The organism is Amycolatopsis sp. NPDC098790 (assembly GCF_044759945.1).
Classification (GTDB): domain Bacteria; phylum Actinomycetota; class Actinomycetes; order Mycobacteriales; family Pseudonocardiaceae; genus Amycolatopsis.
The window spans coordinates 1-54381 of record NZ_JBIWAI010000014.1 but is presented as its reverse complement, the minus strand read 5'-3'; the positions used below and the strand labels follow the sequence as shown (position 1 = coordinate 54381).

The window sequence follows — 54381 nt, the reverse complement described above, 5'->3', positions numbered from 1 at the left end:
GGCTGAGGGGCGGGCCGAAGGCCGGGCCGGCGGCGAGTCGGCCGGGCGAAGCCGGAGGCGAGTCGGCCGGGCGCCGGGCGGCGGAGCCGGAGGGCGAGTCGGCCGGGCAGAGCCGGAGGCCAGGCCGATGGCGGAGCCGGCTGTCGAGCGTCGTGGTTTTGTGCTTCGCGCCACGGCATGTCCCCTTCTGGCCCGGGTAACCGATCCCCAGATGCCCGACTCCCCGAAGGAGGCGTCCCGTGTACCTGACCGTCCTGCTCGCGGCCTTGGCCGGACTCCTCGTGCTCGGCGCGACCGCCGTTCGCGAGCTGCGGAAGCCCTATCCGCTCACCGCGAAGCGCACCTTCGTCGCGACCTGGGTGGTCGGCGCCGGTGGGCTGGCCTGGTGGGCCGTCTCGCCGGGGGCCGCGCCGCTCGTCGTTGTCGTTGTGGGGCTCGGCTTTCTCGTCGCCACGCTGAACCGCGGGCCCGAACGGCCGTCCTACCCGCGCGCCACTCCCTACCAGCCACCTCGTTGATGTGATCGGCGGACGATGTCGCAACCGAACGAACAACCCGAGATCGCGCGGCCGGGCACTCCGGATCCCGACCGGCCGGACGACAACCTTTACGAGCCCGGTGAAGGCGATCCGCCCGACAGCGTCGAAGAAGCCCGTGGTGTCGGGCAGAAGGTGATCGGCGAGCTCCGGGAACGTCGCTGACTCAAGCCGCGGCGGGCAGGGCTGCGCCCGTCACGCGGAGGAGGAACTCGGCGTTGGAGCCGGTCTTGCGGAGCTGGTCGAGCAGCTGCTCGATCGCGTGCGGGCCCTGCAGTGCGTGGCGGACGTCGCGCATCGCGGCCAGTTCGCCCGGGGTGACGAGGAGTTCTTCGCGGCGGGTGCCGGAACCCGGGATGTCGACCGCCGGGAAGGTGCGGCGCTCCGCCGCCTTGCGGTCGAGCTTGAGTTCCGCGTTGCCTGTGCTCTTCAGCTCCTCGAAGAACACCGTGTCGGCCAGCGAACCGGTCTCCACCAGCGCCGAGGCGACGATCGTGAGCGAGCCGCCGCCTTCGAGGTTGCGGGCGGCGCCGAGGATGCGTTTCATCGGCTGCAACGCGGCCGCGTCGACGCCGCCGGACAGCGTGCGTCCCGACGGGCGGGCCGAAAGGTTGTACGCGCGGCCGAGGCGGGTCAGCGAGTCGAGGAGCAGCACGACGTCTTCGCCGCGCTCCACCAGGCGTTTCGCGCGCTCGACGGCGAGTTCCGCCACCGCGACGTGTTCCGCGGGCGGCCGGTCGAAAGTGGACGCGATCACCTCGCCGCGCACGGTCCGGCGCAGCTCGGTGACCTCCTCCGGGCGCTCATCGGCGAGCAGCACCATCAGCCGGCATTCGGGGTGGTTGACCGAGATGCCGTGACCGATGTCACGCAGCACGGTCGTCTTCCCGGCCTTGGGCGGGGAAACGACCAGCGCCCGCTGGCCTTTGCCGAGGGGTGTGACGAGGTCGATGACGCGCGGCAGCAGGCGTGTCGGGGTGGTTTCGAGCAGCAGCCGCTCGTCCGGGTGCACCGGGACCAGGTCGGTGAAGTGCGGGCGCGGTTCCGCCGGATCGGCACCGTTGACGCTGGTGATTTCCTCGGCGGTACCGGTGATTTCGTCGCCCGGGCGCAGCTTGTGCTTGCGGACGAGGGAAAGCGGCAGTGCGACGTCGTCCGGAGCCGGCCGGTAGCCGGTGCGGACAAACGGGGTTTTTCCTGACGTGTCAAGGATTCCGTGAAAGGACATGGGTGTCTCCTGATGAGGTGGCCGGCCCGCGCGGACGGCGGAGCCGGGTACGGAGGAAGAAGGCTGATGAGCCTGGATCCGAGAAGCGTCCTCCGGGCGGCCGAGCGGCCGGCATCCGTGAGGAGCACCTTCACGTTAGCGCGACGTCACGGAAAGCACAACGGGTAAGACCCCGTCGCGGTGGGTAGGTCTGAAGGAGAAGCCCGAGAACGGGGGAACCCGCGGCTGACGATGGGAGTGGATCGTGTATCGACATACCCCGGAACCTGGCGTCGATACGGGCGAGAGCACCGACGGCGACCAAACCGGGACCACGTCCCCGGCGCGCCCGAGCGCCGGCGCCGTGGTCACCTCGACGTTCGAAGAACTGGCGCCCGCCCTGCCCAACGAGATGGCGGGCCTGCGCCGCAAGCTGACCCACTGGCTGGCCGAGCTGCCACTGGACCCGGGCAGCACGCACGACATCACGCTGGCAACGTACGAGGCGCTGGCAAACGTAGCGGCCCACGCGTACCCGGACGGCAACGGCTGGGCCCGCCTGGAGGCAGCACGCAAGGGCGACGCGGTAACGGTGACGGTGACGGACACCGGCTGCGGAATCCCGGCAACACGCCCCCACCAACCGGGGCTGCGAACCTCGGGCGGCCGAGGCCTGGTGCTGATCGACAAGGTGACGGACCAGTCCGACATCGAGTCGGGAGATCAAGGAACAACGATCCACATGACGTGGCGCCCGGCCGCACTGAGGCACAAGAACCCGGCCTGATCGACGGGGAGATCCCGCCGAGGCTGGAAGCACTGGGGAGAGGCGCGAGAATCCGCGCACGGAAGGCTGGCGCGGACCAGCTGGCGCGAATTGGCCGGCGCGGAGAGACCGCGCCGAGGTGGCACCGGCAGAGATTTGCCCGGCACAGCTTGCGTTCGAAGCCCGGACCCGCTTCGCGGACCGGGCTTCGCGCGCGAGAGGCGGGATTACGGACCGGGTTGAGACCGCAGACGGAAAGGCTCGCGGATTGCACGGCCTCGCAAATCGGCTCGCGCGGGAAAGCGGCATGCGCGAGCGAGCTGCAGACAGGTGTGAGTTCGCTCGCACAGCCTGGCTCACGCCAGGCCCGCGGACCCGCTTCGCGGGCCGGGCTTCGCGCGCGAGAGGCGGCATTGCGGGCCGGGTCGAGACCGCAGACGGAAAGGCTCGCGGATTGCACGGCCTCGCAAATCGGCTCGCGCGGGAAAGCGGCATGCGCGAGCGAGCTGCAGACAGGTGTGAGTTCGCTCGCACAGCCTGGCTCACGCCAGGCCCGCGGACCCGCTTCGCGGGCCGGGCCTTCGCGCGCAGAGATTGCCAGCGGCGCAGGCTTGCAACCCGGCTCATTCTCACCCCTGACCCCGGCCCGCCCCTCGGCCCCTGGCACCGGCAAAGATTTGCCCGGCACAGCTTGCGTTCGAAGCCCGGACCCGCTTCGCGGGCCGGGCTTCGCGCGCAGAGATTGCCAGCGGCGCGGGCTTTGCAACCCGGCTCATTCTCACCCCTGACCCCGGCCCGCCCCCGGCCCCTAGCCCCCAAGCCCCCGGCCAAAGTGCCCTACCTCACAACCCTCAAGCCGCCTCGGCCAGCCGCACCAACCGCCCCCGCGGGTACGACACCAACTCCCTCTCCTCGTCCGTCGTGAAGATCTCGACGGAATCCCCCAGCAACTCAGCCGAGGTCACCTGCAGCTGCCACGCGGGCAGGCCCGGCGCCGGCTCGTGCCAGAACCACTGGCCCTTCGTGAGCTGGTCCGCCGGGACCGTCGCGTCGTCCTTGTTCATGCCCATGAGGCTAGCCGTCACCACCGACAGTTTTCGCACTGCCTCTAGGTGTGGGCCGCGTTGATCGTGATCGTCAGGACCTGGGGGTCGCCCGCGAACACCGCGCCGCTGAAGTCGGGGCCTGGGCTCACGTCGTCGTACGGGAACGCATACCCCCGGTTGTCCGGCAGTTTCGAGTGGACGATCCGCGCGTAGTGGTTCGTCGCGTCGCCTCCGTAGAAGCGAGAAGGGTCCTCGTCCGTCGGCTGGTTCGGGTTGTCCAGCAACGTCGTGCGGTTCAGCGCCGCCGCCAGGCGGGGGACGATCGCCTTGCGTGCGTCGCTCGCTCCCGCCGCCAGTGCGAACGGGCCGCTGTCGCAGCTCCACACGTCCGCCGTCGACGGCTTGGCGAACGACTCCGCGCCGAACACCAGCTGGTCGCCCGAAACGCGGCCGGTGAACTTGCCCAGACCCGGGTTCTGCGAGTCCACGACCAGGTCCGTGCCCGCGTACTTCTGCCACACCTGGTCGATGTAGCCGTCGAGGTACCCGCCGAACTGCGCCGCGTGGTGGTGCGGTGACAGCACGCGCAGGTTCCCGCCACCGCCCGTCTGCACCAGGTTCGCCCACTCACCGCCCAAAGAAGACAGCGAAGACGCGATCTGGTCCAGCGCGCCCGCCGGCAGCCCGTTGACCGTCGACGTGCCGGAGCCGGACGTCAGCGACAGGCCCATCGGGATGCCCACGAAGTCGACGTAGCTGATGTTCGCGAACAGTTGCGTGTCGTTGAACGTGAACTCGCTGAACGACCAGTTCTTCCCGTAGTTCGGGTCGCCGGAGTTCAGGAAGCTCGGGTGCACCAGGTTGGGCCCCGGGTCGAGGAAGAAGTCCAGCTTCGCGTCCGTGACGACGTAGATGCGCGCGCCACCCATCTTGGGCACCGACACCTGCGCTCCCGACGCGATCGGGATGGCGCAGTCCTCCGGCAGCGGCGTCGTCGGGGCCGACGGCGACGCCGGGTAGTACGGCGTTCCGTCGGCGCGCAGCAGCACGAGCCTGCCGTCCGGGGTCGTGCCGGTCACGTACGCGTACACGGTTGCGGAGCCGGAGTTGTTCACCAGCTTGAGGCCGAACGTGTCCGGCGTCGCGGCGGACGCGGCCCGCGCGAGGGGTACCGCCGTGGCGAGCGTGGCCGCCGTGAGGCCGAGGAACGAGCGACGGGAGATCATGGTGTCCTCCACGATGAGGGGACGGCGGAGTCCATAGTGGACTTCCGAGGGCGGTTCGCAGGATTCGTTGTGGACGCCAACAAACTATGACCAGTATTTCGTTACCTGGCAACCCTTCGAAAGGAGGTCCAGACCACCGCCAAACCCGGCCCGCGCGTTGCCCAGCGGTCACGAATTCCAAACGGGACGAACCCGGGACTGCCCACGGGTACCGCGTGCCGGGTACTTCCGGGCACACCCCTTGACGCGGGCGCGGTGAACCGATGACAGTGGACGGCCTCGCAGGTCGTGGACGACCGGATTCCCCCAAGGAAGCGAGAACCCATGCGCACCACCAAGCGGCTGGCCGCCCTCGTGGCCACGTTGTCCATCGCCCTCACCGCCGCCCCGGCCCACGCCGAAGCGGGCTGGACCACCGTCTTCCAGGACGACTTCGACGGCGCCGCCGGCACCGGCCTGAACACCCAGGACTGGCTCTACGACACCGGAACCGGCTACCCCGGCGGCGCGGCGAACTGGGGCACCGGCGAAATCGAGACCGCCACGAACTCGACGGACAACGTCTACCACGACGGCCAGGGCCACCTGGCGATCAAGCCGCTGCGCGACGGATCCGGCCAATGGACGTCCGGCCGGATCGAAACGCAGCGCACCGACTTCGCCGCTCCCGAAGGCGGCCAGCTGGAGATCAGCGCGACGCTCAAGCAGCCCTCCCCCGAACACGGCCTCGGCTACTGGCCGGCGTTCTGGGCGATGGGCGCCGACGCCCGCCCGGTCGGCGCGACGAACTGGCCGAGCATCGGCGAGCTGGACATCATGGAAGACGTCAACGCGCTGAGCAAGCACTCCACCACCTTCCACTGTGGACAGTGGCAGGGCGAGTGCCACGACCCGGACGGCATCACCAGCGACCTGCAGGACTGCCCCGGCTGCCAGGACGGCTACCACACCTACTCCGTCGTCGTGGACCGCCGCGACGCCGCCGCCGAGGAACTGCGCTTCTCCCTGGACGGCACCCAAACGTTCTCGGTCAAGCAGAACCAGGTGTCGGACGCGACCTGGAAGGCCGCCGTCGACCACGGCTTCTTCGTCATCTTCGACGTCGCGATCGGCGGCTCCTACCCGAACAAGGTCTGCGGCTGCACCTCCCCCGGTGCGGACATCACGCCCGGCGCCGAAATGAGCATCGACTCGCTCTCGGTGAAGACGAGCGTGGGCTGACCCGTAGGCTGGCGCCATGAAGCACGCCGTCATCGCGTCACCGATCGGACCGCTGACCCTGGTCGGCGACGGCGAGGCGCTGGCCGGGCTCTACTTCGACGGCCACCTGCGGACACCCCGCCTCACCGACCTCGGGACGCGGGACGACGACGCCTTCGAAGCCGCGCGGGCCCAGCTGGGCGAGTACTTCGCGGGCACGCGGCGCGAGTTCGACCTCGAACTCGCGCCGCGCGGCTCGGCGTTCGAGAAGCAGGTCTGGGCGCTGCTGACGAAGATCCCGTACGGCGAAACCCGCACGTACGGGCAGCTGGCCGCCGAGCTGGGCGACCCCGGCGCCGCGCAGGCCATCGGGAACGCCAACGGCTGGAACCCGATCAGCGTCATCGTGCCGTGCCACCGCGTGGTCGGCACCAGCGGCGGCCTGACCGGGTACGCCGGCGGCCTCACCCGCAAGCGGTTCCTCCTGAGCCTCGAGGAACCGCCCGCGGACGAGGTCGGCCGGCTGTTCTAGCCCGCCGAGCAGGTCACGGCGGGCGCCGTCAGGTTCCCGCCGTGCTCGACGGTGAACCCGATGACGTTGCCGCTGCCGTTGGGCCGCGCGGTCAGCACGTACCCGGTGCTGTCCCAGGTCCCGGTGTAGTTCCAGCTGCCGATGACCTTCTGCGGTGCGTGGAAGGTGATCGTGAGGACCCAGCTGTTCGACCCGGTCACCGTCACCTGGCCGTTGAAGCCGACGTTCCACTCCGCCGTCTTGGCGTAGGTGCCCGTGCAGCCACCAGGAGCCGGGGTGGTCGGGGTGGTGGTGGGCGTGGTCGGCGTGGTGGTCGGCGGCGGAGTCGTACCGCCGTTCAGCGCGTCGAGCACGGCGGTGTAGGCCGCCTTCTTCTGGCCGTTGCCGTCGAACAGCAGCGGCGTGGCCGAGGCCCGCCACGAGTCCGTGTCGCGGATGCCCCACACGGTGATGCCGGTGCAGCGCGCGACCGCCAGGCAGGCCTGGGTCACGGTCCGGTAGTTGTTCGCCTGGGCCGTGCCCGACCCTTCGATGTCCAGCTCGGTGATCTGCACGTCCACGCCGAGGTCGGCGAAGTTCTGCAGCGTCGTCCGGTAGTTCGACGGCACCGGGCTGTTGGGGTTGAAGTGCGACTGGAAGCCGACGCAGTCGATCGGCACGCCGCGGGCCTTGAAGTCCTGGACCATCCGGTAGACGGCCTGGGTCTTCGCCTGGCTCCAGTCGTCGGTGTTGTAGTCGTTGTAGCAGAGCTTCGCGCTCGCGTCGGCCGCCCGCGCGGCGCGGAACGCCGCTTCGATCCAGTCGTTGCCGGTGCGCTGCAGGTTCGAATCACGCCGGGCACCCGAGCTGCCGTCGGCGAACGCCTCGTTGACGACGTCCCAGGCGTAGATCTTGCCGCGGTAGTGGGTCGCGACCTGCGTGACGTGGTTCAGCATCGCCGAGCGCAGCGCCGAGCCCTCCATGCTCTGCATCCAGCCGGGCTGCTGCGAGTGCCAGGCCAGGGTGTGCCCGCGCATCCGGGCGCCCTGGCTCGTCGCCTGGGCGACGATCCGGTCGGCGTTGCCGTAGGAGAACTGGTTCTGCGACGGCTCGGTCGCGTCGATCTTCATCTCGTTCTCGGGCGTGACCATGGAGAACTCGCGGCTCAGGATCCCGGTGTAGACGCTGTCCGAGAGCTTGCCCGCCGAGACGGCGGTGCCGAAGTACCGTCCGGTCCCGCTCGCCGCGCTGCCCAGCGTGGTGCCGGCCGACGGCGTCGGCGACGTCGTCGTGGTGGTCGAACCCCCGCTGTTCAGGCCGAGGAACGCGATCGCGTACGCCACCATCCCGTTCTGCGGCAGCGAGTGCCCGGCGCCCTGGACGCTGATCCCCTCGACCGGCGCCTGCGCGCCGGTGCCGCCGTAGCGGGTGCGCGTCCAGCCGGACTGCGGCGAGTCGCTCGACGACGGCGTCTGGCTCACCCCGCGCAAGTTCGTCCACTGCTTGATCTCTTCCCCGAAGTTCGGGTAGCGCAGGGTGTCGTCGGCAGTGCCGTGCCACAGCTGCATCCGCGGGTACGGGCCGCTGCGCCCGCCGCTCATCTGCCGGGCCTGGTCGCCCCACTGCTGGGCGGTCTTGATCAGCTGGCCGCCCGAGCACTGGCTGTTCCAGCTCGACCCGTCGGTGGTGGCGAAGCAGCCGGCGGGCACGCCCATGAACGCCGAGCCGGCGGCGAAGACGTCCGGGTACTCCGCGGCCAGGACGTTCGTCATCATCGCGCCGGAGGAGAACCCGGTGACGAACACGCGGGCGGGGTCGACGTTGTAGTGCTGCTTGGCGTAGTCGACCATCGACAGGATGCCGACCGGGTCGCTGCCGCCGCCGCGCGTGAGGGCCTGCGGCGAGGAGACGTCGAAGCACTGCCCGCTGCGCGTGGCCTCCGGGAACACGATGACGTACCCGTACTGGTCGGCCGCGGTGACGTAGTCGCGCGCGTAGCCGTTGAACACCGCCGAGGCCGAGCCGGTGCAGTAGTGGATGGCGACCAGCAGCGCCGGCCGGGCGGCGACGCGGTCCGGGACGTAGGCGTACATGTTGAGGTTGCTGGGGTTGGTGCCGAAACCGGTCACGCGGGTCAGCGTGGCCGCGGACGCGGGCTGCGCCGTGATCACCAGCACGATCGCGGCGGCGATCGACAGCACGGCGGCGAGGAGGGCGCTGAAGAGTCTTCGCACTCGACGGTTCCTTTCCGGGGAGCAGGGCGCAGCTGCGACGATCGTTGGTTCGCCACCCGGGACCGGTCAACGATTTTCGGAAAGTTTCGGACTCCCCGAACTGCCGGCTTGCGTTACTGCTGCGAGGATCCGGGGCATGACCGAGCTGCTCCTGGGCCCCCTCCTGAGACACGTCGACGCCACCTCGGCGACGATCTGGGTCGAGACGGACCGGCCGTGCGAAGTCCGCGTCGCCGAAGCGCGAGCGCGGACGTTCGAGGTGTCCGGGCACCACTACGCGCTGGTCGTGCTCGAAGGCCTGGAACCCGGACGCAGCACGCCCTACGAGGTCCGGCTCGACGGCGAGCTCGTCTGGCCCGAGCCGGACGGCGACCTGCCGCCCAGCCGGATCCGGACGCTGGCCCCGGGCGACCCGCGGTTCCGGCTGGTGTTCGGGTCGTGCCGCAAGCCGCGGGAGCAGGACGCGCTCGGCCCGGACGCGCTCGCGGCCTACGCCCACCGGATGGCCGGGCTCGACGAGGCCGAATGGCCGGAGTCGCTGCTCCTGCTGGGGGATCAGGTCTACGCCGACGAAACCACCGACGCGACGCAGGAGTGGCTCGCCACCCGCCGCGACCCGAAGGTGCCACCGGGCAAGGAGGTCGCCGACTTCGAGGAGTACTGCCACCTGTACTTCGAGGCTTGGTGCGAGCCGTCGGTGCGCTGGCTGCTGTCCACCGTGCCGACGTCGATGATCTTCGACGACCACGACGTCCGCGACGACTGGAACACCTCGCAGGCGTGGCGCGAGCAGATGGCCCGCGAGTCGTGGTGGCCGGAGCGGATCCGCGGGGCGCTCGTGTCGTACTGGGTCTACCAGCACCTCGGCAACCTGGGCCCGCACGAGCTGGCCGAAGACGACCTGTTCCAGCAGGTGACGAAGTCCGGGATCGACAACGCGGACCTGCTGCGCGAGTTCGCCGACCGGGCCGACCGCGAGGCCGACGGCGCCAAGGGCACCCGGTGGTCCTACCGGCGCGACTTCGGCCCGGTCCGGCTGCTGGTCATCGACTCGCGCGCCGGGCGGATCCTCGGCGGCGGCGAACGCTCGATGGTCGGCGACGAGGAGTTCCGCTGGATCGAGGAGCAGACCGAGGGCGAGTACGGCCACCTGCTGATCGGCACGTCGCTGCCGTGGCTGATGCCGACCGCGCTCTCGGCCGCCCAGTCGGTCAACGAGCGGCTCTGCGCGCGGCCGGGGCTGGTCGGGCGGGTGTCCGAGTGGTTCCGGCAGCTCGCCGACCTCGAGCACTGGCCGGCGTTCCGCGAGTCGTTCGACCGCCTGACCCGGCTGATCGCCCGGGTCGCCGACGACGGCCCGGCGTCGGTGAGCGTGCTCTCGGGCGACGTCCACCACGCGTACGTCGCCCGCGCCGACCTCCCGGGGGCGCCGGTGCACCAGCTGACCTGCTCGCCGGTGCACAACACCGTGCCCTGGTACATGAACCGGCTGTTCCGGGCCGGCTGGGCGCGCGGGCTGACCCGGCTGAGCGAGGGGCTGGCGCGCCGCGTCGGCGTCCCGCCCGCGCCGCTGACCTGGAGCTGCGTGTCGGGGCCGCACTTCGGCAACGCCGTGATGACGCTGGACGTCGACGGCCGCGAAGCCACGGCGACGCTGCTGCGGGCGGACCACGACGAGGCGCCGATCCGGCTCACGGGAGCGTGAGGGTGGGTGCGCCGCGGCCACCCAGGTGCCGCTGATCGGCGTTAGCCTCGGATCATGCCCAGCGAGAACCAGCTCGGAGAGTTCCTCCGGGCCCGCCGCGAACAGGTGGGACCCGAGGACCTCGGGCTGCCCGCGGGCGGGTCGCGCCGGGTGGCGGGCCTGCGCCGCGAGGAGGTCGCGGTGCTCGCCGGGGTCAGCACCGACTACTACGTCCGGCTCGAACAGGGCCGCGAGCGCAACCCGTCGCCGCAGGTCCTGGACGCGCTGGCGCACGGGCTGGCCCTCGACGAGGACGCCACCGCCCACCTGCACCGGCTGGCCCGGCCCGCTCCGAAACGCCGCCGCCCGCGGCGCCGGGAGCAGGTCAGCCCGAACCTCCTGCGCCTGATGGACGGCTGGCCGGACACACCCGCGCTGGTGCTCGGCCGGTGCCTCGAAGTGCTCGCGCACAACGCGCTGGGCGAGGCGCTGTTCGCCGGGCACACCCACAGCGGTGACCTCGTCCGGCTGGTGTTCCTCGACCCGGACGCGCGCCGGTTCTACCCGGACTGGGAGCGCGTCGCGGTCAACACCGTCGGCGGCCTGCGGGTGGCCGCCGGGCTCGACCCGGACGACCCGCGGCTCATCGAGACGGTCGGCGAGCTGTCGGTCAAGAGCGCCGACTTCCGCCGGCTGTGGGCCCGCCACGACATCCGGCAGAAAACGCACGAAACCAAGCGGTTCCACCACCCGCAGGTCGGCGAGCTGACGCTCAGCTACGAGGCGCTGACCGTCAACAGCGCGCCCGGCCAGCAGCTCGTCGTCTACCAGGCCGAGCCCGGCAGTTCGTCGGAAGCCGCGCTCGCCCTGCTCGGCAGCCTCGCCGCTTCCTGAGCCCTTTCCATTTCCACGATGGACGGAGTACTTCGTCATGCCCGAAAACTGGTTCATCACCGGCTGCTCCACCGGCCTCGGCCGGGCACTGGCCGAAGCCGTGCTCGACCGCGGTTTGCGTGCCGTCGTCACGGCCCGCGACCCGGCGAGCGTCGCCGACCTCGTCGCGGACCACGATGACCGCGCGCTGGCCCTGCCGCTCGACGTCACCGACCACGCGCAGGTCGTCGATGCGGTCGCAAAAGCCGAAAGCGCGTTCGGCGGGATCGACGTCCTGGTCAACAACGCCGGCTACGGCTACCTCGCCGCGGTCGAGGAAGGCGAGGACGACGAGGTCCGCAGGCTGTTCGACGCCAACGTGTTCGGCCTCGCCGACGTCACGAAGGCGGTGCTGCCGGGCATGCGCGCCCGGCGGAGCGGGCACGTCGTGAACGTGTCCTCGCTCGGCGGGCTCGCCGCCTTCGGGGCCACCGGCTACTACCACGCGACGAAGTTCGCCGTGGAAGGGCTTTCCGAGTCGCTGCAAGCGGAAGTGGCCCCGCTCGGCATCAAGGTCACCATCGTGGAGCCCGCCGCGTTCCGCACCAACTGGTCCGGGCCGTCGATGCGGCAGTCGGCGATCCGCATCGACGACTACGCCGGGACGGCCGGCGCGCGCCGCACGGCGACCACCGCCACCTACGGCCGGCAGCCCGGCGACCCGGTCCGCGCGGCCGAGGCGATCCTCACTGCTGTCGACGCCGAAGAGCCGCCGCTGCGGCTGCTGCTCGGCAAGGCCGCCTACACCATCGCCACCGCCCGGCTCGACACCCTGCGGGCCGGCTTCGACACCTGGCGCGAGACCACCCTCGGCGCCGACTTCCCGGAAGGAACCCCGTGAGCAAGATCGTCCTCATCACCGGCGCCAGCAGCGGCATCGGCCACGCCACCGCGCTGCGCCTGGCCCGCGAAGGCCACCACGTCGTGCTCGGCGCCCGCCGGGAGGACCGGCTGACCGCGCTGGCGAAGGAGATCCACGACGCCGGCGGCACCGCCGACGTGCACCGCCTCGACGTCACCGACCGCGCGGAGGTCGCCGCCTTCGCCGACGCCGCCGTCGAAGCGCACGGCCGGCTCGACGTGTTCGTCGCCAACGCCGGCGTGATGCCGTTGTCGCGGTTGGACTCCCTGCACGTCGAGGAGTGGGACCGGATGATCGACGTCAACGTCCGCGGCCTGCTGCACGGGATCGCGGCCGCGCTGCCGCACTTCGGGCGGCAGGGGTCCGGGCACTTCGTGACGATCGCCTCGACCGGCGCGCACGAGGTCGTGCCGACGGCCGCGGTCTACTGCGGCACGAAGTACGCCGCCCGCGCGATCACCGAAGGGCTGCGCCTCGAAGCCGGACCGGGCATCCGCGTGACGACCGTCTCGCCGGGCGTCGTCGAGTCCGAACTGGCCGACTCCATCACCGAACCCGGTGCGCGGGAAGCGATGCGGACCTACCGCGCGGTGACGCTGCCGCCGGACACCATCGCCGGGGCGGTCTCCTACGCGATCGGGCAGCCGGACGGCGTCGACGTCAACGAGGTCGTCGTGCGGCCCACCGCCCAGCGCTAGTGTCGCGCGTCCGGTGCCGGCCGGCCGGACGCCATGAACGAGTCGTTCATGGCGTCCGACGAGGTGAACGGGTCGTTCACCGCATCGCCGCGGCCCGGGTTGCCGGCTCAGCGCTCCAGCTCGGCGATCACCCGCGGGATCTCGGCCACCAGCTCGCGCGCGAGCAACCCCGTGCGGCCGGTGTCCGGGATCAGCCGCTGGCCCGCCACGGCGTGGACGTGCGTCGCCCAGCAGGCGGCCTGGCCGAGGTCCGCGCCGCGGGCGAGGAACCCGCCGGTCAGGCCGGCCAGGACGTCGCCGCTGCCGGAGGTCGCCAGTCCGATGTGGCCGCTGCCGTCCCGCCAGGTCCGGCCGCCCGGCTCGGCGACCACGCCGAAGAGCAGCACGACCCCTTCGTAGCGCTCGGCGATCCGGACCGCGGTTTCGAGGTCGTCGACGTCTTCTTCGGCGCAGCCGTCGAGGAAGGCGGCTTCGGTCCGGTTCGGCGTCAGCACGAGCCGGCCGGACAACGGCTTCGCCAGCTCCGGAGCCCGGCTCAGCGCGCCGAGCGCGAAGGCGTCGAGCACCACGCGGGCGTCCGGCGCGATGGCGGGCACCAAGCGCCGCAACAGGTCTTCGGTCTCTTCGACGCCGGTGAGCCCGGGGCCGACCACGACCGTGCCGGCGCCCGGCAGCACGTCGGCCAGCCGGTCGACGGCGTCCCCGCCGATCGCGCCGGACTCCGTTTCGGGCAGCCCGAACACCGACGACTCGGGCACCGAAACGCCGAGCGCGCCCGCGTGCCGTTCGCTCACCGCGAGCTGCAGCGTGCCGGCCCCGGCGCGCAGGGCGGCCGTCCCGGACAGCGCCGGCGCGCCCGGCACCGTGCGGGCGCCGCCGAGCACGAGCACGGTGCCGCGGTCCTCGGTGCCGATCCGCCCGTCCCGCAACAGGGCAGGGCTGATCGGCACCGGGTCAGGAGAGCTGTTCGGCGGCATCGTCGTCCGCCGTGGGCGGGGTGTCGGTGGCGTGCAGGTGGCCGACCTCCTGGGCCAGCACCATGGTGAACCCGCCGTCGCGGTCGCGCTCCCAGGCCGTCACCGACCCGTTCGGGACCTCGGTGGCGTTCGCCGCGCGCAGCAGGTCGGGCTCCGGCAGGCCTTCGAGCAGGTAACGCAGCGCGAAGACGGTCATCTCGTGCGCGGCCAGCAGCACGCGCTTGCCGCCGTGGTCCGCGCTCAGCTCGCGCATGAGGGACCGCAGCCGCAGCACGACGTCCGCCCAGGACTCCCCGCCCGGCGGCCGGTAGTAGAACTTGCCCAGCCGCCGCTTGCGGCGCAGCTCGTCGGGCCACTGCTCCTCGACGCCGTGCGAGGTCAGCAGGTCGAGCACCCCGAGCTCGCGGTCGCGCAGCCGTTCGTCCGGGACGACCGGGACGCCGTCCGGCGTGGCCAGCAGCGCGGTGTCCCAGGCGCGGCGGTAGGTCGAGGTGACCACGAGGTCCGGCGGGCGCTCGGCGAAGAACTCCCCCGCCGCCTTCGCCTGCTCGCGGCCGAGGTCGGTCAGCGGCACGTCGGCGTCGCGCTCGGCGATGTCGATCACATCCGCCCCCGCGGACTCCGCTTCCTCACGGGCCACGTTCCCGGTGCTCTGTCCGTGGCGCAGCACGGCCACCCAGTCCAAGTCGACGCTCACGAGCGGGTGGTTACCCGCGGGGACCCGCCGTCGAAACCCGGGATGGTTAGGCGCGCAAAGGAGTTCCGGCTAGGGTCTTCGCATGTCCCGGAGTCTCGGCGCCCACGACCGGCTGCAGCAGCTGGAGAAGATCATCGGCGTACCCGCCGAACACCTGGGGCTGGCCGAGTTGCTCGCCGAGACCCTGCAGCGCCTGCGCGAGGTCATGGAGGTCGACACCGCGACCGTGCTGCGGTACCAGCCCAGCGGCCGCCAGCTGGTGGCGTTCGCCGCGGCGGGTATCGAAGAGGAGGTCCACCAGGGCGTCCGGGTGCCGGTCGGCAGCGGGTTCGCCGGCCGGGTCGCGCTCGAGCGGCAGCCGGTCGTGCTCGACCACGTCGACGAGACGACCGTCGTGAACTCCCTGCTGTGGGAACGGGGGCTGCGCGCGATGCTCGGCGTGCCGATGCTCGCCGGGCCCGAGCTGGTCGGCGTGCTGCACGTCGGGTCCGTCGCGCCGCGGGCGTTCACCGAGGCCGAAGTCGCGACGATGCAGCTGCTCGCCGACCGCCTCGCCATGGCGATCCAGGTCGAAGCACTCGAAGAGAACCGCACCGCCACCATGGCGCTGCAGCGCAGCCTGCTGCCCAGCAGCCTGCCGGACGTGCCCGGCCTGGCCTTCGGGGCGCGGTACGTGCCCGGTGCGGAAACCGGGCTCGGCGGCGACTGGTACGACCTGTTCGTCCTGCCCGGCGACCGGCTCGGCGTCGTGATGGGCGACGTCTCCGGCCACGGGCTGGAGGCCGCCGTGATCATGGGACGGCTGCGCAGCGCCCTGCGCGCCTACGCCCTCGACTGCGAGAGCCCCGACGAGGTGCTCGCCAAGCTCGACCGCAAGGCCAACCACTTCGAGCACGGCGCGATGGCCACCGTCGCCTACGGGATCGTCGAACCGGGCCGCGAGACCCTCGCCCTCTCGCTCGCCGGGCACCTGCCGCCCGCGCTGGCCCTGCCCGGCGAACCGGGCCGGCTGGTGGACGTACCGCCGGATCCCCCGATCGGGCTGACCATCGGCGAGCCCCAGCGGCGCACGACGGTCATCGACCTGCCACTGGAAAGCGTGCTCACGTTCTACACCGACGGCTTGGTGGAGCGCCGGGACCGGCCGGTGGACGTGGGGATGCGGCAGCTGACGGAGGCGCTGCGCACCGGCGACCCCGAACGGGTCTGCGCGCAGCTGATGGCCGCGATGATCGGCAACCAGGCGGCCCAGGACGACGTCGCCCTGCTGGCCATCCGGCGCCTGGCTGCCCCGGCCGGCGGCTGACCCCGGCCGGGACCGACCTCAGGACGCGGTCAGCGCCGCTTCGCGGGTCGGGAACAGCGAGAGGCTGTCCTCCAGCCCGGTCAGCTGGATCGGGCGCAGGGTCGCCCGGCCGGACGCGACGATCCGCACCGCGGTGCCGGGGCCGGCGTCGCGGTGGATGGTCAGCAACGCCGTCAGCCCGGGTGAGGCGAGGAATTCCACCCGGGTCAGGTCGACGACCAGCAGCGGCGGGGCCGCCGCCAGCACCTCTTCCGCGGCCTGCACGAGGGCGGGCGCGGTGGTGGTGTCCACGTCTCCGGCCACCTCGACGACGACCGCGTCGCCCTGCTCCGTTCGGGCGATCCGGAATTCGCCGAATGGCACAGCGGTGGCCGAGCCCTCACTGTGGATGTGCTCCGTCATCGTGTTTTTCTCCTCGCCTTCGGCAGCGCCCCCCGAATCTGCCGGCGGGCGCGCTTGATCACGAAGGCTGTTTGCTCAACCGGGATCAATCATGCCTGTCCCCGGCGCCCGCCGCCGTGTCAGCACCCCCTTCGGTTTTGCGGGCCGCTCACGACCAGGCAGGATGGGCGGCATGGCCGAATCGGACGCGACCGGGAACACACTCGGGGACGCCGCCAGCTCAGCGGGCGCGGTGGCGTTGGACCACCAGAACGGCACCGTCGTGCTGCGCGTCGACGGCGCACTCGACCTCGCACTGGCACCGAAGCTCCGGCAGCTGGCCGAGCGCGCCGCGCGCCTGGAGCCCGCGGTCCTCGTCATCGACCTGACCGGCGTCACCTTCCTGGCCTCGGCGGGCATGGCCGAGCTCGTGCGGGCGCACCGCGGGCGGACGGCGTCCGCGCCGCTGCGGGTGGTGGCCACCGGCCGGATCACGCTGCGCCCGCTGGAGCTCACCCGGCTGACCGACGAGCTGGCCATCTACCCGTCGCTGACCGAGGCACTGGCCGCCGCATGACCACCCCGGAGTTCGACGGACTGCTCGGCGCCCTGCGCCGGGCCTTCGTCGACGCCTCCGGTGCCCCGGTGCCCACCGAAGTCCGGCCCCTCGACCCGGCCGAGGCGCGCGCGGTGCTCGACGACCGGGTCGCGGTGGCCGTGTCCGATCCCGCGCTGCTCGCGGAGCTGGTGCCCGGCCGCGCGATCACCGCCGCGATCGCCGTCGCCGGCGACGAGCAGGGGGCACTGGTCTACACCACTGACGAGGTCGCCGGTGTGCCCTCGGCCGTGGTGGCCGCGGTGGAAGCCGCGACCGCGCACCTGGCGGCCACCGTGCGGCAGCTGCGCGGCGAAGCGGCGGTGCTCGACGCGCTGCACTCCACCGGCCGCGAGCTGACCGCGCAGCTGGACCTCGGCCGGATCGTGCAGGACGCGACCGACGCCGCCACGAAGGCGACGGGCGCCCAGTTCGGCGCCTTCTTCTACAACCTGGTCGACGAGCTCGGCGAGTCCTACACGCTGTACACGATCTCGGGTGTGCCGCGAGAGGCGTTCGAGCGCTTTCCCATGCCCCGCAACACCGACGTCTTCGCGCCGACCTTCGACGGCGCGGGCACCGTGCGCAGCGCGGACATCACGAAGGACCCGCGGTTCGGGCGGAACGCGCCGTACCACGGGATGCCGGCGGGGCACCTGCCCGTGTGCAGCTACCTCGCCGTGTCGGTGATCAGCCCGACCAGCGAGGACGTGCTGGGCGGGTTCTTCTTCGGCCACTCCGAGCCCGGCCGGTTCACCGCGCGGCACGAGTACCTCGCCGAGGGCATCGCCGCCTACTCGGCCATCGCGCTGGACAACGCCCGCCTGTACGAGCGCGAACGGAACCTCGCCTCGGAGCTGACGCGCAGCATGCTGCCGGTCGCGCCGCCGATCGCCGGCCTCGACGTCGTCACCCGGTACCTGCCCGCGGCGACCGGCAGCAAGATCGGCGGCGACTGGTTCGACGTCATCGCGCTCCCGTCCGGCGCGACCGCGTTCGTCATCGGCGACGTCGTCGGCCACGGCGTCACGGCCGCGACCGTGATGGCCCAGGTCCGCACGGCCATCCGGTGCTACGCCCTGCTCGAGCTGCCCCCGTCGGAAGTCCTGCGCAACGTCTCCGAGCTGACCGGCGGGCTGTTCGGCGAAAGCTTCGTCACGTGCTTCTACGCGGTCCACCGCCCGGACGACGGCACGCTGACCTTCGCCAACGCCGGCCACCTGCCGGCGATCCTGGTCCGCCCGGACGCCGGCCCGGAGCAGATCGGCGAAGCGCTCGCCCAGCCGCTCGGCGTCGGTTCGGAGTTCCCCCAGCGCAGCACCGGGTTCCCGCCCGGCGCGGACCTGGTGCTCTACACCGACGGCCTGGTCGAAAGCCGCACGCGCGACCTCACCCTCGGGGTGGAGTGGCTCCTGGCCGGCATCCCCGCCCTGCTCGCCGCGGCCGACCTCGGCACGGCGTGGGACAAGCTCGTCACCGAGCTGACCCTCGGCAGGCACGACGACGACATCGCCCTGATCCACGTGCGCCACCGCGGAGAGGACCCAGCATGACGGACCCCCTCCCCCCGGGCGCGCCCGCGCCCCCGGCGTCGTTCCACCGGCGGATCGCCGCGGAGGCCGACCGGCTGCCCGAGCTGCGCGAAGCGCTGGCGGACTGGCTGGGCACGCTCAGCCTGAGCGAAGAACGCCGCGAGGACGTCGTCCTGGCCGGCTACGAGGCGATGGCCAACTCCGCCGAGCACGCCTACCGCAACGGCGACGCGGGCCCGGTCGACGTCCGGGCCGAAGCGCTCAACGGCCGGCTGACGGTGACGGTCACCGACTACGGCGCCTGGCGCGCCCCGGTCGCGACGAACGGGCTGCGCGGCCGCGGCCTGCTGCTCATCGACAGCCTCGCCGACCAGAGCGCGCAGGTGCACCGCGACGACGGCACGACGGTCACGATGACCTGGCTCGGCTGAAGCCGCGTCACCCGGACGTGCTTCGCTCGCGCGCGCGGCGGGGCCCATTCCGGGCAGGTAGGCTCACCCGGGGCCGCGTGATCGGGAGTGTGATGACCGTCGGCGAGGAATCCGGCCAGCGGGCCGTCTTCCCGGGAGCCAGCCGGATGGCCGCCCGGATGCGGGAGTTCGACTGGGCGTCGTCGCCGCTCGGAGAACCGGCGCAGTGGCCGGCGAGCCTGACGACGGCCGTGCGGATCTGCCTCACCTCGCGCTTCCCGATGATCGTCTGGTGGGGCCCGGACCTGCGGTTCCTCTACAACGACGCCTACCTGCCGCTGCTCGGCACCAAGCACCCCGCGCTGGACAAGCCGGGCGCGCGGGTCTGGACCGAGATCTGGCACATCATCGGGCCGATGCTCGAGAGCGTGATGACCACCGGCGAGGCGACCTGGTCGGAAGACCTGCTGCTGCCGATGAACCGGCACGGCTACTGGGAAGAGACCTACTGGACCTACTCCTACAGCCCGGTCCACGACGACGAAGGCACCGTGCGTGCGGTGTTCACCGCGGTCACCGACACGACCGAACGCGTGATCGGCGAACGCCGGATGGCCACGCTGCGCGAGCTCGGTGCCCAGGCCGGCATCGCCCGCACCGTCGACGAGGCGTGCGAGCTGGTCGCCGGCGTGCTCGCCGGGGCCGGCGCGGACGTGCCCTACTCCGAGATCCACGTCCGCCAGGACGACGGCCGGCTCACCGCCGGTGCCCGGCACACCGCCGGCTGGCCGCTGGAAGAGGTGCTCGCGGACGGCGCCCCGCGGACCGTCGCCGACCTGACGACGACGTTCGGCGAGCTGCCTTCGGGCGACTGGTCCACCCCGCCCACCGAGGCGATGGTCCTGCCGCTGCCCGGCGCACCCGGTACCGCGGCCACCGGCGTGATCGTGCTGGCGGCGAGCGCCGGGCGCGCGCTCGACGAGTCCTACCGGACGTTCCTCGGGCTGGTCGCCCAGCAGACGGCGGCGCTGGTCAACGGCGCGCTCGCCTACCAGGCCCAGCAGCGGCGCGCCGAGGAGCTGACCGCGCTGGACGCGGCGAAGACGACGTTCTTCGCCAACATCAGCCACGAGTTCCGGACCCCGCTGACGCTGATCCTCGGCCCGGTCTCCGAGCTGGAGAAGACGCTGGAAGACGCCGACGAGCGCGTCCGCGAAGAGGTCGCCGTCATCCACCGCAACGCGCTGCGGCTGGGCCGGCTGGTGAACAACCTGCTCGACTTCTCGCGGATCGAGGCGGGCCGGATGCAGGCGCGGTTCGAGCCCGTCGACCTCTCGGCGTTCACCGCGGAGCTGGCGAGCGTGTTCCGCGCCGCCGTCGAGCGGGCCGGGCTGCGGTTCGAGGTCGCCTGCCCGCCGCTGGGCGTCCCGGTGCACGTCGACCGCGGGATGTGGGAGAAGGTCGTCCTCAACCTGCTGTCGAACGCCGTCAAGTACACCTTCGACGGCGAGATCCGGGTGCGCACCGCCCTCGAGGGCGAGCACGCCGAGGTCACCGTCTCCGACACCGGGATCGGGATCGACGCCGCCGAGCTGCCCCGGCTGTTCGAGCGGTTCCACCGGATCCCCTCGGCGCGGGCGCGTTCGAACGAGGGCAGCGGGATCGGCCTGGCCCTGGTGCGGGAGCTCGTCGGCATGCACGGCGGCACGGTCGCCGTCGAGAGCACCCCGGACGAAGGCACGACGTTCCGGATCCGGCTGCCCCTGGGCACCGGCCACCTGCCCGCCGAGCACATCGCCTCGGCGTCGTCGGCGGGCGGACCCGCCGCGGACACCGCCGAGCCGTACGTCCAGGAAGCGCTGCGCTGGCTGCCGGACGACGAGCCCGAGCCCGTCGTCGAGGAGGCCCCGGCGACCGGCGCCCGGGTGCTGATCGCCGACGACAACGCCGACATGCGCGACTACCTGGTCCGGCTGCTGCGCGAGGACTACGCGATCACCGCGGTCCGCGACGGGGTCGAGGCGTTCGCCGCCGCGTCCGCCGAGCCGCCCGAGCTGATCATCAGCGACGTGATGATGCCGCGGCTGGACGGCCTCGGCCTGCTCGCCGAGCTGCGGCGGGACGCGCGCACCGCCGCGGTGCCCGTGCTGCTGCTCTCCGCCCGCGCCGGGCAGGAGGCGGCCGTCGACGGGCTGGCGGCCGGGGCCGACGACTACCTGGTCAAGCCGTTCTCCGCGCAGGAGCTGCTCGCCCGCGTCCGCACGACCATCCGGCTGGCCCGGCTGCGGACGCAGCACTCGCGGTGGCGCGCGGCGATGATCGAGTCGATGCAGGAAGGCTTCTTCGTCTGCGACGGCGACGGGCGGGTCGTGGAGATGAACGCCGCGTGCACCGACCTGATCGGGTTCGGGCCCGCCGGGCTCCCCTACTCGCCGCCGTTCCCGTGGGCGCCGGACCCCGAGGACGACCCGGCCGCCCACCGGCAGGTCGCCGAAGCGGTGGGCCGGTCTCGCACCGAGCCCTCCGGCAGCTTCGTGCTGCCGCTGCGCCACCGCGCCGGGCACCGGGTGTGGGCCGCCATCGCCTACAACGAACTGCACGACGACGAGGGCCGCCGCCGGCTGGTCGGCACGATCCGCGACGTCACGGCCGAGCGCTATGCCGTGCAGCGGGAAAACGCGCTGGCCGCGATGAACCAGCGCCTGACCGGCGTCAGCGGCGTGCCCGAGGTGATCCGCACGGCGCTGGAGCTGCTGCGCGAGCTGTGGGAGGCCGAGCGCGTGCTCGCGGTGACCTGGGTGCGCGACGGCGAACCGGAGCTGGTGTCCACCGACGACGGCGACCGGCGGTGGACCGACCTGGCCGCGCCGCTGCGCGAAAAGCTCGGCGAAGTCCGGTCCTTGCCCGCGTTGCACGCGACGCCCGCGGAGGGCGGCGCGGGCGCGACGCTGGACCACCCCGGCGGCCGGCTGACGCTCTGGGTGGAGCCGGACCCGGGCCGTCCGCTCGGCATCGAGGACCGGACGCTGCTGGCGTTGCTGGCCGGGACGCTGGCGCACGCGCTGCGCCGTGCCCACCGCGACGACCGCCAGCGCGAGGTCGCCATCGCCCTGCAGCGCTCGATCCTCGGCCCGGCGCTGCTGCCCGACGGTTTCGCGGTGCGCTACGAACCGGCGAACCCGCCGCTGGAGGTGGGCGGCGACTGGTACGACGTCGTCCCGCTGGCCGGCGACCGGATCGGCATCGTCGTCGGCGACTGCGTCGGCCGGGGGCTCGCCGCGGCCGCGGTGATGGGGCAGCTGCGCAGCGCCTGCCGGGCGCTGCTGCTGGAGGCCAACGGCCCGGCGCACACCCTGACCACGCTCGACCGCTTCGCCGACCGGCTGCCGGGTGCCTTGTGCACCACCGTCTTCTGCGGCGTCCTCGACCCGGCGACCGGCACGCTCACCTACAGCAGCGCCGGGCACCCGCCCGCCACGCTGGTGCACCAGGACGGCTCGGCGGAGTTCCTCGACGCGGGCGGCAGCGTGCCGCTCGCGGTCCGCGTCCCCGCCGACCGCCCGGAGGCCACGGCGGTCGTCCCGATCGGATCGCTGCTGATGCTCTACACCGACGGCCTCGTCGAGCGCCGCCGCGAGGCGCTGGACGACGGCATCGACCGGGCCACCTCGGTCGCCCACGGCGCGCGGGACGCCGACCTCGCCGACCTGGCGGCCACGCTGATGGGCCGGCTGCGGCCGGCGGACGGCTACGAGGACGACGTCGCGCTGCTGCTGTACCGCCGGTCGGTGCCGCCGCTGGAGCTGGACTTCCCGGCGCACCCCGACAGCCTCGCCTCGACGCGCCGCTGGCTGCGCGCGTGGCTGGGCACCGCGTCGCTCGGGGAAGAGCTCGCGCAGGACATCCTCGTCGCGGCGGGCGAGGCCTGCGCGAACGCCGTCGAGCACGCCTACCCCGGCGCCGCGGGGACCGCGCACCTTTCGGCCCGCTTCGCCGGCGAGCGGCTGGTCGTCACGGTGACCGATCGCGGGCACTGGAAGCAGGCACCGCCGGACAACCACGTGCTGCGCGGCCGCGGGATGCCGATGATGGAAGCGCTGGCCGACGCCGTCGCCGTCCGGCACGACACGGACGGCACCACCGTGACGCTGGAATGGAGAATCGGTTCGTGACCACGGCACTCACGCTGGTCGCCTCCACGGGCGACGACGGAGACCGGATCCTGACCGTGACCGGAGAGGTCGACATGGGCAACGCCGCGGAGTTCGGCGCCGCCCTCGAGCGCGAACTGGCGGGCGGGGTCGCGCTGACCGTCGACCTGACCGGGGTGACCTACCTCGACAGCGCCGGCATCGCCGCCCTGTTCGACCAGGCCGCCGACCACGAGCTGCGCCTGACCGCGCCCCGCCTGCTCGACCGCGTCCTGCGTGTGTCCGGCCTCACGCAGGTCGCGAAAGTGACGATCCGCTGAGCGGTTGGCCACCGGCCAACCGGGTAAGCGGGCGGCAGCGACGGTCGCCGGGTGGGTTGTGCTGCCGGCTGTCGCCAGGTGGCCCCGGCGCCCAACCCACGACGTTCAGCAGTGAGCGCCGGGCCGGAGCCACCGCCCCTGACCGAACCGCCGGCGCGGGTATCGTTCGCCGCAGCAGCCGGACGGAGGTGACCGCAGTGACCGGCGAACCGATCCGGCCCGAGCAGCTCGACGAGCTGACCGCGGCGATGGCGGACCTCACGAAGGCCCTCGAAACCGAGCCGTCCGAGGCCGAGGTCCTCGAGGCCGTTTGCGCCGAAGCCGTCCGGGCGGTGCCCGGTGCCGACATGGCCAGCATCACCGCGATCCGCGACGGCCGTCCGGAAACCGCGGCCTCCACCGACGAGCGCGCCGTCGACATCGACCGCGTCCAGTACGCGGCGGGCGAGGGTCCGTGCCTGCGCGCGGCCGAGACCGGCGAGATCGTCCGGCTGCCGCTCGCGACGGCCGGGGCGCTCTGGCCCGAGTTCACCACGTACGCCCGCGGCCTCGGCGTCGGCAGCTACCTGGCGGCACCACTGCGCGTGGACGACACCCTGGGCGGCGCGCTGAACCTGTTCGGCTACGGCGACCACGGCTTCGCCGAGACGGACTCGCGGCTGCTGGCGCTGTACACGACGATCGTCTCGTTCGGCCTGCGTTCGACGCGCCGCTACCGGTACGCCCGCCGCCGCGTCGCCGAACTCGAGACGGCGATGAGCTCGCGGGCGGTGATCGAGCAGGCGAAGGGCATCCTGATGGCCGTGCACCGGGTCACCGCCGAGGACGCGATGAAGCGCCTGATCGCGGAGTCCCAGCACACGAACGTGAAGCTGCGAGACGTCGCGACCCGGTTCGTCGAAGGACTGTCCTCGGCGGACTGATGCTCAGGCCGTGCGGCGGGCCGGGACAGGCATGCGCGCCCAAGTGTCTTGAATGAGTCATTCAGGACCTCCGAAGACCTGAATGACTCATTCAGGACGTCGGGCGGGACGGCCGGCCTTGCCACCGCGGATTCTGCCGAACCCTGCCCCGGCACGGGGGCGCGGTCCCGGCGAAGTCGGGCCAGGCGGATGTTTCGCCAGGCGCGGGTCGCCGATGTCGCCGCGGTTGCCTGGCCGGGACGCTCAGGCCGTGCGGCGGGCCGGGAACGGCCAGGTCAGCGTGATCACCGTGCCGTCGTCGGTCGAGCGCATGTCGAGCCCGTCCACCAAAGCCTGGATCAGGCGCAGGCCCCGGCCGCGGTCGGGCTGCTCGGTGACCGACGTCCAGCGCCCCTGGTCGGCGACCGTCACGATCAGCACGTCCTCGTCGACCCGCGCCCGGACGTCGATCAGGCCCGGCCGGCCGTGGTAGGCGTGGTCCAGCACGTTGGCCATCGCTTCCCAGCAGGCCAGGACGACGTCGTCGGCCTGCCGCCCGACCTCGTCGCCGGCGCGTCTGCGCAGCCATGAAACCAGGTGCCGCCGCAGGCTCGGCAGCGTCCGTGGCGAAATCGTGCCGCGGTACCGCCAGCCGTCCGTTCCGTGCTCTTCCACGTTCACCTCCCCGGGGGACTGTGGGTTTGCTACCCACCGGTTCGGTATCTCAATCACGGGTAACGGACACCCTGCTGCTTTCGGACCTGGTGCGCCGCGGACGCGCGTGATCGGATGTGCGGATGACTCGGTCGACGTCGTCCGTGGTGCTGTGCGCGGTGCTGGCCGCCGCCCTCCTGCCCGTCCCGGCCGCCGCCGCGGCGCCCTCCCCGGGACCGGGCGCGGTCTCGCACTTCGGCCTGGCCCGCAAGGACTGCCTGGGCACCGCCCGGAACACCACCAGCAAGGCGTGGTTCACGGTCGCGGGCGGCGTGCTGTCCGACGTCTACGCGCCGGTGATCGACAACACGAACGTCGAGACGCTGCAGTTCGCCGTCACCGACGGCCGGACGTTCACCGACCTGCAGGCGCGGGACATGACCTACACCGTCCGCACGAGCGCGGGCGGGATGGCCTGCGAGGTGACGTCGACCCCGCGCACCGGCAAGTACCGGCTGGTCACCGAGTACCTGACCGACCCGGCGCGCACCGGCGTGCTCATCCGGACCCGGCTCGACCCGCTCCAGGGGTCCGGCCGCGATCTGAAGGTCTACGTGCGGTTCGACGCGAGCGTCAACGGCAACGGCGGCGGTGGCCCGGCGAACGGCGGCGGGGACACGGCTTCGGTGGACGCGGCGACGTCCGCACTGGTCAGCGCCGACCCGAACACGGCGTCCAGCGCGCCGGCCCGCGACTACGGGACGCCGCTGGCCGCCGCGCTGCGGGCCGACCGCCGGTTCCTGAGCACGTCCAGCGGCTTCGCCGGCACCCCCGGCGACGGGCTGGCCCAGCTCGACCGCGACCACCGGCTCACCGACCCGACGTCGTCGGCGGTGAACGGCAACGTCGTGCAGACCGCGCAGCTGGACCTGCAGCCGCGCCGCCCGGCCGTGCTGGCGCTGGGCTTCGGCGCGGACGCGCGCGCGGCGGTCCAGACCGCCGGCGCGAGCCTGCGCACGCCGTTCGACCAGAGCTACCGCGAGTACGCGCGAGGTTGGCGTGACTACGACAACAGGCTGATTCCCCTGCACGGCAAGGATTCCGACGCGTACTACCAGTCGGTCAACGTGCTGAAGGCCAGTGAGGACAAGACGTTCCCGGGCGCGGTGGTCGCGTCGCTCGGCAGCCCGTGGGGCCAGGCCGTCTCCGCGGGTGACGCGCCCGGCGGCAAGCCCGTCTACTTCGGTTCCTACCGCGAGATCTTCGCCCGCGACCTCTACGAAAGCTTCTCGGGGCTCTTGGCGGCCGGTGACCGCGAAACCGCGCGGGCCAGCGTGCGGTGGTTGTTCTCGCGCCAGCAGCAGCCGGACGGCCGGTTCCCGCGCAACTCCATGCTGAACGGCAAGAAGGCCCCCGACTCCGGCGGCGACCAGCTCGACGAGAGCGCGTACCCGATCCTGATGGCGTTGCAGGCCGGGCTGGACCGCGACCGGACCCTCTACACCGACCACATCCGCGCGGCCGCGGACTTCGTCGTCGCACACGGGCCGGCCTTCGGCTCCGAGCGCTGGGAAGAACAGGGCGGCTACTCCCCCTCGACGATCGCCGCCGAAATCGCCGGGCTCGTCGCGGCCGGCGTGATCGCCGATCGCAACGGCGACCCCGCGCGCGCCCGCGTCTACCGGGCGACCGCCGATCACTTCCAGCGCAGCGTCAAGGGCTGGACGGTCACGCAGAACGGCCCGTACGGCGGCCGGTACTTCCTGCGCCTGACCAAGAACGGCGACCCGAACTCCGAGTGGTTCTACAACCTCGGCAACGGCTCGGTCGACGCCGACCAGCGCGCGGTCGTCGACGCCGGGTTCCTCGAGCTGACCCGCCTCGGCGTGCTGCCCGCGAACGACGCGGACGTCGCCGCGTCGCTCGGCGTCGTCGACCGGGTGATCAAGCGGGACACGCCGACCGGTCCGGGCTGGTACCGCTACGGCACTTCCACCCCGGGCAGCGAAGACGGCTACGGCGACTGCTACGAGCCGGACCCGACGAACTGCACGCCGACCGGGGCGCCGTGGCCGGGGCCGAACACCGGGTCCGGGCACCTCTGGCCGGTGCTCGCCGGCGAACGCGGCGAGCAGGCGATCCAGACCGGCGACCGCGCCGGCGCGGCGGCGTTGCTGCGCACCATGCGCGCCCAGACCGGCGGCACCGGGCTGGTTCCCGAGCAGACGTGGGAAAACCCGGCCGTGCCCGCCTCGCCCTACGGCTCGGACCCGCGCACGGCGTCGATCGGCTTCGCGCCGGGGCAGCCGGCCGGCTCGGTCGCGCCGCTGAGCTGGGCGCAGTCGCAGTCGGTGCGGCTGGCCCGCGCCCTCGACGACGGCCGCCTGCCCGAGCAGCCCGCCGACGTCCGCGCCCGGTACGTCACGCACGCCCCGCCGGCCGCGGTGGCCGTCACGCTCGACGCGCCGGCGTCCGTGTCCACCGCGACCGCTTCGGTTTCCGGCACCGCGCCCGCGGGCAGCCGGGTCGACCTGGCCGTCTCGAACACCGACACCGGCACGACTTCGGTGCTGTCGGTGCGGGCATCGGCGGCGGGGACGTTCGGCGCGACCGTGCCGACCCCGTTGGGCGCCAACGTCGTGACGGCGGCCGCCACCACCGGGTCCGGCACCGGGTACGCGCAGAAGACGATCAGCTCGGACTTCGTCACCGGCACGGTCGTGCTCGACGCGGCCGACCCGGACGGCGACGACAACGGCCCGGGCACGTACACCTACCCGACGGCCGGTGACTTCCACGCCGGCGCGTTCGACCTCCAGCGGTTCCAGGTCATCGATTCGGGCACCAACCTCGTGTTCCGCGCGCAGGTCCGTGACCTGTCCCCGACGTTCGGCTCGCCGCTGGGCGCGCAGCTGCTGACGATCTACGCGCACGACCCGGCCGCGACGGCGACCTCGACCGCCGCACCGTTCCCGAGCCGCGCGTACACGATCGCCGCGCAGGATGCCTGGAGCCGGCGCATCGAGGTCCAGGGCTTCGCCGACCCCGCGCTCGTCGACGCTTCGGGTGCGACGCTCGCGACGCCGTCCGTGCAGGCTTCGCAGGCGACGCGGTACATCACGGTGAGCGTCGCGAAGTCCGCGTTCGGGACACCGGGCGCCGGCTGGACGTTCGCGGTGGTGCTGACCGGCCAGGACGGCAACTCCCCCGACCAGGCGCGGCCGTTCACGCCGACGGCCGGGCAGTACACGTTCGGCCTGTGCGCGGCGGGCGGGACGGCGCCCATCTGCGCGGCGGACCCGGCGACGGCCCCGAAGGCACTCGACGTGCTGACGCCGTCCGGAGTGGACCAGGCGGTCGAGCTGGACCCGACGCGGGGGCCGGTCGCGGTGCGTGGCGTGCCCGTGGGCTGAGCTGGCACGCTGGGTGTCGTGATCGACGAGTTCGCGAAGCAGTACCTGCACGACGATCTGCGCGAGGCCCGTGAGGCCGTGCTGGATAAGCTGGAGGGCTTGAGCGAGTACGACGTCCGCCGTCCCCTGACCGCGACCGGGACCAACCTCCTCGGCCTGGTCAAGCACCTGGCGCTGGGGGAGACGCGGTACCTGGGCGAGGTGTTCGGCAGGCCGTTCCCCGAGCCGCTGCCCCGCTGGGACGACCTCGAGGCGCGCGGCCGCGACTTCTGGGCGACCGAGGACGAGACGCGCGCGGAGGTCGTCGACCGGTTCCACCGCGCGGCGGCGCACGCCGACGCGACGATCGAGGCGTTGCCGGTCGACGCGCCCGGCCACGTGCCGTGGTGGCCGCGGCCGGACGTCATGCTGTTCAACGTGCTGGTGCACGTGCTCACCGAGACGAACCGGCACGCCGGGCACGCCGACATCCTGCGGGAGCAGCTCGACGGGGCGACCAGCGCCCCGGCCCGGGACGGCGAGTTCTGGACCGGGCGGCGCGCGGAGATCGAGCGCGTCGCGCAAGCCGCCCGGTCCTGAAGGCGGCACTTTCCCTACGAAAGTGCCGCCCCGGGTCCTGACAGGTGCGGCACTTTCACGTGAAAGTGCCGCTTCCGGTCCTGAAGGTGGAACTTTCATAGGGAAAGTTCCGCGTCCGGTCCGGACCGTGGGTCAGCGGCGGCCGCCGTGGTCGTCGCCGCCCTCGTGGTGCCGGCCGTGGTCGTCGCCCGGCTCCGCGTGACGGCCGCCGTGGTCGTCGCCGGGTTCGGCTCGGCGGCCACCGTGGTCGTCGCCGAGGTCGTGGGTGCGCGTCGGGTACGTGCTCGGCGCCAAGCGGCTCGGGTATGTGCTCGGCGCGCTCGAGTGCGTACTCGGCGCCGGGCGGCTCGTCTCCGTGGCTTCGCCGCTGCTCGGGGTTTCCGTGGCAGCCGAAGGCGCGGTCGTCGGCACCCGCGTGCCGTCGTCCGCACCGTTCTGCGCGAGGGCCGCCGTGGTCCCGCCCACCGCGAGCGCCGCGCCGGCCGCCGCGATCACCAGAATCTTGCGCATGTCCGCTCCTTTTCGTTCCCTGTCAACGAAAGAAGCTTCACGCACACACCACTAGCGGCGCGCTGCGCAAAACTTAAGGCATCCCTAACGGCTTCCCGAGCTCCAGCACGATCCGCGCGCCCGGCCCCCGGGTCACGGTGAACGTCCCGCCGGACGCGCGTGCCGTCTGCCGCGCGATGTCGAGCCCGAGCCCCGTCGACCCGGCGCCGCTCGCGCCGCGCGAAACCTCGTCGAAGTCGAACCCCGGCCCCTCGTCCGAGACCTCCAGACGTGCTCCCTCGGGCGTTCGCGTCAGCCGGATCGCGTACCCCGTCCCCTCCGGTGTGTGCGCGAAGACGTTGCCCAGCAACGCATCCAGGCACGCGGCCAGCTCGGCTTCCCCCGCCGCGACCGGCAGCGGACCCGGCGCGACCTCGACCGTGACGGCGCGGTCCTGGTCCTGCGCCAGCACCGACCAGAACTCCGCCCGTTCGCCCACCACCGCGGCCGCGTCGCACGAACCGGGCCCCGAGTCGCGCGCCCGCGCCTGGTCGATCAACGCCGTGACCTGCCGCTCCAGGCTCTCGGCGTGACCGGTGATCCGCTCGGCTTCGGCGGGGTCGCGCAACGACTCGGCGTCCAGCCGCAGCACCGTCAACGGCGTCCGCAGCCGGTGCGAAATATCGGCCACCGCCTCACGTTCCTGCCGGACCAGGTCCCGGATCCGCGCGGCCAGCAAGTTGAGCGCGGCCGCCACCGACCGCACCTCGCCCGGCCCGCCGGGGACGGCCCGCGCGTCCAGATCGCCCTCGGCCAGCCGCCGCGACACCGCCGCGAGCTCGTGCACCGGCCGCACGATCGAGCGGGCCAGCCGGTCGGCGACGAACACCCCGAGGGCGAGCAGCACCACCCCGAGCCCGGCCAGCACCAGCCACGCCGCGCCCAGCCCGCGCGTCAGCTCGGCGCGGTCGACGAACGCCCGGACGACGGCGGTCCCGCGAGGCAGCCCCTGCACCGCGACGAGGATCTCGCGACCGGCGGCGTCCTCGACGGTCAGGCTGCCGCCCTGCGCGGCGGCCAGCGTGACCCCTGGCGTGCGCGAGGTGGGCGCGCCGAGCACGGTGCCGTCCGGCAGGAACACTGTCACGGGATGGCCGGCGGTCGTGTTGAGCTGGTCGACGGCGGGCCGCAGCGCCGCCGCGTCGGACGTCGCCACCAGGGACGTCAGGGACTGCGCCTTCGCCGTGGCGGCGGTGACCGCGCGGTCGGCGGTGACCGACCGCAGCAGGATCGCCAGCGGCACCAGGAACGCCACGAGCACCAGGCTCATCGCGGCCGCGACCAGCACCGCGAGCCGTCTCCTCACGCGCCGGCCCCCGGTTCGGCCAGCCGGACGCCGACGCGCCGCACGGTGTGCAGGTACCGCGGTTCCTGTGCAGTCTCGCCGAGCTTGCGCCGCAGCCACGACAGGTGCACGTCGACGGTCTTGTCCGCGCCGGCGTAGGGCAGCTTCCAGACGTCGGCGAGCAGTTCGCGCTTGCTCACCACCGTCCCGGCCCGGCTCGCGAGGTAGTGCAGGAGGTCGAACTCGCGCGGCGTGAGGTCCAGTGGCGCGCCGTCGAGGGACGCCTGCCGCGTCCGCGCGTCGACCGACAGGCCGCCGACGACCACCGGCGCCGTCGTCTCCTCCGGTTCGGCGCGCCGAAGCACCGCGCGGATCCGCGCGTCGAGCTGGGCCCCGCCGAACGGCTTGACGACGTAGTCGTCGGCACCCGCGTCGAGCAGCCGGACGATCTCCTCCTCCGCGCCGCGGGCGGTGACCACGATGATCGGCACGGCGCTGACCGCCCGCACCATCCGCAGCACCTCGCGGCCGTCGAGGTCGGGCAGGCCCAGGTCGAGCAGCACGACGTCGGGCCGGTCGGTGACGGCCGCCTGCAGCCCGGCCATCGCGGTCGGCGCGGAGGTCACCGCGTGCCCGCGCTCGGTCAGCGCGCGCAGCACGGCCGTGCGGATGGTCGGATCGTCCTCGACGAGCAGCACGGTCGCCATGGTCGCCGACGCTACACACCCGAAGCCGCGTCGCCGGTCTCCTGGCGAACGCTGAGGTGCTCTTAGCCGCGCTTTAACCCTTCCGGATGGCACAGTGGACGCGTGAACGGGCGCGGAGTGCTGATGGCGGCGGGCTGGCTGCTGGCCGCCGCCGTGACCGCGGGCGCCGGCACGGTGGCCCTCGACGTCGTCGGCGCCGGCCTCCTCGGCCCGCAGAACCAGCCGTTGTCCGCCGACGACGTCGCGCGTGCGCTGGAAACCGTGCCGTCGAGCAGCACGCCGGTCCCGCCGCCCACCACACCGTCGTCGAGCGCCCCGGCACCGCGCGGCCTGACCGTGCCCGGCGGCAGCGTCGTCGCGAAGTGCGTGGACGGCCGGGTCACGTTGCTTTCCTGGAGCCCGGACCCGGGCTACCGCACCGACGACGTCTCGCGCGGGCCGGCCACGACCGCGTCGGTCAAGTTCAAGAACGACGGCACCGAGAACGTGGTCGTGGTGACCTGCCAGGCCGGCGAACCGCACGCGGAAACCGTCGCCGACAAAGGCCACCACGGCCGCGGCTAGCCCGGCAGCCCGGCGTTGAGCCGCGCCAGGATCCCGTGCGGGAACGGCAGTTCCGGTGCGCTGACCTCGGTCAGGCGGTCGAGCTGAGCCTCGGTCAGGTCGAGGTCGAGCGCGCCGAGCGTTTCGGCGAGCTGCTCCGGTGACCGCGCGCCGATCAGCGGCGCCGGCACGCCCGGCCGGCGCGTCACCCAGTGCAGGGCCACCTGGGCGGGCGTTGCGCCGACTTCGCCCGCGACCTCGCGGACGACGTCGAGGATCGCCCAGCGGCTCTCGGGGAGAGCCCGGAAGGCCGCGCCGCCGCTGAGCCGTCCGTCGCCGCCGCCGTCGCGGGTGTACTTGCCGGACAGGAACCCGCCGCCGAGCGCGCCCCAGGGCTGGATCGCGGTGCCGAACTCGCGGGCCAGCGGCACGTACTCGGCCTCGATCGCCCGCTCGACCAGGGAGTACTCCAGCTGCAGCGCGGTCACCGGCGGGCCGCCGAGCATCGCGGCCTTGGTCGCGTACCAAGCCGGGACGTCGCTGAGCCCCACGGCGCGAATCTTGCCCGCGCGCACGAGGTCGCCGAACGCGGCCACGACCTCTTCGGCCGGGGTGAAGCCGTCCCAGATGTGCAGCCAGTACAGGTCGACGTGGTCGACGCGCAGCCGCCGCAGCGACGCCTCCAGCGAGGCGACCATGTTCTTGCGGCCGTTGCTGCGGCGGCGCGGGTCCGAGTGCGGGGCGCCGTCGCGGAAGTCGGGCCCGGAGTACTTGGTGGCGAGCACGACGTCGTCGCGATCGACGTCGCGGAGGAACTCGCCGGCCAGCTCCTCGCTGCGGCCGGCGCTGTAGTTGTCCGCCGTGTCGACGAAGTTGCCGCCGCGCTCGACGTAGGCGCGGAAGACCTTCCGCGCCGTGTCGTCGTCCGCGCAGAAGGGGCCGGTGCCGAAGGTCATCGCGCCCAGTGCCAGCGGGGACACCCGCAGCCCGGAGCGGCCGAGCGGCCGGTGGTCGTCCAGTCGTGTCATGCACCCGATCGTGCAACCCGGAGCGCGGTCCGGGTCAAACCCGATCGAGGGCATTCGCGGGCAACATCGGGGGGTCATCCAGGCATACCCCCGACTACCACTGGATGAATGTCCGGTGTGCGCTAATCTGGCGCGATCACGGGGCCGGCGCCCCGCACCCCGGCGTGGCGAGGAGTCGAACCGTGCAACCGAACCTGGGGCCAGGCGAGGACTTCCAGCTGCTGCTCGAACGGCAAGTCCGGGACATGCAGTCGAAGGCCGCGGCGCTCGGTGAAGCGCTTTCCGCCGCCGGCGCGACCGTCCGCTCCCGCGACGGCTCGGTCACCGTCACGCTCGCGCCGAACGGCGCGCTGACGAACCTCGAGCTCGGGCACCGGGCGTGCGAACTGGGCCCGGCGCGGCTGACCGCGGCGATCATGGGCACGGTCCGGGAAGCGCAGCGCCAGACCGCCCGCAGCGTCGCGGACTCCTTCGCCACCATCAACGGCGACGGCGAGTCCACCGACATGGTCCGGTCGTTCCTGCCGCCGGACCCGCCCCCGGACGCGGGCTTCGCGGCGCCGGAGACCGTCGAGCCCACCCCGCCACCGCCGCCGCCCGCTCCGCCGGCACCGCCTGCCGGTGGGCCCGCCCCGCGTCGCCGTCCTCCGGCCGACGACCGCTTCGACGACGAATCGAACCCCTGGTGAGCGGCGGCGGCTTCCGGGTCTCTTCCGAGCCCCTGGCCAACTTCGGCAAGCACCTCGACGAGCTGCAGAGCAACCTGCAGAGCACGGCCGACCTCGTCGGCGGGATGGTCTGCGACCCGGGCATGTTCGGCATCAACCCGGCGTGCCAGCTGATGGCGGCGGGCGCGAGCACGTGGACCGACAAGGCGCACCACCAGTTCGGCGACTACGCCAAGACCATCGGCGAGTTCTCCGACAAGGTGGCCGACGCGGCGAAGAAGTACCAGGCGGGCGAGGAAGACGCCGTCGAGTCGATCGTGAGGTTCGAGTAGTGGGCGACGACTACCAGAGCAAGGACGTCAGCCTCCACGGCTCCGAACTGTTCAACAAGGACAACGCGGCGGCCGGCGCCGGCTTCTTCGAGGCGGCGGTCGGCCTGGACAAGGCCGTCAAGGAGAACGACAAGGTCGCGATCGGCATCGGCGCGGCGGGCATGGCGCTGGAGACCATCGGGCTCGTGCTGGACCCGATCGGCAGCCTGCTGACGGCCGGGATCGGCTGGCTCATCGAGCACATCACGATCCTGCGGTGGCCGCTGGACATCCTGATGGGCGACCCGATCGGCATCCAGGCGGCCAGCGAGGCGCTCAAGGCCGAGAAGAAGAAGCTCGAGGGCTGGTCCCAACAGCACCAGGAGTCCCTCGACACGCTCATGAAGGATTGGTCCGGCAAGGCCGCGGAGCAGTTCAAGAAGGACATGGACGCGGTCACCGAGCAGCTGACGTCCCTCGGCGGCTACCTCGACCAGGCCGGCAAGAACATGATGATCGCCGGCGGCATCGTCGGCGCGTTCCGCGGCATCCTGCGCGACCTGATCGCGATGCTCCTGGCGACGATCATCAAGGGAGCGCTGATCGCGGCGGCCCTGGCCCCGGTGACGTTCGGCGCGTCGATCGCCCTGTTCATCACGACGACGATCGGCACGGTCGCCACGGCGCTGGGCAAGATCGGCACGAAGCTGATGCAGCTGGCCAAGAAGCTGGGCGACCTGGTCAAGGCGCTGGCGAAGATGGGCAAGGCGGGCGACGAGATCGCGTCGGTGAAGCCCCCGACGAGCAGCTTGACCCCGACGCCGACGCCCAAGCCGCCGGTGACGCCGAAGCCGGACACGACGCCGCCCGCGCCGAAGCCGTCGTCGGCTACTCCGGAGCCCAAGCCGTCCTCGGCCACGCCGGAACCGAAGCCCTCCTCGGCAACGCCGGAACCGAAGCCCGAGCCGAAGCCGGAACCGGCCCCGTCGTCGTCCTCGGCCACCCCGGAACCCAAGCCGTCCTCGGCCACCCCGGAACCCAAGCCGTCCTCGGCAACTCCGGAGCCCAAGCCCTCCTCGGCCACGCCGGAACCGAAACCGGAGCCGAAGCCGGAACCCAAGCCGGAGCCGAAACCCGAGCCGAAGCCGGAACCGGCCCCGTCGTCGTCCTCGGCCACCCCGGAACCCAAGCCATCTTCGGCGACTCCGGAACCCAAGCCCGAGCCCAAGCCGGAACCAGCACCGTCTTCATCTTCGGCCACCCCGGAACCCAAGCCCTCCTCGGCCACGCCGGAGCCCAAGCCCGAGCCCAAGCCGGAACCCGCACCCTCGTCATCCTCGGCCACTCCGGAACCGAAGCCCGAGCCGGCACCGTCGTCGTCCTCGGCGACCCCGGAACCCAAGCCCTCCTCGGCGACTCCGGAGCCCAAGCCGGAACCGGCGCCGTCGTCGTCCTCGGCGACTCCCGAGCCGAAGCCGGAGCCCGCGAAGCCCGACCCCGCTCCCTCTTCGTCCACTCCGGACCCGACCCCGACCCCGGATCCCAAGCCGCACAAGCCGTTCACCGACCAGATGACCAACGTCATCAAGGACAAACTGTCCAAAATGGACGGCGTCACGCCCGAGATCATGCAGAAGTTCGACAAGATCAGCAACTTCTCCGTGCACGAGCTCGGCAAGGTCTTCGGCAAGGAAGGCGCCGAGAAGTTCGAGTCGGCCATCAAGATCATGACCGACCCGTGGTTCGGGAAGTCGGGCCTGGCGGGCAAGACCGTCGTCGACATGATCAAGGGCGTGCCGGCGAGCGTCGGGAACGTCACCGGCGGCGGGGACGACGACTAGTCACTCCCCCGCGAGGATCACCGCCCGGGACGCGAGGTGCAGCGCCAGCCGCTCGTCCGGGCGGGACAGGTCCACGCCGAGCAGCTGCTCGATCCGCGCGACCCGGGCCGCGACGGTGTTGCGGTGCACGCCAAGCACCGTGGCGGTCTCGGCGATCGACGACTCGGCGTCCAGGTAGGCGGCGAGGGTCCGGACCAGGTCACCCGGCACCGACCGCAGCGGCGCGACCAGTGCGCGCGCGGCGGGCTCGAACGTGTCCGTGCGCGTCCACTCCAGCAGCAGCTGGGCCATGCCGAGCTGGTCGACGTGCAGGAAGTGACCCGTCTCGGGCCGGGTCGCGGCCAGGCGGGCGGCGTCGAGGGCTTCGGCGACCGTCGCGGCCAGGCCTTCCGGACGCGGGTGCGGCCGCCCGACGCCCATGTGCGCGCCCAGGCGCAACGTCCGGTGGGCCGCCTGGAGCCGGGTCGCGAGGGCGCGGACCCGCTCCGCCGTGGGTTCGTGGTCGAAGGTGACCCAGCCGGTCCAGCCGTCGCCGTGCTCGACGACGGCCTCGACGTCCAGCGCCCGCATGACCTCCTGGGTGCGCGCGACGGTGTCGACGCCCGCCGGGACGCCCAGGTGCAGTCCGACGTGCCAGCCACCGAGCCGCCACCCGGCATCGGCGACGCGCCGACGCAGGTCCGCGCCGGGCTCGGTGTCCAGGCGCAGCAGATCACCTAGCAGCGCGGTGCGCGAGCGCGCGTCGCGTTCCAGTTCGAGGCGGTTGGCCAGGAGCCACCGCTGCAGCGCCCCGGCGGCGACGGCGAGCGCGGGCGGCACGACGTCGGCGCGTGCGGCCTCGGTCCCCCGCAGCTCGGCGGCCAGCCACATCGCGGGCCGCTGCAGCAGCACGGGGTGCGCGAGCAGGACGCCGTCGCCGAGTTCGGCCCGCTGCGGCACGGCTTCGTCCAGCCGGACGCGCCCGCCGACCTCCCCGGCAAGGGGCACCCCACGGTCATCGAGCACGGCAACGGGCGACCGCAGCAGCCGCCGCAGCACGGCAACGACCTCTTCGGGTGGCCGCAGCCGATCCCCGAGCGCGCGATGGGTGGCGAGCAGGAGGTCGGCCCGATCCAGTTCGGGAGCGGCGAGCAGCAGCCGAGCCTCGACGAGCAGGTCAAGCGGCGAGGCCGAGGTGCCGAGCAGCGGAACCCCGAGCCGATCGGCCAGCAGCCGCGACGCGGTGAGCGGCTCGGTCCCGGAGAGCAGAACGGCGGCGGCCCCGGCATCGGCCGAGCGGCGCAGAAGCGCATCGATCTGCCAGTCGGTCCCGGCGATGGGCCGCGCGACAACGGTGAGTTCCCCGGCCGCGGGAAAGTGAGAGGCGTCCAAAGTGGCCTGAACGGTCGCAAGTGGACGGTCGAGCCCCGCGGCGCCGGCAAGCAGCCGGACGTGCTCGGCCCACCCGGGAAGGGAAAGAACCCGCCGCAAGCTCACGACAGCCCCACCGCTCGGCCCGACCCCAGCGCCCCAATGTGGCCTTGGTTGCGTCTCACGCACCGAAGGCCGCCTTGGGTGCGTTGAATGACGCTGCGGCGCGAAGCGCCTCCGTTGAGGGCGGTGGTGGGGGCATGGGAGGAGCACCGAAGGCCACCTTGGGGCGCTCGGGGCCGGATCACTCCGCCACCACCGGGTCGCAGTCGATGCCGTACGCCCTCGGCTGCAGCACCGGCAACCGCCGCGGGTCGGTCCAGAACGCGGCCGCCGCCAAGCGGACCACGTCCACCTCCACCCCCACCCGGATCGCGTCGCACGGCACCGGGACCCCCGTCCGGTGGTCCAGCACCGACAGCACGTCCGGCGTCGACGCCACCGGCGCACCGTCACGCAACGCCAGCAGGTACTCGTTCTCCATCTCCACCCTCAGCAGCGCGCCGTCGCGGTGGTCGGCCAGCGTGACGCTTCCGCGGCCGAAGCCGTGCTGCCCCTTCCCCACGTGCCGCGCCACCTCCAGCACCCGGCCGCGGGCCAGCACCGAGCCCGCCAACGCCTCCTCGAGAAGCAAGCGCGCCGGGCTCTCCCCCGCCGCCAGCACCCGGCGGCCCAGCTCCAGCGCGCCGCTGGTCGTCCCGGTCACCGAACACGACGCCAGCTCGCCCGCCGGGATCGGGGCCAGCGCGAACGCCGCCCACCCGCCCGAGCTGGCCAGGAACGCCCGCGTCCCCCGCTCGATCACCACGTCGGACCCGGCCGCCAGCACCACCACCTGCCCGCCGGGCTCGGCCAGCGCCGCCGGCGCGACCCCGCGGCCGGTCGCCGCCACCGAAAACTGGTCGAGCCGGGGCAGCCCGCGGCCCGAAAGGTCCGCGTCGACGTACCCCAGCCCCAGCTGGTCCGCGACGACCAGCGGCAGCAGCCCGTTGAGCCCGCCGATCTCGATGGACATCAGCGCGTCGGCGCGCTCGCCCGTCCAGCGCTCGATCGCCGCCACCGCGGACGCGAACTCGTCGCCGCCCGGCAGCTTCTCGGTGAACGCCGCCGTCGCGCCGACCACGCCGATCGGCACCACCCGGGCCGACGGCGCCAGCTCCGCCACCGGCGACACGGTGAGCGAACGGCCGTCGGCGAGCAACCGGCGCAGCAGCACGGCGGCGGTGACGGTGTCCCCGCCACCGCCGGACCCGAGCAGGGCCACCCCGCGTTCGAGGGCGGCCACGTCACCGGCGGCGATGCGCATGACTGACCACAGTAGACGAGCTCAGCGCAGCGCGTAGCCACCGTCGGGGTAGAGCGTCGACCCGGTGGTGTACGTGCTGCCGAACAGGTACAGCACCGCATCGGCCACTTCGGACTCCTTGCCGACGCGGTGCAGCAGCGTGTCGCGCGAGTACTGGCCGAAGCTCGCCTCCCGGACCGCCGCCGGCCGCCCGGCCCACAGGTTCCCGTCGATCGTGCCCGGCGCGACGACGTTCACCCGGATCGGCGCCAGCTCGACCGCCAGCCCGCGCCCGAGTCCTTCGACCGCCGCGTTGCAGGCGACGTACGCCGGTGCCGCACCCGGCGGCCGGACGCTCGCCGCCCCCGACATCAGCACGATCGACGCGTCCGGGGCCAACCGCGGCACCGCGTGCTTGACGGCGTGGTACTGGCCCCAGAACTTGGTCACGAACGGGCTCGCCGCGTCCTCGTCCGAAAGCTCCCGCAGCGGCCCGACCGTGTAGGACGCGCCGGGCGTGAACAGGCAGTCGACGCGGTCCACCGCGCCGAAGAACGCGGCGAGCGAGTCCTGGTCGGTGCTGTCCACGACCTGCCAGGTGGCCCCGATTGAGTCGGCCGCCGCCGACAGCTTCTCCGCCGTGCGCCCGCCGAGGTGGATCGACGCACCCGAAGCGGCGGCTCGCCGGGCCACCTCCAGGCCGATGCCGGACCCGCCCCCGATGATCACGACGTGCTTACCGGCCAGGCTCATCCGATCTCCTCCACGGGGACGAAGTCGTGCGGCAGCCCGAACGCACCCGGCCCGAACGTGTCCAGGGCCGCGGGTGTGCGCATCAACGGCGGTGTCGAGATGCCGACGACCGTGACGCGCTGGCCGTACCGCAGCGTCTCGGTGGTGATCGGCTCGGCCGTCGACGACTCCAGCACGCAGATCAGGTCCGGCACCATGCACCGCACGATACCGTCCACAGTGGCCAGCAGGTTCTCGTTCTGGAACAGGATCTCCAGCTTGCTCGAGCCGTCGAACGACACCGCCGCCGCACGACCACGGGCGAAGCCGGCTTCGGTCCGGCGTTCCACATCGGACACCTTGCCGCGGAACAGCACCCGCAGGTGCTCATACGGCGTCGAGCGCAACGCCGAGGCCAGCGCGGACACCGGATCCTCGTTGCGTTCACGAGCGAGCCGGATCGTCCGGCCCACGGTCAACGCCAGCGAAAGCGTTTGCGGCACCGCCGTCCGCTTGACGTCGGCGCCGCTCATCGCGTACTCGGCGATGTGCGCGACCCCGCCGAGCCGGATGGTGACGCCGCGGGCCAGCCACTCCATCCGCTTGTTGTCCGCGCCGGTGTCGATCACGGTCGTCTCGCCGCGCTCGCCCCCGATGGCCATCGGCGACCCGGTGACGCCGTAGACACCGAACGTCTCCATCTGCAGCTCGGGGAACGCCCGGCCCATGCCGTCGGCGTCGACGACCGGCAACCCCAGCCGGGCGCCGACGATCAGCGGGATCATCGAGTTGATGCCGCCGCATTCGATCGGCATGGTCGCGTCCGCGGACCGGCCGAGGTGCTTCTCGAGCGTCCGCAGCGCCAGCACGGGCTCGGCGCCGTTGGGCAGCTTCTCGTGCACGACGGTCGGCGCGCCCATCTGCGCCGTCGGGATCACCAGCGCGTCGTCGTCCACTTCGGACGGGTCGAGAATGGTGATCGGCCCGTGTTCCCGGATGGCTTCGCGCACGAGCAGCCGCCCGACGTACGGGTCGCCTCCCCCGCCGGTGCCGAGCACGGCGGCGCCGCGGGCGAGGTCGGGCAGGTCGGCCTCGGTCAGGGTCCAGCTCACCCGGCGACTCCGATCGGGTCGATGTCGTAGCCGAAGTACCGCGGCCCGGCCAGCGCGATGCCTTCCGGCGTGTGCCAGCGCGGGTCGGCGGGCGCGGCGATCACCGTGACGCGCTGGCCGTACCGCAGGCCCTCGGTCGTCACGGCCTCGCCGGACTCGCGTTCCAGCGTGCAGATCAGGTCCGGCACCGACGCCTCGACGACGCCGTCGCGCTCGGCCACCAGGTGCTCGTTCTGGAAGCGCAGCACCAGTTCCGCGCCGGTGTCGCCGTCCATTCCGGACAGCCGGGCCTCGCCGCGGGCGAAGCCGGTGACCGTCCGGCGGGCGACGTCGACGACTTTGCCGCTGAACAGCCGCTGTCCGCCCAAACGAGAGACAACCCGAGCGACCGGGTCCTCGTGTGCGGCGCGCGCCGCGCGCACCAGCGCACCCAGCTCCGCGCACAGGCTCAGCGTGCCCGGCACCAGCGACTCCCGGGCCTGGGACCCGGACATCGCGTAGTTGCTGATCATCGCCGAGCAGCCCATGTCGATGGTCGCCGACCGGGCCAGCCGCTCGGCCCAGCGGTTGTCCACTGTGTCCAGCACCCCGCCGTTGCCCTTTTCGTCCGCAATGGACATCGGCGTGGCGCGGATGCCGTACAAAGTCGGCAAAACCATTTGCAGCTCCGGGAACGCGCGGCCCATGCCGTCCGCGTCGACCAGCGGCAACCCGAGCTGGGCCGCCGCGACGACCGGGATGAGCGAGTTGACGCCGCCCGCCTCGGCGCAGGCGATGTGCGTCAGCTCCTTGCCGAGGTAGCCGGCGAGCGTGCGGGCGGCGAGGCCGACCTGCTCGGCCGACGGGAGCTTCTCGACCATCACCGTCGGCGCGCCCATCATGGCGACCGGCAGCACGACGGCGTCGTCCGGGACGTCCGCGAGCGGCACCAGCGGCACCGCTCCATGCGCGCGAACCGCCGAGGAAGCCAGCAGCCGCCCGATGTACGGGTCGCCACCACCCCCGGTGCCGAGGATGGCGGCACCGCGGGCGATGTCGTCGAGGTCGTGTTCGGTGATCTCGCGCATCACGCCCCCAGCTGCAGGTCGCCGACGGCCTTGACGCGGATGCGCGTGGCGTTGCCGGGCAGGTACGGGATGGGCACCTCGTCGAAGTCGACGATGCCGACCGACGCCGGCGACGCACCGGCGGCGACCGCGCGGTCGACCGCCTCCTGTTTCGCCTCGTCGACGACGGCTTCACGACGGCCGGGCTCGATCACGTAGACGCGGTCCACCTCGCCGCCGATCTGCGCGATGGCCGCGCCGATCGCGTTGGCCACGGCGTAGTTCTCCGGCCGGTGCACCTCACCGCACCCGGCCAGTTCGTCCGGCAGCAGCACGGAACCACCGCCGACGGCGACCACCGGCAACGGCTCGGCCGACGTCCGCATCCGTTCGACCACATCGGACACGTCCGCGGCGATCCGGTCCAACGCGGCCCGCACCAGTGACTTGTCCAGATGCGACACGAGCGACGGATCACCGATTTCCGCTCGCCCGGCGGCGACGGCGATGTCGGTCGCGGTGAGCGTGTCCCCGCCGAAGACCAGCGCCTTCGACGTCAGTTCGTAGCCGACCGAATCGGGGCCCACGGTGACGTTCCCGCGCACCCGGCTGCCGCCGCCGATCCCGATCGACAGCACGTCCGGCATCCGGAAGTTGGTCCGGATGCCCGCGACGCTGACGTCGGTGGTCGCCTCCCGCGGGAACCCTTGCCGCAGCACGCCGACGTCCGAAGTCGTGCCGCCGACGTCGACCACCGCGCAGGTGTCCAAACCGGACAGCACGGCCGCGCCGCGCATCGAGTTCGTCGGCCCCGACGCGAACGTCGCCACCGGGTAGCGGCGGGCGAAGTCGACGTCCATCAGCGTGCCGTCGTTCTGGCTCAGGTACAGCGGCGCGGTGATGCCCGCACCGGTGACCGACGCGGCCAGCCCGTCGACGATGTGCGCGGCCAGCTCGCGCAGCGCCGCGTTGATCACCGTCGCGTTTTCCCGCTCCAGCAACCCGATCCGGCCGATCTCGTGGGACAGCGAGATCGCGACGTCCGGCAGCTGCGCGGCGATGATCTCGGCCGCGCGGGCCTCGAACTCGGCGTTGACCGGGGAGAAGACCGAGGTGATCGCGACGCTGCGCACCCCGGCCGCCCCCATGTCGTCGGCGGCCTTGCGCAGCTCGCTCTCGTCGAGCTCCGCGATGTGCCGTCCGTCGAACTCGTGTCCACCGTGGACCAGGTAGCTGCGCCCCGACACCGCGTCGACGAGCCGCTGCGGCCAGTCGACCATCGGCGGCAGCGACGCCCCGGCCGGCAGGCTCAGCCGCACGGCCGCGGTCGGCGCGAGCCGGTGGGCCTCGACGAGGGCGTTGATGAAGTGCGTGGTGCCGATCATCACCGCCTGAACCGCCGCCGGGTCGAACGCGCGTTGCCGCTGCAGGCCGTCGATCGCGGCGACGATGCCCGAGGTGACGTCCGCGGTCGTGCTGGTCTTGACCGAGGCGAGCACCTGACGGCCGTCGAGGAGGACGGCGTCGGTGTTGGTGCCGCCGACGTCGATGCCGATGCGCACGAAGGATTCTCCTTTTCAGACTGCGGGAGCGGGCTCGGCGTCGGCGGTCCGGCTGCTGCCGATCCCCCGCACCCAGCCGAGCTTCCCTGCGACGACGTACAGGACGAAGGCCACGACGAGCGAGTTGATGCTCGGCAGGCCCCACTCGACGAACTCGCCGAAGAGCGCCGCGGCGATCCAGACGACGATGGTGGCGGGCACCCACACGGGCGCGTCCTCGGGCACGGTTCCCCGCGCCCGCGCGGATTCCAGGTCCCCGCGCCACTTCTTCACGACGAAGTACTCGGCCACCATGATCCCGGCGATCGGCGGGAACGCGACACCGAGCACGGTCAGGAAGTCGGTGAACTTGGCGAGGATCCCGGCGGCGGCGAGCAGGCTGCCCGCGACGCCGAGCACCGCCGTCACCAGCCCGCGGTGGGCCTTGCGGCCGGACACCGTGCCGATGAAGTTCACGACCCCCAGCCCCGACGAGTACAGGTTCCAGTCGTTGATCTTCATCGTGCCGGCGATGACGATGAGCAGGCCGACCCAGCCGACCGACGACGTCACGATCGTGGTGATCCCGGCGCTGCCGACGGCGTGCGCGAGCAGGACGCCGGACAGGCCGATGACGTACTCGCCGAGGGTGATCCCGACGAGCGTCTGCTTGACGACGTCACCGGTGGTGCGGTTGAAGCGGGTCATGTCCGGCGTGATGACGGCGCCGACGATGAAACCGCCCGCCACCAGCGTGGTGCCCTGCAGCAGGCTCAGCGCCGGCCCGGGCGGGGCCGAGGAGACGAGCGCGCCGAGGTCGTGGCGGGTCAGCTCGGAGATGATCGACCAGCCGACGAGGATCAGGAAGGCGGGCACGGTGAGGTACGCCGTCCAGGCCATGGAGTGGAAGCCGCGCACCACGATCGCGGTGACGAGCAGGCCGAACACGAGCGCCCAGCCCCATTCCGGCAGGCCGCCGATGAGCGAGACGAGCCCCTGCGCGGACACGGCGGACTGGATGCCGAACCAGCCGATGAGGCTGATCCCGATGGCGAGCCCGATGAGCGCCGAGCCGCCGCGGCCGAAGCCGGTCCAGCGGGCGATCATGGACGTCGAGAGGCCCTCGCGGACGCCGATGACGCCGACGAGGATGGTGATGAGCTCCAGGATGACCGAGCCGAGCGTGAAGGCCAGGACCGCGTTCCAGAAGCTCATCCCGAAGCCGACGGTGGCTCCGAGCAGGAACTGGGACAGCGCGGAAACCTGGCCGAACCGCTGGACGGCGACCGACCACCACGAGTACCGGGCGTGGTCCGGCACTCTGGTGAGGGCATAGTCATCGACACCGACTGTTGAGGCCACGCCGACCTCCTAATCCGGGAAGGGGAACGGTTCCCAGCACCGTAAGCAGCGGTCCCGGCGGCGTCACCGTGCGATGTGCACAGTCGCAGCGTCGGCGCTGTGCAGTCAGCCCAGCGGGTCCGCTCCGGTCCCCGTGCCAAGCTGTCCGGCATGGAGAACGCTACCGGCTACCGGCGGTCGGCCGGCTCGGCGCGCGGCGAGACCCGGCGCCGGGAGCTGCTGGCGAAGATCACCGACGACGTCGCCGAGAACGGTCTCGTCGATTTCTCGCTGCGGCGCGCGGCGAAGTCGGCCGGCACCACGCACAAGGTCCTGCTCTACCACTTCGACGGCGCGGAAGACCTGCTCCGCCAAGTGGTCTTCGCCTTGCGTGAACGACGGATCGGCAACGCGCTGACCGCGGTCGCCAGCTCGTCGTCGACCCTGACCGGCCGGGTCCGCGCGGCTTGGGAGAGCCTGCGCGACGAGGAGACGCAGCTGCGGCGCGTGCTGGACCAGGCGATGGGCCTGGCGATGTACGACCCGGGCCGGTACGCGGCGCTCGGCCGGGGCGCGTCCGGGCAGTACCTGCCCACGCTGGTGTCGTTCTGCCCGGCGCAGTGGCCGGACCGGCGGAAGCACGAAGTCGCGTCGATGATCCTCGCGACGCTGCGCGGGTTCCTCGTGGACCTGCTGACCAGCGAGGACGGCGACGGCGCCGCGGCCGGGTTCGAGGCGCTGCTGCGCGCGGTCGAACGGGAGGAAGCCGCTCCCTGAGCCTCGACAGTTTGCGAACCACGTGGTTCACTTCGGGCCATGCGGATCGAACTGGGGGCCGGCACCGTCGAGTACACCGACACGGGCGGGCCGGGCCCGGTCGTCGTCTTCGTCCACGGGTTGCTGATGGACGGCACGCTGTGGGACACCACGGTCGCGGCGCTGCCCGGCCACCGGTGCGTCGTCCCGACGCTGCCGCTGGGCGCGCACCGGCACCCGATGCGGCCGGACGCCGACCTTTCCCTGCCCGCGATCGCGGCTTTGCTGACGGAGTTCCTCGAGCGGCTCGACCTGCGGGAAGCCACGCTGGCCGGCGTCGACACGGGCGGCGCCCTGGTCCAGCTGCTCATGGTGGACAGCGAGCCTCGGGTCAGCCGCGTGGTGCTGGCCTCGTGCGACGCGTTCGACAACTTCCCGCCCGGGCTCACCGGCAAGACGCTGTTCCTGGCGGGAAAGCTGTCGCCGGGCCTGTTCGGGGTGTTCATGCAGCAGCTGCGGCTGCGCGCGGTGCGCCGGCTCCCGATCGCGTTCGGGTGGCTGACCAAGCGCGGTGACGCGGTGACCGCGGGCTGGCTCCGGCCCCTGCTGAGCCAGGCGGGCATCCGGCGGGACACGGTTCGCGTGCTGCGGGCTTTCGCGGCGACCCCGAAAATTCTGCTGGAAGCGGCCGACCGGCTTGCGGCGTTCGACCGACCGGTCCTGGTGGCGTGGGCGAGCGAGGACCGCGTGATGCCGCCGGAGCACGGCGAGCGGCTGGCCGCCTTGCTGCCCCAGGGAAAGCTCGTCGAGGTCGCCGACAGCTACACGCTGCTGCCGCTGGACCAGCCGGAAGAGTTCGCCCGGCTGGTGGAGGAGTTCACAGCCGGCTGAGGCCGTGCAGGATGCGTTCCATCAGCTCGAGGCTCGGCCGGTTGCCCGAGCCGCGCCGGGCGGTGTGCACCGCGACCAGCCCGCGGTCGGCCAGGTCCGACAGCAGGACCCGCGCCACACCGAGGGGGATCCGCCGCCGCGCCGCGACCTCGGCGACCGACTGGGAGGTCCGCAGGAGCGCGCAGATCTCCGTCTCCTCCGTCGTGCTCCCCCGTACGACCGCCCGCCCCCGCTGGGTGATCGACACGAGCGTCTCGATCGGGAGGTCCCGGGTCGGACGCGTTCGGCCATGGGTGCGGAAGTACGGGCGGACCATCCCCGCCCCGCCTTCTTCGAGCACGGACCCCCAGTGCACAGCCAGCTCCTCACGGCGATTAATCCTTGTCGGCGATTATTTGACCTAATGATCGAGTAGGCCGCAATCGACCGAACAGAGCAACGCCGGAAAAACCGCAGGTCAACGCCGCGCAGGTGGAGCAGTACTGCCGCGAAGGACTAGTCGTGTCCCGAGAATCGACGGCGATGTCGCGATTTTTCCGCCGGACAATCGCGCCAGGATCAGGCGTCCGGCCCGCTCGCCCAGCTCGGCGACGGGCTGCGCGACCGTGCTCAGCTCCAGCAGGTCGGCGAGGTCGTGGTCGTCGAACCCGAGCACGGAGACGTCCTCCGGCACCCGCAGCCCGGCCCGGCGCAGCGTCCGCAGCGCCCCGAACGCCATCTCGTCCGACGCGGCGAACACCGCCGTCGGCCGGCGGGGCAGGCCCAGGAGCGCGCCCATCGCCCGTTCCCCGCCCGCGACGGTGAACCCGCCACCGGTCTCGAACGCGGGCTCCGGCACGCGGCCGTCGTCCCGGCAGACGCCGTGGTAGACCTCGCGGTAGGCCGCCAGCCGCCGCAACGGCGTCGTGAACCCGAGCGGGATCGGGTCGTCTTCCCCGATGAAGGCGATTTCGCGGTGGCCCAGCTGGACGAGGTGGCGCATCGCCGTCACCGCCGCGCCGTGGTCGTCGATCGCGACGGAGTCCGCGCCGGGCTCCTCGGTGCCGACCGTGACGAGCGGCGTGCCGAGCCCCTGCACCAGTTCGCGTTCGGATTCCTTCAACGGCAGGGAAAGCACGAGCACCGCGTCGACCCGGCGGCGCAGCGGTAGGTCGGCGAAGAAGCGCGCGCGGCCCGGGTCGTCGCCGAGGTTGTAGAGCAGCAGGCTCAGCCCGGCGTCGCGCAGCACCCGCTCGACGCCGGAGATGATCCGCGAGTAGTACCAGCGGTCGACGTAGGGGACGATCACGCCGACCGTCCCGGTCCGCCCGGTGGCCAGGCTCGACGCGGCGGGCGAGATGGCGTAGCCGAGCTCGGCGGCGGCCGCGAGCACCCGGGTCCGCGTGCGCTCCGCGACCCCGGGCAGCCCCCGCAGGGCCCGCGACACGGTGGCGGCCGAGACGCCCGCGAGCCGGGCCACGTCGTCGAGCTTGTCCGGCATGCTCTGCCCCGTCCGTTGCAAGCGCTTGCAACCATCCGCGTCACTGCCATTGACACCTGCCTCGATCAAGGCTAATCATCGATGCAAGCGCTTGCAATGGTGTTGCCTGTCCGGCAAGGAGGCCGACATGCGCCAGCTCCTCCCCGTCACCGCCGCGACCCTGCTGGCCGCCACCGCGCTCGCCGCGTGCTCGTCGGCGAGCGGGCTGACGATCACCTTGTACATCGCGCCGGAGGACCACCTGCAGACGGTGGTCGACCGGTGCACGCAGGAAGCCGCGGGCCGGTACGAGATCGTCTACAACAAGCTGCCGCGCGGCGCGGACGGCCAGCGCGAGCAAATGGTCCGCCGGCTCGCCGCGGGCGACACCTCGCTGGACGTGCTCGGCCTCGACGTCACGTGGGTGCCGGAGTTCGCCGAGGCGGGCTGGGCCGAGGAGTGGACGGGCGCGAACGCGGCGGCGGCCACGCAGGACGTGCTGCCCGGGCCGCTGGCCACCGCGAAGTGGAACGGAAAGCTGTACGGGGCAACGAAGAACACGAACGTCCAGCTGCTCTGGTACGACGACCGAATCACGCCGTCGCCGCCGAAGTCGTTCGACGAGCTGATGACGCAGGCGCAGCAGCTGAAGGCGGCCGGCAAGCCGTACCAGGTCGTGTTCACCGGCGCGCAGTACGAAGGGCTGGTCGTCTTCTACAACACGCTGGTCGCGTCGGCGGGCGGGCACATCCTGTCCGACGACGGCAAGTCCGTGGTGATGGACGACGGCGCGGTGCGCGCTTTGGAGCTGCTGAAGAAGCTCACCACGGCGGGGATCACGGACCCGTCGCTGACGAACCAGAAGGAGGACGACATCCGCCAGGCGTTCCAGCGCGGCCAGGCGGCGACCGAGCTGAACTGGCCGTTCGTCTACGCCTCCTACGCGAAGGAGAAGCCGCAGGACCTGGCGCACTTCAAGTGGACGCGGTACCCGTCGGTGGTCGCCGGCCAGCCGAGCCGGGTGACGATCGGCGGGTTCAACCTGGCCGTGTCGACGTATTCGCAGCACAAGCCGGAGGCGTTCGAAGCGGCGCTGTGCCTGCGGAACGCGACGTCGCAGAAGTACCAGGCCCTGGTGGACGGCATCCCGCCGAGCATCGCGTCGATCTACCGCGACAACGCGCCTTTGGACGCTGCCCGACCGGCGGACCCGAAGGAGAACCCGACGATGGCGGACCAGTACCCGATGAAGGGCGACATCCAGGCGGCGTTGACGGACGCGGCGGTCCGCCCGTTGACCCCGGCGTACCAGAACCTGTCGACGGTGATTTCGAAGGTGCTGTCGCCCCCAGCGGAGATCGACGTCCAGGCCACGGCCCAGGAGTTGCGCGAACGGCTGACGGACGCGTTGAACTCGCGGGGCATCATTCCCTGAGCAACCGGAGCGGGTACCGTTGACGCATGGGTGACCCGGAGCAGACGGACCGCGCCCGCACGGCCGACGAGCGAGACCGCCGAGCGGACGAGCGAGACCGCCGCGCCGACGAGCGCGACCGAGTCGCCGACGAGCGCGAGCGAACAGCGGACCGCCGCGAAACAGCAGCGGACGACCGCGAAGAGCGGATCAAGTACTACGAGGCCCGTTTCGAGACGCATTTGGGCTCCCCGCCCGACTACGACGCGAACTTGAACGACCTCGAGAAGCAGTCGCTCGACCGCGCGAGCGCCGAGGTGGCGCGGGCGAAGGACCGTTTGGTGGCGGCTTCGGACCGCACGAAGCGCGATCAGGCGGAGATCGCCCGCGAAATGGCCCGCTCGGAACGAGACGCCCAAGTCGGCGATTGAGGCTTCAGAGGCGGATGGGCTTCTTGTTCATGAACTCCTCGATACCCAAAGCCCCCAGCTCCCGCCCAATCCCCGACCGCTTGATCCCCCCGAAGGGCAAATCCGCCTCCGACCCACCCGACTTGTTGAGGTAAACCATCCCGGCCTCGATCCGCCGAGCCACCCGCACAGCCCGCTCCCGATCCGTCCCGAACACACTCGCCCCCAAGCCGAACGGCGTGTCGTTCGCGAGAGAAACTGCCTCGTCCTCGCTCTCAGCACGGAAAACCAGCACCACCGGCCCGAAGATCTCCTCGTGGTACGCGGCCATCCCCGGCGTCACGTCCGTCAGCACCGTCGCCTCCAGGAAAGCGCCACCTCCAGGCACCCGGCGCCCTCCCGCGCGTAACGTCGCTCCCTCGCGGATCGCCGTCTCCACCTGGGCCGCCACCTCGTCCGCCGCCGCGATCGAGGCCAGCGGGGGCAACGTTGTCGCCGGGTCTGCCGGGTCTCCTGGCACGTAGTACTCCGTCACCCTCTTCGCCAGCCGGTCGACGAACTCGTCGTACAGCTCGCCCAGCACGATCATCCGCTTCGGGGCGTTGCACGACTGGCCGCAGTTGCGCATCCGGGCCGTTGCCGTTGCCTTGACCGTTTCGTCCAGGTCGTCGGTGTCCAGGACGATCAGCGGGTCCGAGCCGCCGAGTTCCAAGACGCACTTCTTGAGGTTCCGCCCGGCCTCGGCCGCCACCGAGATGCCCGCCTGCTCGCTGCCCGTGAGCGAGACCCCGACCAGGCGCGGGTCCGCGAGCATCCACGGGACCTGCCGGCTCGACGCGAACACGTTCACGTACGCCTCCGCGGGCACGCCGGCGTCGTGCAGCACGCTCTCGATCGCCGCCGCGGAACGGGGGCAGATCGACGCGTGCTTGAGCAGGATCGTGTTGCCCAGCACCAGGTTCGGCGCGACGAACCGGGCGACCTGGTAGCACGGGAAGTTCCACGGCATGACGCCCAGCAGCGCCCCGATCGGCTCCTTCGTCAGCACGGCCTCGCCGCCGCGGAGGGTGAGCGGCTCGTCGGCCAGCAGCTCGGGCCCGCGCTCGCCGTAGTACCGGAAGATGTCGACGACGACGCCGACCTCGCCGCGGCCTTCGTTGATCCGCTTGCCCATCTCGAGGGTCATGATCGCGGCCAGCTCGTCGGCGCGTTCGGCGAACAGCTCCGCCGCGCGCAGCACGATCGCCGCCCGTTCGGCCACCGGCCGGGCGCGCCAGGCCGCGAACCCGCCGTGGACGCGGTCGATCGCGGCGCGGACCTCGTCGTCGGTCGCGTTCGGGATCTCCTCCACGAGTTCACCGGTGGCGGGGTTGGTGACTGAGTACATGGCGGTCTCCTCTTCCCACGCTAGCCTACTGCATACTGTATACACCATGAGATCAGTGATCGACACCCGCGCGGCGGTACCCCTGCGCGCGTGATCGACTATCGTTCCCCCATGACGCTGGAGATCACCGGCGGACCCGAATTCGCCGCACTGGCAACGGAAAAACCGCGCTGGACCCGCCACTACGCGGGCGGCGAGGTCACGTTCGGTTGCCCCACGAGCTCCGCCGACCGCAGCCCGCGGGTCTGGAGCGCCCGCGGTCTCGGCCTGCCGGAAGACGAGCTGCCGCGGTTCGCCGCGCAGCTGCGCCGCGTCATGAAGCACGAGACGTACTGGATCGCCCGTGCGGCGTGCGCGGACCGCCGGGCGGGCGACGCCACGCGCTGGTCCCCCGGCCGTTACGACGACGAAGACGGCTTCGTGTACTTCGCCGGCCCCTGCACGCACGGCGATCGGTGGCCGGGTTACCGGCCCGCGACGGAGTTCACGATCGCGCTCCCGCACGTCCGCGGGTTGCGGATCCGCGTGGCGGCTTACCTGGCGACCGCAACGCCATGAAAGGGTCATTCATGTCGCCACACGACATGAAAGAGTCGTTCATGACATCGGCCGCGGGAAACGACATGAATGAGTCATTCACGTCGTCGGAGCCGAGCCGATGATCCGCCGGGCCATCCGAGCCGGAGCCGTCGCCGCCGTAGCCAGCGGCATCCCCTCGACAACCCACGCCCTGCTCACCGGCCGAGACGTCCTGGCCGCGACCCGCGCGGCGGGCACCCTGCTCCCCGGACGGCGCGACCGGCCCGGCATCGCCGCCGGGCTGGTCGCGCACGTCCTGGTTTCCACCGGGTGGACCGCGGTCCTCGCCGCGATCGCCCGCCGCCACCGCCTCGGACTGCTCCGGGGCGCGGCGGCCGGGCTCGGGATCGCGGCGCTGGACCTCTGCGTAGCCGGCCGGGCCTACCCGGCCGTGCGGGCGCTTCCCCGCGCCCCGCAGGTCCTGGACCACGTCGTGTTCGGCGCCGTCGCCGGCGCGCTGCTCGACCGTCCACACGGGACGGATCAGCGCACGACCTCGACGACGTCACCCGGGTGCAGCGAGTTGTAGAACGTCACCGCCGCCGCGTGCGAAAGGTGCACGCACCCGTGGGACTTCGCCTTCAGGCTGCCCTGGTGGAACGCCACGCCCGTGTTCGTGAAGAACACCGAGTACGGCATCGGCCCGTTGAACTGCTTGCTGTAGTGGTCGATGTCCTTGTACTGGACGTGGAACTTCCCCAACGGAGTCGGGTACTTCGGCAGCCCGACGGTGATCGGGACGCCGCCGTAGGTGACGTTCCCGGTGCCGTCCGTCAGCCACGCCGTATTCGAACTGCGCTGGACGCAGGCCTTCGCTTCGGCGCTGCACGGCGTCGACGCCGCCGCTTCCGCCGTTCCCGCGAACGCCACGGTCCCCGCCATCGCGGCGACCCCGCCCAGTAGTGCGATCATCCTCCGGTTCATCGCGTGCCTCCCGTTGTCGTTCGGCTACAGGAGGTAAGGTGCCCAGTTTTCCGATCTTCGAACCGGAGATCACCGAGCGGGTTGCGACAACTGCAGGAACTCGTTCTGCTCACGGTCGTAGCGCTGGGTCAGCCCGTTGCCGTAGCGGTCCCACCAGTTCGCGGTGTGCCCGCCCTGGCGGGTGGTGGTGTCGCCGTAGATCTGGCGGTCGTACTCGATGCGCGCGTCGCGGAAGTCCTGCTGGAACTGCTCGGGCGTGAGGCCCTGCACGTGCTGGACCGCGGCGTCGCTGATCGTGCGCGAGCTGCGGACGATGTCGTCGCCCGCCATGTGGTTGAGGATCGCGCGGACGCCGCCCGCGCCGCGCATGTGCGCGCCGGACATGACCGCGGCCTGCGTGCCGGGATCGGTGAAGTTCAACGCGCCCGCGGTGCGCGCGTTCGCCGTCATCAGGTCCGAGACGACGGCGCGTTCCTCCGCGCTGCCGATGCCGTACTGCTCGCGCGCGGCGATGATCCGGTCATAACCGTTGTGCATGTTCTGCCGGAAGCCGTACGCCTCGGGCACGCCGCCCTGCTCGCCCGTCGCGCCTTCCGAGCGCATGATCGAGTCGACGACGCGCGGGTCGAGCTGCTGCGGCGCCGCCGCGGCCGCCGCTCCCCCGCCGCCTTGCCCGGCCTGCGCCTGGCCGCCGCCGTAGGCCTGGGCGACGTCGGAGTCGGCCGCGTTGTAGCCGTTCGCGGCCGTCTGGACGTTCTGGTTGACGTTCGTGATCAGGCTCAGGAACTTCTGCAGCGCGCTGCCCAGCGACGAGTGCAGCGCCGTGTTCGCGGCGGCGACCCCGCTGCCGATGCCGGCGAACGACATCGCGTCGAGCACCAGGCCCTCCAGGTCGCGAGTGGTCGACAAGAAGGACGACCCGACGTCTTCGACCGCCTTGGCGACCGTCCCCATTTCCGTGGTTTCGGCGCGGTAGGCCCCGGCACTCATGGTCTGCTCCCTCCGGACACCGGCTGTGCGCGTAGAGCATTTCCCACCCGGGCGGGGCCGCCCCACGGCCGAATTACCCACTGGCCGGAACTCACCTGTCGTTCATCTTCCGTTCATCCGTGGTTCTTCTCGTGCGGTACTCAACCGCCATGACTACCCAGACGCTCGACACGATCGCGTCCGAACAGCTCGATCTGCAGCTGGACATCGTCGAAGACCGGCTGCGGCAGGACTACGAGGGCGTGGAGGTCCACTCCCTCGTCGAACGGGAGCGGCACCGGTTCTCCGGCGCCCGTATCCACGCGTTCGTCCCGATCCTCGTCGAACGGGCCGTCCGCGAGTTCCTGCGGGAGCCGGCGGGCAGGCACCGGCGCTAAAGTCGGGAGATGGACAAGCCCCAAGACGACGCGAACGTCGTGGACGGCGAACTCGTCGACGAGACGCCGACCGCGGCGATCGCGATCCCCTCGCCGCCGCTGCCCGACCCGGACTACAGCGCGGGCGGCGTGCCGAGCTTCGACTTCGTCCGGGACAAGATCGAAAACCGGTACACGACCTCGGTCGGCTCGGTGGAGGTGGCCGGGCTGGGCACCGAGAACACGGCCGAGACCCTCGACAAGAAGATCGCCGACCGCGACCAGGCGGCCAAGGACCGGCTCGCCGAGATCCGCCGCTCGATGCGAGGCGAGTAGCTCACCCGAAGATGGCGGCGGGATCGCCGGTGTACCAGGCGTTTTCGATCACCACCCGGTGCATGACCCAGCGTTCGCCGTCGCGGACGAGACGCACGTCGTAGCGGTTCTTCAGCAGCGCGTGCGTGCCGTGGTCGGCGCTGAGCAGGTGCTGCGCCTCGACCAGCGCCGTCAGCCGGGCGGTGTCGCCGTCGACGGTGACACGCGGGTTGGCCACCTGGTGGGTCGTGTCGACGCGCCCGTCGAACAGGGCGAGGATCGTGTCGACGATCGCGTCGCGGCCCGTCATCAGCGGCGGTTCCGCGCCCCAGCGGGCGGCCGCGGGCCGGAAGTCCAGCTCGGCGTCGGCGGCGAACGACGACGCGAACAGCTCGCGGTCCTTGAGGTCCTGGCCGAGGCCGAAGCGGTACAGCGCGTCGACGATCCCGGTGCGGTCGGTGAAGTCCATGCCGTCAGCTTCGCGGCGCCCTCGCGGTCGATCAACGCGCTTCTGTGCCACGATCGTGAAGCGGGGATTAACGATCGTGGGGGCTAGCTGTGATGTCCGGGGAGGTTGGTCAGCCGGGTGATGGGTGCCTTGCCTCCGACGGATGAGTGGGGTCGGTGGTGATTGTAGAAGTGCAGCCACCCGGGCAGGGCTGACCTGCGGTCGTGTTCGCT

General features: G+C 72.2%; 56 protein-coding genes. 30 read left to right on the top strand and 26 right to left on the bottom strand.

Translation table 11 applies throughout. From position 1 onward, the window contains the following. Positions 1–239: 239 nt before the first annotated feature. Together ACIQWX_RS50460 and ACIQWX_RS50455 are read left to right on the top strand one after the other, a co-directional pair. Positions 240–518, top strand: a complete 279-nt coding sequence (locus ACIQWX_RS50460) for a hypothetical protein (RefSeq protein WP_400887436.1) — start codon at positions 240–242, stop codon at positions 516–518. Positions 519–533: 15 nt separating this feature from the next. Beyond that, positions 534–701, top strand: a complete 168-nt coding sequence (locus tag ACIQWX_RS50455; RefSeq protein ID WP_400887433.1) for a hypothetical protein — start codon at positions 534–536, stop codon at positions 699–701. 1 nt (position 702) lies between these two features. On the opposite strand, the gene rho is transcribed toward ACIQWX_RS50455, so the two are convergent. Next, positions 703–1764 (bottom strand): transcription termination factor Rho, encoded by a 1062-nt coding sequence (gene rho / locus ACIQWX_RS50450; protein ID WP_400887431.1) that lies wholly within the window; start codon positions 1762–1764, stop codon positions 703–705. A 244-nt stretch (positions 1765–2008) separates the two neighbouring features. Here rho and ACIQWX_RS50445 point away from each other — a divergent pair, with 244 nt between their 5' ends. Beyond that, positions 2009–2530: an ATP-binding protein gene (locus ACIQWX_RS50445; protein ID WP_400887430.1), complete on the top strand. Its 522-nt coding sequence runs from the start codon at positions 2009–2011 to the stop codon at positions 2528–2530. An 830-nt stretch (positions 2531–3360) separates the two neighbouring features. On the opposite strand, the gene ACIQWX_RS50440 is transcribed toward ACIQWX_RS50445, so the two are convergent. Together ACIQWX_RS50440 and ACIQWX_RS50435 are read right to left on the bottom strand one after the other, a co-directional pair. Continuing rightward, the gene (locus ACIQWX_RS50440; RefSeq protein WP_400887428.1) at positions 3361–3573 is read right to left on the bottom strand and encodes a hypothetical protein; all 213 of its coding nucleotides are present in this window, start codon (positions 3571–3573) and stop codon (positions 3361–3363) included. A gap of 44 nt (positions 3574–3617) precedes the next feature. Next, positions 3618–4781 carry a glycoside hydrolase family 64 protein gene (locus ACIQWX_RS50435; RefSeq protein ID WP_400887426.1) on the bottom strand — a complete coding sequence of 388 codons (1164 nt, stop codon included), beginning with the start codon at positions 4779–4781 and terminating at the stop codon, positions 3618–3620. A gap of 324 nt (positions 4782–5105) precedes the next feature. Between ACIQWX_RS50435 and ACIQWX_RS50430 the strand changes: the two genes are divergently transcribed. Together ACIQWX_RS50430 and ACIQWX_RS50425 are read left to right on the top strand one after the other, a co-directional pair. Continuing rightward, complete coding sequence (locus ACIQWX_RS50430) at positions 5106–6002, top strand: glycoside hydrolase family 16 protein (protein WP_400887423.1); 897 nt, start codon at positions 5106–5108, stop codon at positions 6000–6002. Between the two features lie 16 nt (positions 6003–6018). Next, complete coding sequence (locus ACIQWX_RS50425; RefSeq protein WP_400887422.1) at positions 6019–6513, top strand: methylated-DNA--[protein]-cysteine S-methyltransferase; 495 nt, start codon at positions 6019–6021, stop codon at positions 6511–6513. Here the strand turns inward: ACIQWX_RS50425 and ACIQWX_RS50420 are convergent. After that, on the bottom strand, positions 6510–8726 hold the full coding sequence (locus tag ACIQWX_RS50420; RefSeq protein WP_400887420.1) for a PHB depolymerase family esterase: 2217 nt from the start codon (positions 8724–8726) through the stop codon (positions 6510–6512). The genes ACIQWX_RS50425 and ACIQWX_RS50420 overlap by 4 nt on opposite strands. A gap of 136 nt (positions 8727–8862) precedes the next feature. Between ACIQWX_RS50420 and ACIQWX_RS50415 the strand changes: the two genes are divergently transcribed. Genes ACIQWX_RS50415 through ACIQWX_RS50400 form a run of 4 tightly spaced genes read left to right on the top strand, consistent with a single transcriptional unit; the run spans position 8863 to position 12903 of the window. Continuing rightward, entirely contained in the window at positions 8863–10431 is a 1569-nt protein-coding gene (locus ACIQWX_RS50415; RefSeq protein ID WP_400887419.1) for an alkaline phosphatase D family protein, read from the top strand. Positions 10432–10485: 54 nt separating this feature from the next. Beyond that, positions 10486–11304 carry a helix-turn-helix transcriptional regulator gene (locus ACIQWX_RS50410; RefSeq protein WP_400887418.1) on the top strand — a complete coding sequence of 273 codons (819 nt, stop codon included), beginning with the start codon at positions 10486–10488 and terminating at the stop codon, positions 11302–11304. A 37-nt stretch (positions 11305–11341) separates the two neighbouring features. After that, positions 11342–12184, top strand: a complete 843-nt coding sequence (locus tag ACIQWX_RS50405; protein ID WP_400887415.1) for an oxidoreductase — start codon at positions 11342–11344, stop codon at positions 12182–12184. Then, complete coding sequence (locus ACIQWX_RS50400; protein ID WP_400887413.1) at positions 12181–12903, top strand: SDR family oxidoreductase; 723 nt, start codon at positions 12181–12183, stop codon at positions 12901–12903. The genes ACIQWX_RS50405 and ACIQWX_RS50400 overlap by 4 nt, the downstream gene beginning before the upstream one ends. A gap of 107 nt (positions 12904–13010) precedes the next feature. Here ACIQWX_RS50400 and ACIQWX_RS50395 read toward each other — a convergent pair whose 3' ends face one another. Further along, positions 13011–13853 carry an NAD(P)H-hydrate dehydratase gene (locus tag ACIQWX_RS50395; protein WP_400887411.1) on the bottom strand — a complete coding sequence of 281 codons (843 nt, stop codon included), beginning with the start codon at positions 13851–13853 and terminating at the stop codon, positions 13011–13013. A 4-nt stretch (positions 13854–13857) separates the two neighbouring features. Then, positions 13858–14577 (bottom strand): histidine phosphatase family protein, encoded by a 720-nt coding sequence (locus ACIQWX_RS50390; RefSeq protein WP_400887409.1) that lies wholly within the window; start codon positions 14575–14577, stop codon positions 13858–13860. A gap of 82 nt (positions 14578–14659) precedes the next feature. On the opposite strand from ACIQWX_RS50390, the gene ACIQWX_RS50385 reads away from it, so the two are divergent. Continuing rightward, on the top strand, positions 14660–15883 hold the full coding sequence (locus ACIQWX_RS50385; protein ID WP_400887407.1) for a PP2C family protein-serine/threonine phosphatase: 1224 nt from the start codon (positions 14660–14662) through the stop codon (positions 15881–15883). A gap of 18 nt (positions 15884–15901) precedes the next feature. Here ACIQWX_RS50385 and ACIQWX_RS50380 read toward each other — a convergent pair whose 3' ends face one another. Beyond that, the gene (locus ACIQWX_RS50380; protein WP_400887405.1) at positions 15902–16285 is read right to left on the bottom strand and encodes an STAS domain-containing protein; all 384 of its coding nucleotides are present in this window, start codon (positions 16283–16285) and stop codon (positions 15902–15904) included. 172 nt (positions 16286–16457) lie between these two features. Between ACIQWX_RS50380 and ACIQWX_RS50375 the strand changes: the two genes are divergently transcribed. The 6 genes from ACIQWX_RS50375 to ACIQWX_RS50350 all read left to right on the top strand — a co-directional run bounded on the left by ACIQWX_RS50375 (position 16458) and on the right by ACIQWX_RS50350 (position 24195). Then, positions 16458–16841: an STAS domain-containing protein gene (locus ACIQWX_RS50375; protein ID WP_400887403.1), complete on the top strand. Its 384-nt coding sequence runs from the start codon at positions 16458–16460 to the stop codon at positions 16839–16841. Beyond that, positions 16838–18412 (top strand): PP2C family protein-serine/threonine phosphatase, encoded by a 1575-nt coding sequence (locus tag ACIQWX_RS50370; RefSeq protein WP_400887401.1) that lies wholly within the window; start codon positions 16838–16840, stop codon positions 18410–18412. The genes ACIQWX_RS50375 and ACIQWX_RS50370 overlap by 4 nt, the downstream gene beginning before the upstream one ends. Continuing rightward, the gene (locus tag ACIQWX_RS50365; protein WP_400887399.1) at positions 18409–18822 is read left to right on the top strand and encodes an ATP-binding protein; all 414 of its coding nucleotides are present in this window, start codon (positions 18409–18411) and stop codon (positions 18820–18822) included. The genes ACIQWX_RS50370 and ACIQWX_RS50365 overlap by 4 nt, the downstream gene beginning before the upstream one ends. 92 nt (positions 18823–18914) lie before the next feature. Beyond that, the gene (locus ACIQWX_RS50360) at positions 18915–22973 is read left to right on the top strand and encodes a SpoIIE family protein phosphatase (RefSeq protein WP_400887398.1); all 4059 of its coding nucleotides are present in this window, start codon (positions 18915–18917) and stop codon (positions 22971–22973) included. Then, the gene (locus tag ACIQWX_RS50355) at positions 22970–23272 is read left to right on the top strand and encodes an STAS domain-containing protein (RefSeq protein WP_400887396.1); all 303 of its coding nucleotides are present in this window, start codon (positions 22970–22972) and stop codon (positions 23270–23272) included. Before ACIQWX_RS50360 ends, ACIQWX_RS50355 begins: the two co-directional genes overlap by 4 nt. Before the next feature lie 197 nt (positions 23273–23469). Next, complete coding sequence (locus ACIQWX_RS50350) at positions 23470–24195, top strand: ANTAR domain-containing protein (protein ID WP_400887393.1); 726 nt, start codon at positions 23470–23472, stop codon at positions 24193–24195. Between the two features lie 243 nt (positions 24196–24438). Here ACIQWX_RS50350 and ACIQWX_RS50345 read toward each other — a convergent pair whose 3' ends face one another. Then, entirely contained in the window at positions 24439–24849 is a 411-nt protein-coding gene (locus ACIQWX_RS50345; protein WP_400887390.1) for an ATP-binding protein, read from the bottom strand. Positions 24850–24971: 122 nt separating this feature from the next. Between ACIQWX_RS50345 and ACIQWX_RS50340 the strand changes: the two genes are divergently transcribed. After that, entirely contained in the window at positions 24972–28241 is a 3270-nt protein-coding gene (locus ACIQWX_RS50340; RefSeq protein ID WP_400887388.1) for a glucodextranase DOMON-like domain-containing protein, read from the top strand. A gap of 18 nt (positions 28242–28259) precedes the next feature. Continuing rightward, positions 28260–28820: a DinB family protein gene (locus ACIQWX_RS50335; protein WP_400887386.1), complete on the top strand. Its 561-nt coding sequence runs from the start codon at positions 28260–28262 to the stop codon at positions 28818–28820. A gap of 132 nt (positions 28821–28952) precedes the next feature. Here the strand turns inward: ACIQWX_RS50335 and ACIQWX_RS50330 are convergent, their stop codons facing one another. From ACIQWX_RS50330 to ACIQWX_RS50320, 3 genes are all read right to left on the bottom strand, one after another. After that, positions 28953–29330: a hypothetical protein gene (locus ACIQWX_RS50330; protein ID WP_400887384.1), complete on the bottom strand. Its 378-nt coding sequence runs from the start codon at positions 29328–29330 to the stop codon at positions 28953–28955. A gap of 73 nt (positions 29331–29403) precedes the next feature. Continuing rightward, positions 29404–30675, bottom strand: coding sequence for a sensor histidine kinase (locus ACIQWX_RS50325; RefSeq protein WP_400887381.1), 1272 nt, complete (start codon positions 30673–30675; stop codon positions 29404–29406). Further along, positions 30672–31361, bottom strand: coding sequence for a response regulator transcription factor (locus ACIQWX_RS50320; RefSeq protein WP_400887378.1), 690 nt, complete (start codon positions 31359–31361; stop codon positions 30672–30674). The genes ACIQWX_RS50325 and ACIQWX_RS50320 overlap by 4 nt, the downstream gene beginning before the upstream one ends. A 102-nt stretch (positions 31362–31463) precedes the next feature. Here ACIQWX_RS50320 and ACIQWX_RS50315 point away from each other — a divergent pair, with 102 nt between their 5' ends. After that, positions 31464–31925, top strand: coding sequence for a hypothetical protein (locus tag ACIQWX_RS50315; RefSeq protein WP_400887376.1), 462 nt, complete (start codon positions 31464–31466; stop codon positions 31923–31925). Here ACIQWX_RS50315 and ACIQWX_RS50310 read toward each other — a convergent pair. Beyond that, positions 31922–32932: an aldo/keto reductase gene (locus ACIQWX_RS50310; protein WP_400887374.1), complete on the bottom strand. Its 1011-nt coding sequence runs from the start codon at positions 32930–32932 to the stop codon at positions 31922–31924. The genes ACIQWX_RS50315 and ACIQWX_RS50310 overlap by 4 nt on opposite strands. A gap of 182 nt (positions 32933–33114) precedes the next feature. On the opposite strand from ACIQWX_RS50310, the gene ACIQWX_RS50305 reads away from it, so the two are divergent. Genes ACIQWX_RS50305 through ACIQWX_RS50295 form a run of 3 tightly spaced genes read left to right on the top strand, consistent with a single transcriptional unit; the run spans position 33115 to position 35752 of the window. Beyond that, positions 33115–33621 carry a YbaB/EbfC family nucleoid-associated protein gene (locus tag ACIQWX_RS50305; RefSeq protein WP_400887372.1) on the top strand — a complete coding sequence of 169 codons (507 nt, stop codon included), beginning with the start codon at positions 33115–33117 and terminating at the stop codon, positions 33619–33621. After that, complete coding sequence (locus ACIQWX_RS50300; protein ID WP_400887369.1) at positions 33618–33932, top strand: hypothetical protein; 315 nt, start codon at positions 33618–33620, stop codon at positions 33930–33932. Before ACIQWX_RS50305 ends, ACIQWX_RS50300 begins: the two co-directional genes overlap by 4 nt. Next, positions 33932–35752 (top strand): hypothetical protein, encoded by a 1821-nt coding sequence (locus tag ACIQWX_RS50295; RefSeq protein ID WP_400887366.1) that lies wholly within the window; start codon positions 33932–33934, stop codon positions 35750–35752. Before ACIQWX_RS50300 ends, ACIQWX_RS50295 begins: the two co-directional genes overlap by 1 nt. Here ACIQWX_RS50295 and ACIQWX_RS50290 read toward each other — a convergent pair whose 3' ends face one another. The 7 genes from ACIQWX_RS50290 to ACIQWX_RS50260 all read right to left on the bottom strand — a co-directional run bounded on the left by ACIQWX_RS50290 (position 35753) and on the right by ACIQWX_RS50260 (position 44240). Then, positions 35753–37228 carry a helix-turn-helix domain-containing protein gene (locus ACIQWX_RS50290; RefSeq protein ID WP_400887364.1) on the bottom strand — a complete coding sequence of 492 codons (1476 nt, stop codon included), beginning with the start codon at positions 37226–37228 and terminating at the stop codon, positions 35753–35755. 178 nt (positions 37229–37406) lie between these two features. Continuing rightward, entirely contained in the window at positions 37407–38468 is a 1062-nt protein-coding gene (locus ACIQWX_RS50285) for a DUF917 domain-containing protein (RefSeq protein WP_400887361.1), read from the bottom strand. Positions 38469–38489: 21 nt separating this feature from the next. Next, complete coding sequence (locus tag ACIQWX_RS50280; RefSeq protein WP_400887359.1) at positions 38490–39200, bottom strand: SDR family oxidoreductase; 711 nt, start codon at positions 39198–39200, stop codon at positions 38490–38492. Then, complete coding sequence (locus ACIQWX_RS50275) at positions 39197–40291, bottom strand: DUF917 domain-containing protein (RefSeq protein WP_400887357.1); 1095 nt, start codon at positions 40289–40291, stop codon at positions 39197–39199. The genes ACIQWX_RS50280 and ACIQWX_RS50275 overlap by 4 nt, the downstream gene beginning before the upstream one ends. After that, a complete protein-coding gene (locus ACIQWX_RS50270) occupies positions 40288–41358 on the bottom strand; it encodes a DUF917 domain-containing protein (RefSeq protein WP_400887354.1) in 1071 nt (356 codons plus the stop codon). Before ACIQWX_RS50270 ends, ACIQWX_RS50275 begins: the two co-directional genes overlap by 4 nt. Then, positions 41358–42899: a hydantoinase/oxoprolinase N-terminal domain-containing protein gene (locus tag ACIQWX_RS50265; RefSeq protein ID WP_400887351.1), complete on the bottom strand. Its 1542-nt coding sequence runs from the start codon at positions 42897–42899 to the stop codon at positions 41358–41360. Before ACIQWX_RS50265 ends, ACIQWX_RS50270 begins: the two co-directional genes overlap by 1 nt. Positions 42900–42914: 15 nt before the next feature. Further along, positions 42915–44240 carry a purine-cytosine permease family protein gene (locus ACIQWX_RS50260; protein ID WP_400887349.1) on the bottom strand — a complete coding sequence of 442 codons (1326 nt, stop codon included), beginning with the start codon at positions 44238–44240 and terminating at the stop codon, positions 42915–42917. A gap of 150 nt (positions 44241–44390) precedes the next feature. Here ACIQWX_RS50260 and ACIQWX_RS50255 point away from each other — a divergent pair, with 150 nt between their 5' ends. Then, positions 44391–44996, top strand: a complete 606-nt coding sequence (locus tag ACIQWX_RS50255; RefSeq protein WP_400887347.1) for a TetR/AcrR family transcriptional regulator — start codon at positions 44391–44393, stop codon at positions 44994–44996. A 39-nt stretch (positions 44997–45035) separates the two neighbouring features. Further along, on the top strand, positions 45036–45866 hold the full coding sequence (locus ACIQWX_RS50250; RefSeq protein WP_400887344.1) for an alpha/beta fold hydrolase: 831 nt from the start codon (positions 45036–45038) through the stop codon (positions 45864–45866). Here ACIQWX_RS50250 and ACIQWX_RS50245 read toward each other — a convergent pair. After that, a complete protein-coding gene (locus ACIQWX_RS50245) occupies positions 45853–46221 on the bottom strand; it encodes a DUF742 domain-containing protein (protein WP_364467177.1) in 369 nt (122 codons plus the stop codon). The two genes, ACIQWX_RS50250 and ACIQWX_RS50245, sit on opposite strands and share 14 nt — an antisense overlap. A 102-nt stretch (positions 46222–46323) precedes the next feature. Continuing rightward, on the bottom strand, positions 46324–47346 hold the full coding sequence (locus ACIQWX_RS50240; protein ID WP_400887341.1) for a LacI family DNA-binding transcriptional regulator: 1023 nt from the start codon (positions 47344–47346) through the stop codon (positions 46324–46326). A 127-nt stretch (positions 47347–47473) separates the two neighbouring features. On the opposite strand from ACIQWX_RS50240, the gene ACIQWX_RS50235 reads away from it, so the two are divergent. Together ACIQWX_RS50235 and ACIQWX_RS50230 are read left to right on the top strand one after the other, a co-directional pair. Continuing rightward, the gene (locus ACIQWX_RS50235) at positions 47474–48760 is read left to right on the top strand and encodes an ABC transporter substrate-binding protein (RefSeq protein WP_400887339.1); all 1287 of its coding nucleotides are present in this window, start codon (positions 47474–47476) and stop codon (positions 48758–48760) included. 26 nt (positions 48761–48786) lie between these two features. Then, complete coding sequence (locus ACIQWX_RS50230; RefSeq protein WP_400887337.1) at positions 48787–49170, top strand: hypothetical protein; 384 nt, start codon at positions 48787–48789, stop codon at positions 49168–49170. Between the two features lie 4 nt (positions 49171–49174). Here the strand turns inward: ACIQWX_RS50230 and ACIQWX_RS50225 are convergent, their stop codons facing one another. Continuing rightward, a complete protein-coding gene (locus ACIQWX_RS50225) occupies positions 49175–50536 on the bottom strand; it encodes an NAD-dependent succinate-semialdehyde dehydrogenase (RefSeq protein WP_400887336.1) in 1362 nt (453 codons plus the stop codon). A gap of 111 nt (positions 50537–50647) precedes the next feature. Between ACIQWX_RS50225 and ACIQWX_RS50220 the strand changes: the two genes are divergently transcribed. After that, positions 50648–51094: a hypothetical protein gene (locus tag ACIQWX_RS50220; protein ID WP_400887333.1), complete on the top strand. Its 447-nt coding sequence runs from the start codon at positions 50648–50650 to the stop codon at positions 51092–51094. Between the two features lie 100 nt (positions 51095–51194). Next, complete coding sequence (locus ACIQWX_RS50215; protein WP_400887331.1) at positions 51195–51644, top strand: hypothetical protein; 450 nt, start codon at positions 51195–51197, stop codon at positions 51642–51644. Here ACIQWX_RS50215 and ACIQWX_RS50210 read toward each other — a convergent pair. Both ACIQWX_RS50210 and ACIQWX_RS50205 read right to left on the bottom strand, forming a co-directional pair. Next, complete coding sequence (locus ACIQWX_RS50210; protein ID WP_400887329.1) at positions 51599–52039, bottom strand: L,D-transpeptidase; 441 nt, start codon at positions 52037–52039, stop codon at positions 51599–51601. The genes ACIQWX_RS50215 and ACIQWX_RS50210 overlap by 46 nt on opposite strands. Positions 52040–52108: 69 nt before the next feature. After that, positions 52109–53029, bottom strand: coding sequence for a hypothetical protein (locus ACIQWX_RS50205; RefSeq protein WP_400887326.1), 921 nt, complete (start codon positions 53027–53029; stop codon positions 52109–52111). A gap of 149 nt (positions 53030–53178) precedes the next feature. Here ACIQWX_RS50205 and ACIQWX_RS50200 point away from each other — a divergent pair, with 149 nt between their 5' ends. Together ACIQWX_RS50200 and ACIQWX_RS50195 are read left to right on the top strand one after the other, a co-directional pair. Next, complete coding sequence (locus tag ACIQWX_RS50200; RefSeq protein WP_400887324.1) at positions 53179–53406, top strand: three-helix bundle dimerization domain-containing protein; 228 nt, start codon at positions 53179–53181, stop codon at positions 53404–53406. Between the two features lie 9 nt (positions 53407–53415). Continuing rightward, positions 53416–53721 carry a hypothetical protein gene (locus tag ACIQWX_RS50195; RefSeq protein WP_400887321.1) on the top strand — a complete coding sequence of 102 codons (306 nt, stop codon included), beginning with the start codon at positions 53416–53418 and terminating at the stop codon, positions 53719–53721. A gap of 1 nt (position 53722) precedes the next feature. Here the strand turns inward: ACIQWX_RS50195 and ACIQWX_RS50190 are convergent, their stop codons facing one another. Next, on the bottom strand, positions 53723–54169 hold the full coding sequence (locus tag ACIQWX_RS50190; RefSeq protein WP_400887319.1) for a nuclear transport factor 2 family protein: 447 nt from the start codon (positions 54167–54169) through the stop codon (positions 53723–53725). An 83-nt stretch (positions 54170–54252) separates the two neighbouring features. Continuing rightward, a partial coding sequence (locus tag ACIQWX_RS50185; RefSeq protein ID WP_400887496.1) for an integrase core domain-containing protein occupies positions 54253–54381 on the bottom strand: 129 nt, incomplete at its 5' end.

What these genes read in the sequence shown, in the direction of transcription:
- ACIQWX_RS50455 (WP_400887433.1), top strand. Translation starts at nt 534, where the DNA reads ATGTCGCAACCGAACGAACAACCCGAGATCGCGCGGCCGGGCACTCCG.
- ACIQWX_RS50430 (WP_400887423.1), top strand. Translation starts at nt 5,106, where the DNA reads ATGCGCACCACCAAGCGGCTGGCCGCCCTCGTGGCCACGTTGTCCATC.
- ACIQWX_RS50225 (WP_400887336.1), bottom strand. Translation starts at nt 50,536, where the DNA reads ATGTACTCAGTCACCAACCCCGCCACCGGTGAACTCGTGGAGGAGATC.
- ACIQWX_RS50285 (WP_400887361.1), bottom strand. Translation starts at nt 38,468, where the DNA reads ATGCGCATCGCCGCCGGTGACGTGGCCGCCCTCGAACGCGGGGTGGCC.
- ACIQWX_RS50435 (WP_400887426.1), bottom strand. Translation starts at nt 4,781, where the DNA reads ATGATCTCCCGTCGCTCGTTCCTCGGCCTCACGGCGGCCACGCTCGCC.
- ACIQWX_RS50190 (WP_400887319.1), bottom strand. Translation starts at nt 54,169, where the DNA reads ATGGACTTCACCGACCGCACCGGGATCGTCGACGCGCTGTACCGCTTC.
- ACIQWX_RS50440 (WP_400887428.1), bottom strand. Translation starts at nt 3,573, where the DNA reads ATGAACAAGGACGACGCGACGGTCCCGGCGGACCAGCTCACGAAGGGC.
- ACIQWX_RS50200 (WP_400887324.1), top strand. Translation starts at nt 53,179, where the DNA reads ATGACTACCCAGACGCTCGACACGATCGCGTCCGAACAGCTCGATCTG.
- rho (WP_400887431.1), bottom strand. Translation starts at nt 1,764, where the DNA reads ATGTCCTTTCACGGAATCCTTGACACGTCAGGAAAAACCCCGTTTGTC.
- ACIQWX_RS50235 (WP_400887339.1), top strand. Translation starts at nt 47,474, where the DNA reads ATGCGCCAGCTCCTCCCCGTCACCGCCGCGACCCTGCTGGCCGCCACC.
- ACIQWX_RS50330 (WP_400887384.1), bottom strand. Translation starts at nt 29,330, where the DNA reads ATGCGCAAGATTCTGGTGATCGCGGCGGCCGGCGCGGCGCTCGCGGTG.
- ACIQWX_RS50240 (WP_400887341.1), bottom strand. Translation starts at nt 47,346, where the DNA reads ATGCCGGACAAGCTCGACGACGTGGCCCGGCTCGCGGGCGTCTCGGCC.
- ACIQWX_RS50365 (WP_400887399.1), top strand. Translation starts at nt 18,409, where the DNA reads ATGACGGACCCCCTCCCCCCGGGCGCGCCCGCGCCCCCGGCGTCGTTC.
- ACIQWX_RS50360 (WP_400887398.1), top strand. Translation starts at nt 18,915, where the DNA reads ATGACCGTCGGCGAGGAATCCGGCCAGCGGGCCGTCTTCCCGGGAGCC.
- ACIQWX_RS50215 (WP_400887331.1), top strand. Translation starts at nt 51,195, where the DNA reads ATGATCCGCCGGGCCATCCGAGCCGGAGCCGTCGCCGCCGTAGCCAGC.
- ACIQWX_RS50425 (WP_400887422.1), top strand. Translation starts at nt 6,019, where the DNA reads ATGAAGCACGCCGTCATCGCGTCACCGATCGGACCGCTGACCCTGGTC.
- ACIQWX_RS50255 (WP_400887347.1), top strand. Translation starts at nt 44,391, where the DNA reads ATGGAGAACGCTACCGGCTACCGGCGGTCGGCCGGCTCGGCGCGCGGC.
- ACIQWX_RS50210 (WP_400887329.1), bottom strand. Translation starts at nt 52,039, where the DNA reads ATGAACCGGAGGATGATCGCACTACTGGGCGGGGTCGCCGCGATGGCG.
- ACIQWX_RS50270 (WP_400887354.1), bottom strand. Translation starts at nt 41,358, where the DNA reads ATGCGCGAGATCACCGAACACGACCTCGACGACATCGCCCGCGGTGCC.
- ACIQWX_RS50340 (WP_400887388.1), top strand. Translation starts at nt 24,972, where the DNA reads ATGACTCGGTCGACGTCGTCCGTGGTGCTGTGCGCGGTGCTGGCCGCC.
- ACIQWX_RS50320 (WP_400887378.1), bottom strand. Translation starts at nt 31,361, where the DNA reads ATGGCGACCGTGCTGCTCGTCGAGGACGATCCGACCATCCGCACGGCC.
- ACIQWX_RS50230 (WP_400887337.1), top strand. Translation starts at nt 48,787, where the DNA reads ATGGGTGACCCGGAGCAGACGGACCGCGCCCGCACGGCCGACGAGCGA.
- ACIQWX_RS50385 (WP_400887407.1), top strand. Translation starts at nt 14,660, where the DNA reads ATGTCCCGGAGTCTCGGCGCCCACGACCGGCTGCAGCAGCTGGAGAAG.
- ACIQWX_RS50205 (WP_400887326.1), bottom strand. Translation starts at nt 53,029, where the DNA reads ATGAGTGCCGGGGCCTACCGCGCCGAAACCACGGAAATGGGGACGGTC.
- ACIQWX_RS50250 (WP_400887344.1), top strand. Translation starts at nt 45,036, where the DNA reads ATGCGGATCGAACTGGGGGCCGGCACCGTCGAGTACACCGACACGGGC.
- ACIQWX_RS50220 (WP_400887333.1), top strand. Translation starts at nt 50,648, where the DNA reads ATGACGCTGGAGATCACCGGCGGACCCGAATTCGCCGCACTGGCAACG.
- ACIQWX_RS50280 (WP_400887359.1), bottom strand. Translation starts at nt 39,200, where the DNA reads ATGAGCCTGGCCGGTAAGCACGTCGTGATCATCGGGGGCGGGTCCGGC.
- ACIQWX_RS50195 (WP_400887321.1), top strand. Translation starts at nt 53,416, where the DNA reads ATGGACAAGCCCCAAGACGACGCGAACGTCGTGGACGGCGAACTCGTC.
- ACIQWX_RS50380 (WP_400887405.1), bottom strand. Translation starts at nt 16,285, where the DNA reads ATGACGGAGCACATCCACAGTGAGGGCTCGGCCACCGCTGTGCCATTC.
- ACIQWX_RS50415 (WP_400887419.1), top strand. Translation starts at nt 8,863, where the DNA reads ATGACCGAGCTGCTCCTGGGCCCCCTCCTGAGACACGTCGACGCCACC.
- ACIQWX_RS50375 (WP_400887403.1), top strand. Translation starts at nt 16,458, where the DNA reads ATGGCCGAATCGGACGCGACCGGGAACACACTCGGGGACGCCGCCAGC.
- ACIQWX_RS50405 (WP_400887415.1), top strand. Translation starts at nt 11,342, where the DNA reads ATGCCCGAAAACTGGTTCATCACCGGCTGCTCCACCGGCCTCGGCCGG.
- ACIQWX_RS50410 (WP_400887418.1), top strand. Translation starts at nt 10,486, where the DNA reads ATGCCCAGCGAGAACCAGCTCGGAGAGTTCCTCCGGGCCCGCCGCGAA.
- ACIQWX_RS50370 (WP_400887401.1), top strand. Translation starts at nt 16,838, where the DNA reads ATGACCACCCCGGAGTTCGACGGACTGCTCGGCGCCCTGCGCCGGGCC.
- ACIQWX_RS50310 (WP_400887374.1), bottom strand. Translation starts at nt 32,932, where the DNA reads ATGACACGACTGGACGACCACCGGCCGCTCGGCCGCTCCGGGCTGCGG.